We start from the raw sequence: 57,671 nt of genomic DNA, 5'->3' as shown, positions 1-57,671 counted from the left end.
GTTCCAGCAACCGCCGCAGGGCGAGCAGTCGCCGACCGCCGGGAGTGGCGAGCAGCCGTTCGCGCTCGCCGAGGCGCCGGGCCTCGCGTCGGCGCGGGAGCAGCCGCAGGACGAGGGCGATGGCCACCGGGAGCCCGACCGTGACCAGGGCCAGGACCAGCGCGAGGTGGTCCACCCGCTCGACCGTCTCGCGGGCCGCGTCGGCGAGGCCCGCCCCCGCCCGTGACGCCCCGTCCAGCGGGGCGGCCGCCTCGTCCCCGACGAGCGGGAGCCGGCCGAGCCCCTCGGCGGTCGAGGCCAACCGGTCCGCCAGGGTGTCGGCCGTGACGGCCGCTCGACGCGCCGGCTCGGCCAGGGCGGACACCGCCGCGTGGACGGTGACCGCGGCCCAGACTGCGAGGGCCACGACGGCGCCGGCCAGCACGTCCCCGACGAGGAACCTCCGTCCCGGTGGGGACGCGGTCGCCCCGGGGGTCGCGGGTGGGGTCGCGAGATCGTCGGTCGCCACGTCGTCACCGTCGCACCTCCGCCGGGGGGTGACCACCGCAACCAGGCGCCGCCCCCCGGGGATGCGACGGAGGCCGGCCCCGCGGGTGCGGGACCGGCCTCCAAGACCCACCGGGCGATCAGTACCGGAACGTCGACACCAGATCCTGCAACTGCGTCGCCACCACCGACACCTGCGCCGCCGTCGACGTCCCCCCCGACGAACCCGACGAGCCCCGCGACCCGAACGACGACCCCGCATCCCCCGCCGAGATCTCCGTCACGTTACGCACCATCTCCGCCGTCGTCACCGACTGCTCCTCCACCGCCGCCGCGATCGTCGTCTGCAACGCATCGATCCGCGCGATCACCTCAGCGATCTCACTGATCGCCGCCGTCGCCGCCGCCGAATCCGCCTGCGTCGCCGCCACCCGCGACGTGATGTCCTCCGTCGCCCGCGCCGTCTGCTGCGCCAACTCCTTCACCTCACCCGCCACCACCGCGAAACCCTTACCCGCATCCCCGGCCCGCGCCGCCTCGATCGTCGCGTTCAACGCCAACAGATTCGTCTGCTCCGCGATCGAGGTGATCAACCGCACCACGTCCCCGATCTCCTGCGACGACGACGACAGATGCCGCAACGTCTCATCCGTCGACTGCGTCACCGACACCGCCTGCGCCGCCACCGACGACGCATCCGCCGTCGACGTCGAGATCTCCCGGATCGCCGCCGTCATCTCCTCACCCGCCGCCGCCACCGTCGCGATGTTCACGTTCAACGCATCCGAAGACCGCGCCAACGTCCGCGAATGACCCACGATCTGACCCATCACCGAACCCAGACGCTCCAACGACGCATCCAGACCCCGCGCCATGTCCCCGATCTCATCCCCACGATCCAGACCAGCCCGCGCATCCAACCGACCCTCGGCCAGACCCGCCACCACCTCACCCACCCGACGCAACGACCCGAGGATCCCCCCGGTGATCAGGCGGAGGAGGAGGATCGCCAGGGCGTTGGCGACGACGAACACGGCGACGAGGACGACCTCGTCGCGACGGGCCTGGGCGGCGGCGTGCTCGCGCAGGGCGACCGCCCGCGCGTCCACGGACGAGGTCAACGTCCCGGTCTGCACCAGCAGGTCGTCGTAGACGGCCAGCGCCTCGTTGTTGATGACGTCGGCCGCCGCCCGCTGGTCACCCGCGCGCAGGGCGGCGACCGCGCGGTCGTCGGCCGCGAAGAACGTCTGCCAGTCGGCGGCGACGGCCTCGTGGGCGCGTCGCTCCGTCGGGGTCATGAGGTCGACCGGGGCCTCCGCGACGGACTTCTGGATGGCCGCCTTCGAGGCGAGGTACCCGGCCCGGTTCACCGCGTCCGGGGCCAGCGCCGCCTCGACGCCCTGCAGGGAGGCGTCCCAGGCGTAGCCGGCCTGCCAACCGGTGATGTCGGCGTCGAGGAAGCGCTGGTCCTGCGCGTACTGGATCAACCGGGACATCTCATCCTGCTCGTGCGCGACGGAGAGCTGCGTACGGACCGCCAGCATCCCGATCGCACCCAGCACCGTCGACACGACGAGGACCACGGCGCCCACCAGCGTGAACTGGTGGCGCAGCCGCATCCCGCGCAGACCCTTGACCATCCGACGAACCCCGCTCCACCCTCACCGACGACAGACCCCTGGTTCATCGGTGGCGCGGGCCGTGATCTGGAGCCGACTCAGCGCAGCCGGTCCCCGCTGTCGGCGTCGAAGAGGTAGACCCGCTCCGGCGGGGCGCTCAGGTGCAGGCGGTCACCGCGGCGCCGTACGACCCCTGCGGGGGTCTGCACGACCAGGTGGGAGTCGAGACCCTCGACCCGGACGGTGGCGAGCCCGAACTCCAGGAGGTCCTCGAACACGACGACCTCGGCCGGGACCGAGACCGACCCCGCCTCGGCCAGCTGCACGTCCTGCGGCCGGATCCCGACCGTCACGGAACCACCGGCCGGCACGGACCGGGCGGCCGACACCAGTCGACCGTCGCGCCCGACGCGGACCGTGCCGTCGCTCTCGGCGACCCCCTCGGTCAGGTTGATCTTGGGTTCGCCGACGAAGTCGGCGACGAACAGGTTCGCCGGGTCGTCGAAGATCTCGTCGGCCGTGCCGAACTGCTGGATCACCCCGTTGTTCATCACCGCGAGCCGGTCGGCCAGGCTGAGCGCCTCCAGCTGGTCGTGGGTGACGACGATGGTCGTGTAGCCGAACTCGCGCTGCAGGACCTTGAGCTCACGACGGACCCGCTGCCGCTGGGCGGCGTCGAGGTGGGACAGGGGTTCGTCGAGCAGCAGCACGGGAGGGTTGCGGATCAGGGCCCGGGCCAGCGCGACGCGCTGCTTCTGACCGCTGGACAACCCCGCCGGCCGCAGGTCCAGCAGGTCGGTCATCTCCAACCGTTCTGCGATGGCCTGCACCCGGGCGTCGGCGTCGCGCACCTTGCGGGCCTTCAACCCGTAGGCGAGGTTCTGCCGGACGGTGAGCGGCGGGTAGAGGGCGTAGGACTCGAACCCGACCCCGACGTCCCGCTTGCCCGGCGGCAGGTCCGGGATCGAGCGGTCGCCGATCCGGATGTCGCCCGACGTCACCGTCTCCAGACCGGCGATCATCCGCAGCGTGGTCGTCTTGCCGCACCCGGACGGCCCGAGCAGGGCGACGAGTTCCCCCGGGCGGATGTCCAGGTCGATGCCCTTCACGGCGTGGAAGGACTCGCGGCCGCGCGAGGTGTAGTTCTTGTGCAGCGCCTCGATGGTCAGGCTCTTGGCCGTCCCGGACGCGGTCGGGGCGGTGGTCGTGGTCATCGGGGTCCTCCCGCCGTGGTCGTGACGGCCCGGCGGACCGCGCCGCCGAGCCGTGGGGTGTCGACGTGGTCGTCGACCCGCTGTTCCCCGTGGTCGGGGGACTCCTGCACCCCCTGGGGCAGGGGCGCGAAGACGTGGACGTCGGCCAGCGGCAGGACGAGCGACACCTCGTCGCCCTCCCGCGCCCGCACGTCGCTGTCGGCGACCACGATGAGTTCCTGCGCGCCGGACTCGACCGAGAACTCCATGAGCCGGCCGAGGCGTTCGGCGAGCTTCACCCGACCGCGGACGACCAGGGAGTCGGCCGGGGCCTCCTGCCCGGGGGCGACGAGACCGAGGTCGCGCGGTCGGATGCCGAGGCGGGCCCGCCCGTCGGGGAGGTCGAGGTGCGTCGGGGCCGGGATGTCGACCGAGCCGTCGGCGCTGCGCAACCGGCCGTCCGACACCGCCGCGTCGACCAGGTTGATCTCCGGCTGACCGAGGGCGCGGGCCACGAACGTGTCCACCGGGTCGTGCCAGATCTCGTAGGGGGTGCCGACCTGGACGAGGCGCCCGTTGCGCAGGACCGCGATCCGGTCACCGAGGGCCAGCGCCTCCTGGTAGTCGTGGGTGACGTAGAGCGTGGTGGTGCTCGACATCTCCCCCAGCTGCTTGAGCTCGGCCCGCATCGCGGCGCGCAGCTTGGCGTCCAGGTGCGAGAGGGGTTCGTCCAGCAGGTAGACGTCGGCCGTGCGGACCAGCACCCGGCCGAGGGCGACCCGCTGCCGCTGCCCGTTGGAGAGTTCCCGCGGCAGCCGCTTGAGCAGGTGGTCGATGCCCAGGGTGGTGGTGACCGCCTCGATGCGCTGCTGCTGGTCCTGGGCCGAGTACTTCCCCGTCCGACCCGAGCGCAACGGTGAGGCCAGGTTGTCGAACACCGTCTTCTGCGGGTAGAGCGCGTAGCTCTCGAACGCCATGGCGACGTTGCGGTGGTAGGGCTCGACCCCCTCCATCGACGTCCCGGCGATCGAGACCTCCCCCGCGTCGACGTCGACGAGACCGGCGACGCTCTTCAGCGTCGTGGTCTTGCCCGCCCCGGAGGGCCCGAGGATGACGAAGAACTCCCCGTCGGCGATGTCCAGGGACAACCCGTCGACCGCGGTGACCTTCTCGTAGGTCTTGGTCAGGTTCTCGATCCGTACCGTGGCCATCAGGCCTTCACCGCCCCGAACGACAGGCCCCGCACCAGGTAGCGCTGGATGGTGAGGGCGAGGATCAGCGGGGGCAGCGCGCCGAGGAGCGCCGCGGCCGCCGTGAGGTTGTAGAACGCCTGTCCGCCCCCGCCGAGGTACTTGGTGACCGCGACGGTGACCGTCGTGGCCCGCGAGTCGGTGAGGATGAGCGGGAACACGTAGTTGTTCCAGGCGAAGATGAACGCCAGCAGGGCCGCCGCGGCGATCCCGGGCCGGACCAGCGGCAGCGCCACCGTGAGGAACGCCCGGATCCGGCTGTAACCGTCGAGGAGGGCGGCCTGCTCCAGCTCCGGGGCGAGGTCCTGGAAGTAGGACCTCAGGATCCACACCACGAGCGGCATCGTGACCAGCTGCAGCACCCACACCATCCCGAGCTTCGTGTCGAAGATGCCGAGGGTGGTGTAGATCACGAAGAGCGGGACGATGACCATCAGCTCCGGGGCGAACCGGAAGGACAGCATCTGGAACATCAGGTCCTCGGACCCCTTGAACTTCCAACGGCCCGCCGCGTAGGCCGCCGGGATGCCGACCACGAGGGACACCAGGACGGCCCCCACGCAGTTGAGCACGCTGGTCAGCATGGCCTGGCCGAAGTCGACGCTGGTGAGGTCCTGACCGCGCTGGGACAGCACGATCGAGAAGTTCTCCAAGGTGGGCGTGAACGCGAAGTAGGTGGTCGTCTGCTCGGCGTTGTTCTTCAAGGACAGCAGGAGCATCCACACGAGCGGGAACAGCGAGAAGACGAACCAGGCGAGGATCATCACGTCGGCGACCACCGACGCGGGGGTGAAACGCTTCTGTCCGGGCATCAGTTCTCGTGCCATGTCACGCCCCCGCCCCGGCAGCCCGACGCTGCGCCTTGCCCAGCACGCCCACGAGGTAGCGCGCGGTGATGAACACGATGATCCACAGCAGGAACATGTAGGTCGAGCCGCGGGAGTAGTTCAGGTTGGTGATCGAGTCCTCGAACGCGCCGATCTGCAGGGTCGTGGTCGTGACGCCCGGACCGCCCGCGGTGAGGACGTAGACGGAGTCGAAGACCTTGAGGCAGTCCATGAACCGGAAGATGACGGCCACCAGGATGTAGGGCCACATCATCGGGAGCATGAGCCGGCGGAACATGTAGAACCAGCTCGCGCCGTCGACGTCGGAGGCCTCGAAGGGCTCCTTGGGCAGCGAGCGGATCCCGGCCAGGACGAGGATCGCCACGAACGGCGTGTAGATCCAGATGTCCACCAGGACCACCGAGAAGAGCGCCCGGTCCTGGCTCAGCCAGTCGAAGGTCGAGCCGAGGCCGAACACGTGGTTCAGCACCCCGAACTGCGGGTTGAACATCAGCTTCCAGACCACGCCCGCGATCACCGGGGCGATCATCAGCGGCAGGATGAGCAGGCGTTCGAACGTCTTGCCGATGAGGCTCGATCGGTTCAGCAGCAGGGCGATCGCGACCCCGAGGACGGTCTCGGCCCCGGTGGCCATGATCGCGTAGAGCACCGTCGTCCCGGCGCTGCGCCAGAACAGCGGGTCGCCCAGCACGTCCGCGTAGTTGTCGAACCCGATGAAGGTTGGGTTCTGGTTGGTCACCGAGTAGTTGAGGACCGTGTAGTACACGCCGTAGAAGAAGGCGTAGAGGATCCCGATGATGAGCAGGACCGCGGGGACCGAGAGCAGGTAGGGGCGCAGCGACCGTCGCCAGCCGGGGACCCTGGGGATCCCCGACCGGCCCCCGCCGGGCGCCTGCTGGGTGGGCGTGCGGCCCGTCGTGGTGGTCACGAGCGATGTCTCCGTCCGCGTCAGGCGTTGATCTTGGTGGTGTTCGCCTCGGCCAGCTGGTCCAGGCGGCTCTTCGCGTCGGCGCCCGAGTAGATGTCCTGGAGCGCGACGGCCCAGTCCTCGGTCGTCTCGAAGAACTTGGTCTGGGGGGTGAACTGGATCTTGGTGGAGTCGATGACCTTCTCGAACGTCTCCAGGTACCCGGGGAAGTCGCCCAGCGTCTGCTTGAACGCCCCGTCGAAGACCGACGCGCGGGTCGGGTCGGCGAAGGTGGACGAGGTGGCCTTGGTCATGGCCTCCTTGCCGGTGGCCCACTGGATGAACAACCAGGCGGCCTGCTTCTTCTTCGACGCCGCGTTCATGGCCAGCGACCACGTCCACAGGTTGGTCGCGTAGCTGCCGTCGGGGCCGGCCGGACCGGGGTACCAGGCCAGGTTGCCGGCCTCGGCCGACCCGCCCGCCTTGTTCTTCGGGTAGGTGGCCGAGTCGGCGTCGTAGACCATCATCGCGTTGCCGTTGCCCAGGTCACCGGTGCACTGGGGGTAGTCGTAGGTCGTCCAGGACGTCGGGCCGGCGTCGCGGGCCAGCTGGACCCACTTGCGGGTGAAGTTGACGGCGACGTCGGAGTTCATGGTCGCCTCGTACTGCCCGCCCGAGGCCTCGTAGTCCTTGGCCCCCTCGCGGCTGTACTGGGTCATGAAGCCGGGGTGGATGGTGGCCCAGGACTTCGACCCGCGGAACGCGACGCCGTACTGGTTGTTGGACCGGTCGGTCAGGTCCACGGCGAGCTGGATGAAGTTGTCGAACGTGTCCGGCAGCGTGATGCCCCGCTGGTCGAAGATCCGCTTGTTGTAGGCGACGACGTTGGTCTCGAAGCCCCACGGGATCGCCCACTGCCCACCGGTGCCGAGCGCGGACCCCTTCTCGAAGTCCCAGCGGGTCGACGTCCGCAGACCCTCGTAGATGTCCTCGAAGTCGTACTCCGCGTTGGTGGCGGCGGAGTTCTCGATCCAGGGGGTGAGGTCCTCCATCCACCCGGGCGGGCCGTACTGCCAGATGAAGTAGGCACCGGTCATGAACACGTCGTGGGCGCCGGTCCGACCGGCCAGCTCGGTGTTCAGCTTGGTGAAGTAGTCGGCCTCGGCGACCAGGTCGGCCTGCACCTCGATGCCGGTCAGCTCGGTGAACTCCTTGAGCAGCGGCTGGAACGCCTGCTGGTAGGGGTGCGGCGTCTGCAAGATGGCGATCTTCTCGCCCGAGAGCGCCTTCCAGTCGAAGCTGCCGGTGACCTCGGCGGCCCCGTTGGCGGTGTTCTCGTCGCCGCCACCGCCGGTCCCGACCCCGCAGGAGGACAGGATCGGCACGGAGGCGGCGGCCCCGGCGAGGCCGAGGGCGGAACGGCGGGAGAGGAAGGGGTTGTGCGCGGACCGGGTGGGGTCGCTCATGGCTGCGCTCCGTTGCGTCGGGGCCGGGGTTTCCGGCGGGAGGTGCGGAGGACGTGCGGGGTGGGGGACGGACCCGGGGTCCGTCAGGGCAGGAGGGAGACCTTGACCGAGTTCGCGGAGTCCGCGACCAGGTCCAGGCCCTTCTGGAAGTCCTCCAGCGGGAGCTGGTGGGAGCAGATCTCGTCGAGCGGCAGGACCCCGGACTCGATGAGTTTCAGGGCCGCGGGCCACGTGTTGTGGCCGAGGTGCGCGCCGAGGACGTTCAGCTCCTTGTCGTCGCTGATGATGCTCCAGTCGACGCTCACCGGGTCCTTGAACACCGAGTACTCGACGAACGTGCCGAGCTTGCGCAGTAGGTTCAGGCCCTGTGCGACGGCGGACGGGTGGCCGGTCCCTTCGATGTACACGTCGGCGCCGTACCCGTCGGTGAGGTCCTTGACGACCTGGACGGCGTCCTCCTCGCGGATGTTGACGACGACGTCGGCACCGCACTTCGTCGCCAGGGCGAGTTTCTGGGGCAGGGCGTCGAGGGCGACGATCGTCTTCGCCCCCTTGGCCCGGGCCCCGGCGATCATCCCGAGCCCGATCGGGCCGCACCCGGCGATGACCACCACGTCGTCGAACGCGATGTTCGCCCGCTCGACCGCGTGCAGGGAGCAGGACAGGGGTTCGGCGAACGCGACGTGGTGCGGGGGCAGGTTCTTCGGGGCCTTGTGCACGAGGGCCTCGACCGGCAGGACGAGGTACTCGGCCATCGCACCGGGGGTGCGGCGCTTGAACCCGAACATGTCGTGCGGCTGGCACATGTGGTAATTGCCGGTGTTGCAGTAGCGGCAGTTCCAGCACGGGACGATCTGCTCGGCGACCACGCGGTCACCGACCTCGACACCCCAGCGACGGGTGCCCTCCTCGTCGATCTCGACGATCGAACCGGTGAACTCGTGGCCGGGGATGACCTGGGGCTCGGTCCAGGCGGGACGGTTCTCGTCCCCCCAGAACTTCGCGGCCCCGTGGTAGCACTTCAGGTCGCTGGCGCAGATGCCCACGGCCTCGACCTTGAGCAGCGCCTCACCGGGTCCCGCGGTGGGGATGGGACGTTCCTCGAGCCGGTAGTCCTCGGGGCCGTGGACGACGACGGCCTTCATCGTCCCGGTGGTGGGCGGTGTTCCTGGGGTGGACGTCATGACGAACTGCTCCCTCGCAGCCTGGGTGAGACTCGGTCCCGTCGAACGTTTCCGTCGGAAAGATCCAGAGGTCGGGGCCACGCCCCGAACCGATGACCGCACGCTAACCACCCTCGGGCACAGATGTCCAGCACAGATGTTCAGATGTTGCCGGGTCGTGATCGATCACCGCCGCGACCCGGCGTAGGGTGCGACGATCGGGGGGTGGAGCCGCCGGCTCCGTCGCCCCACCCTCGTTGCTGCCCGCAGCACGTCGACCGCGGATCGGAGACGACATGGCCGTCGGCACCGGCGCCTCGGACCGTCCCGGTCCCAGTGCGGGCGCCCGTTTCCCGGCGTCCCTCCTGCACACCGCGGCGACGCTCTACTACCTGCAGGACGCGACCCAGGCCGAGGTCGCGGCCGCCCTCGGGACGAGCCGCGCCACCGTCAGCCGCCTGCTGCAGGAGGCCCGCACGCGGGGGATCGTCCGGATCGAGGTCATCGACCCCGCCCGCGCCGACACCACCGAGCTGGCCGAGGAGCTGCGCGTCCGGCTCGGGCTGACCTCCGTCCGGATCTGCGCCTCGGCGCCGGCCGGGCACGTCGCCGACGCCGTCTCCCCCGTGCTGGCCGAGCTGCTGGGCGAGGTCGGCCTGGGCCGTGACGACGTGATGATCGTGTCGTCCGGGCGGACGATGCACGACGTCGCCCGCCGTCCCCTGCCGTCGTTGCCCGGGGTGGTCGTCGCCCCGATGGTGGGCGGGCAGGACGAGCCCGAACCCTGGTACCAGACCAACGAGATCACCCGGCGGGTCGCGGCCGGCCTCGGCGGGGTCCCCCGCTTCCTCTTCGCCCCGGCCATGCCCGGCCCGGAACTGCGGCGGGGACTGATGACCGATCCCTCCATCCGGCGGGTGTTCGAGCTCTGGGCCGACGCCAAGGTCGCGCTGATGGGCGTCGGGGCGCCGCCGCTGCTGCGCGCGTCGATCCCCGGATTCGTCCCCACCGGTGAGGCCCCTTTGCGCCGCTCGGTGGGTGACGTCAGCAGCCGGTTCTACGACGCCGACGGGGTCGAGGTCACCTACGAGGGCGGGGAGCGGCTCATCGCCTGCCCGCTGGAGATCCTGCGGGACAAGGAGATCGGGATAGCCGTCGCCTACGGGGCCGAGAAGGTCCCGAGCATCCTGGGCGGGGTGCGCGGGCGGTACTTCACCCACCTCGTCACCGACCCCGAGACCGCGGGCCTGCTGCTGGCCGAGGCCCCGCCCGCCGACTGACCCGGGCTCGGCGGGGGCGTCGCAGGAGCCTGCAGGGGGGACGCGACACGCCGCGCGTCGGAGGGCCGGCGGCGGCGCGCCGCCCGGGGCCTGCAGGCTGGTGCTACGCCGGCCCCGGCTCCGGCAGCACCGCGACGCGGACGTCGACCCCGTGGTCGTGCAGGTCGAGACGGACGGAGTCGCCCTCGGTGACGACCGACGTCACCAACCCCGATCCCGGGTCGACCTGGACCACACCCTCGACCGACCCGGACGACAGGCCCGCCCGTACCTCGTCCAGCGTGCTGCGCACCGCGTCCCGTCGTTCCGGGGTGGCGGCGTCCACGAGCCGGGCGAGCTCGAGGCGGACCCGGAACCGGCCCGGGGTCGCCGCGGGCTCGGCGGCCGCCACCGCGGCCAGCCAGCAGAAGGTGGCGGCCAGACTCCCCAGGACCGGGTCGCGCTCGAGCGGGAGGCGGGTGGCCCCCGGCGGCGCGGTCCAGCACCCCGCCTCGTCCGGGACCGGAGGACCCGGGAGCAGGACCATCGTCAACGACTCCCCCTGGGGGACGAGGAGCGCGTGGGCGGTCTGCTCGTCGGGGGTGGTGCGCCCGGGCAGCGAGATCAACCCGTCGAGCACGAGGAGGCCGTCGCCGACGGGCGGCGCGGGAGGTGTCGGGAAGACGCTGGTCATCGTCGCCGCACCGGTGGTCAGGTCGGTGCACCCGTGCGCGGTGGTCTCGGCCGGCCCCTCGGCCGGCATCCGGCAGGTGTACCGGGCGGTCCGGGCGGCCAGGGTGCGCTCGTACGCGTCGCGGACCGCCGCGAGGGCGTCGTCGGGACTGGAGGCGGGCTCGGAAGGCATCGCCTCACGCTAGGCGCCGTGTCGTTCGGCGTCGTACGGCAGGAACCGCCGCTGCGGGAACAAGCGGCCCAGTAGCGGCAACTGGACGGCCCCGCCAATGACGGTTCCGCAGGCCGTCTCGATCTCGACGGCACGGGCGGACGGGAACCCGCGCTCTACCACTCGACCGGCGAAGACCGCGTCGGCCAGGGCTCGAAGCCAGACGAAGGGCTGGGACAACCCGGCCACCTCCAACCACGAGTTCGAGATGGTGATGTTCAGGGCGACGTCGGGTCCCTGTGCATCCTGGGGACACTCCCCGGCTACGGACAACCGGGCCGCACCGTCACGCCGAGGGGCGACGCGGGTGACCCACAACCCAGTTCTCGGGACCGGACCGCTCTCGACGACCGCCGCCTCCGGTCCGAACCGTTGCAGCGCATCGGTCAGAACAACCAGAACCGCGCGGTCCAGCTGTCCTGAAGCGTTACCCGGCGCGATCACCGCAACCCCAGCACGACGGCAACCGCACCCACGACGAAGCAGAAGAGCGTCAGCAACGTCATCCGACTTCCGGGAGTCAGCGCCATCGGAGCAAGCCGATGCGCGAGTCCGGTCGGCGCCCTTCCGTCGTTCCTCGACCGTTGACGGCCGCGCGACCTGGTGAGCGAGCCGACGTCCATGAAGCCGGCCAGCGGCGTCAACCGAGAGGGGCCGAGACCCCCGCACCGGGCCGCAGTGCGGTGGCCTCGTCGTCCAACCCGACCCGTTCCAGCGCGGAGAGCTGGTGCTGGAGGTCGCGGGTCGCCTCGTGCAGGCGGCGGTAGGCCGGGTAGAGGTCGGCGTAGACGGCCGCGGCGTCGGCCTGGGGATGGGTCACGTCCTCGACCACGTTCCAGCGGGCCCCGACCTCGACGGCCCCCAGCGCGACGGCGGCGAACTTCGCGTCGCCCAGGGAGGCGCCGATCCGGTCGCGGGGCAGTTCCTGCTCCAACCCGGTCACGTCGGTGACGATCTGGGGCCAGAGCCGCGAACCCGTACCGCCGCCGACCGCGACCACGCGACGGACCTCGACCCCGGCGTCCTGCAACGTCTCCACGTTGTGCCGCACCCCGAACGCGGTCGCCTCGAGCAGGGCCCGGTGGACCTCGCCGCGGGTGCTGCGCAGGGTCAACCCGAGCAGGGCCCCGCGGGCGTCGGCGTCGGCGAACGGCGTGCGCTCCCCGGCGAAGTACGGCAGGGCGAGCAGGCCGTTCGCACCGGGGGGTGCGGCGGCCGCCTCGGCCACGAGGTCGGCGACCGGCGGGGCGCCGACCGTCTCGCGCCACCACTCCGTGGCCGAACCCGAGCTGGCCATTCCCGCGGCGAGCGTCGTCTGGCCGGGGCGTGCCCCCGCCGCCCCCCACAGCGCCGGGTGCTCGCGGGGGCCGTCGGTGACGGCGACGAAGAACATCGTCGAGCCGTACATGACCATGAGGTCACCGGGCCGGCCGACGTCCACGCTCTCCGCCTCGGCCCACGCGTCGATCGTGCCCGCGGCGACCGGGACCCCGACCGGGATGCCGGTCTCGGCCGCGGCCGCCTCGGTGACCCGTCCGACCTCGTCGGAGGGCCAGACCAGGCGCGGCATGGGCAGTCCGGGGGCGACGTCCGCGCACCGGTCGGCGATCCAGTCCTGGGCGTGCCGGTCGTAGAGGGGCGTCGCCTGCGACGCGGAGTGGTGGTCGAGCACGTACTCGCCGGTCAGCCGGAACGCCAGGTAGGAGTTGCACATGAAGAAGTGCCGGGCCCGGGCGAACACCTCGGGTTCGTGCCGGCGCAACCACAGCAGTTTCCCCCCGGCCGCCTGCGACGACATCCGGGATCCGCAGCGGCGCAACAGGTCCTGCTCCCCGTACCGCTCCTCCAGCTCGGCCGCCTCGGGCAACGAACGGGTGTCGACCCCGTAGAGGATCGCCGGGCGCAGCGGGGTCCCGGAACCGTCGGCGAGCAGCGCCGTCGGCCCGATCCCGCTCGCGCAGACGGCGACCACCCGGTCCCCGGCCTCGGCCGCGCGGTCGGTGAGGGTGCGCGCGATCCGGCGGAAGTCGGCCCACCACACGCCGTCGGCGTCGTGCTCGACGTAACCGGGACGCGGGTAGGCGGTCCTGTGGGCCACCGATTCACGGTCCACGACCGTGCCGTCGAGGGTCGAGAGGACCCCCTTGCTGCTCCCGGTACCGACGTCGACCCCCAGCACCAGGTCTCGACCGGCGCGGGGACGGGCGGACGGGTCGCGCTGACCGGTGGGGATCACGGAACCTCCTCGACGGGCCGCCACCTCCGCGCACCGACCCGCGGGTCATCCTGCCACCGGGCCCGGCGGACCCCGCGGGCCCCAGGGACCCCGGTCAGGGTGACGACTGGATCAGCCGACGGTGGGCACCCCGGTCAACCGCCCCGCCAACGCCGGCAGCACCTCCGCCAGCGGCCGGTCCACCCGCAGGTCGGCCTTCTCGTCCCCGCGGGTCGGACCCGAGTTCACGATGGCGACCGGGATGCCGCGCTTGGCCGCGTGCAGGACGAACCGGTAGCCCGACATGACGGTCAACGACGACCCGACCACCAGGAGCGCGCGGGCGGCATCGACCAGCCCGAACGACGACTCGACCGCGGGCCGGGGGACGGACTCGCCGAAGAACACCACGTCGGCCTTCAGCGCGTCGGCCCCGCAGACCGTGCAACCCACCGTGCGGAACCCGGCGAGCTGGTCGGCGGAGAGGTCCGCGTCGCCGTCGGGGTTCAGCGCCTTGAGCACCGTGATCCGCGACTCGAAACCCGGGTTCGCGGCGCGCAACCGGTCCGCGAGCGCCCGCCGGCTCGTCCGGTCGCCGCAGTGCAGGCAGACGACCCGGTCGAGGTTGCCGTGGATCTCCACGACGTTGCGGGAACCCGCGGCCACGTCGAGCCCGTCGACGTTCTGGGTGATCGTCCCGACGACCAACCCGGCGGCGTCGAGCGCGGCGAGGGCGCGGTGCCCGGCGTTCGGCCGGGCCCTGCGGAAATGCTCCCAGCCGACGTGGCTGCGCCCCCAGTAGCGGCGGCGGGCCTCGGCGGAGGTGGTGAACTCCTGGTAGGTCATGGGCGTGTGCCGACGCAGGGACCCGTTGGGGCCGCGGTAATCGGGGATGCCGGAGTCGGTGGACAACCCGGCGCCGGCGAGGACGGTGACGCCACCGGCGCCGACCAGCCCGGCCAGCGCGTCCAGCTCGGGGGCGGGCGCGTCGGTCACGCGTTCATGCTGCCCGCCGCCCCCGCGCGGCGCAGGACGAGCGCGGCGACGGCGACGGCGAGCACCCCGACCCCGGCGGTGACGGCGACGACGGCGGTCCATCCGGCCGCCTCGAACGCGGTGCCGCCCAACCATCCGAGGACGCTGGACCCGGCGTAGTAGGCGAACGTGTAGAGCGCCGAGGCCTGGGCCCGGACCGGGCGGGGCGCGATGGACCCGACCCAGCCGCTGGCCACGGCGTGCGCGGTGAAGAACCCGACGGTCAGCAGGACCAGGCCGAGCAGGACGACCGGGAGCGCGGAGGCGGCGGTGAGCAGGCAGCCGAGGACGAACAGCGCGCCGGACCCGGCGAGCACCGTGAACCGGGAGGTCGCGGCCACGAGACGACCCGCGGCGGACGCCGAGACCGTGCCGAACACGTAGACCAGGAACAGCAGACCGACGACGGTCTGGGTCAGCGAGAACGGCCGGTCCAGCAGTCGGAAACCCAGGTAGTTGTAGATCGTCACGAACGCCCCCATGAGCAGCAGCGCCTGCGCGTAGAGGGCCAGCAGCGCCCGGTCGGACAGGGCGGTGCGGAGTCTGCGGGCCAGGCTCGTCCGCGGTGCGGCGGCCCCGGTCCGCAGGCGGGCGGGGACGAACCCGCGGGCGGGGGGCACCGCGACGCAGAACACGACCGCGGCCAGCACCGACGCGGCCGACACGGTGAGGACCCCCAGCTGCCAGGAACCGCTGAGGTCGACCGAGATCCCGGAGAGGATGCGCCCGCCGAGACCACCCAGCGAGGTCCCGGCGACGTAGACGGCCGCGGCCTGGGCGACCTGGCGGGCGGCCACCTCCTCGGCGAGGAAGGCCATGGCGACCGCGGGCAGGCCCCCGAGCGCGGCACCCTGCAGGGTGCGCAGCGCGAGCATCGGCCAGATCCCCCCGGCCAGCGGCAGGGCGAGACCCAGCAGCGTCGCCACCACGAGCGAGACGACCATCACCGGGACCCGCCCGTAGCGGTCGGCCAGCGCGCTCCAGCCGAAGACGGACAGCGCCAGGGCGCCCGTCGCGCAGGACACGGTGAGCGCGGTGTGCGCGGCGTCGACGTGCAGGGCCCCGGACAGGGTCGGCAGGACGGCCTGGGTCGCGTACAGCTGGGCGAAGGTGGCGATGCCGGCCGCGAACAGGGCGATCCGGACGCGGCGGTAACCGGGGCTGTGCTGCTCGTACCCGGGGTGGGGTCGCGCGGGGGCCGTCAGCGTGGTCACCCTTCGACGGTAGGCAGGCTCGACCGATGCGTCCAATGCATGAAAGCCTGCTGACCCATGCAGGACGAACGCCTGACGCAGGCCCTCGACGCGCTGGCCGGGCCCCTGCGGGTCCTGGTGGCGGTCGCCGACCACGAGCACGTCACCCGCGCGGCCGGGGAGCTGGGCCTCGGCCAGCCGACCGTGAGCCGGGCGCTCGCCCGCATCTCGGCGGCGGTCGGGGTCGAGCTCGTCGCCCCGCACGGGCGGGGCCTGCGGCTGACCGCGGCCGGGCGGACGCTCGCCGAGCACGGCCGCCGGGCCCTGGCCGAGCTCGACCGGGGCCTCGAGGAGGTGCACGCCGAGGACGACCCCTCCACCGGTCGGGTGGCGCTCGGATTCCTGCACACCCTGGGCCCGGCGGCGGTCCCCGCGCTGGTGCGGGCGTTCCGCGACGCCCACCCGGGGGCCCGGTTCTCCCTCGTCCAGGGCGCCGCCGGGACGCTGCTCGCGCAGCTGCGCGGTGGCGAGGTCGACCTGGTCCTCACCTCCCCGTTGCCCGAGGCGGACGACCTGGTCGCCCGGCCGCTGCTGCAGCAACGTCTCGTGCTCACCGTGTGGCCCGGGCACCCGCTGGCCGGGCGCGGGGCGGTCGAGCTGGACGAGCTGCGGGAGGAGGAGTTCGTCGCGTTCGAACCCGGTTACGGGCTGCGCGACACGACCGAGCGAATGTTCGCCGCGGTCGGCTTCGCCCCCCGGACCGGGTTGCTGGGGCAGGACGCGGACACGCTGCGGGGCCTGGTCGCCGCCGGCCTCGGGATCGCCGTGCTCCCCCCGGCCCGACCCGGGGCCGCGGGCGGGGTGGTCGAGCTCGAGCTCGGCGGCCCCTCCACCACCCGCACCCTGGGGCTGGTGCACCGCAGCGGCCCGCTGCCGAGGGCGGTCCGGGCGTTCCACGACCTCGTGCTCGCCCGGCCGGAGCTGTTGCGGGTCAGAGCCGGTGGCACCGACGGCGCGGTCGGCTGACGCGTCCCCCCGTCCCCCCGTCGCAGGACGCGGCCCCAGGCCACCCCGACGAGCAGGGCGACGAGGTGCCCGAGGGCCGTGAAGTCCGGGTCCACCGCCAGGACGAGGAAGAGCACCGCGAGGCCGGCGATGACGATCCGGTTCCGGTGCCGACCGGAGCGGGGCACGGCGGCGGCGAGGGCTCCCGCGACGCCCGCGACCCCGTAGCTCGCCCCGACGTCCGACGCGCTCCGGACCGCCGGGTCCACCACCCCGAGGCCCAGACCGACGAGGAGGAGACCGGCGACGACGAGGGTGGCCCCCACGTGCCCGACGGCGAAGGTCACCACGGTCGCCCGTCGACCGAAGCGCCGTCGGAACAGGGTCAGCACCACGACCAGCGGGGCCAGGATCCACAGGTCGTCGGCGTCGGGGAGGACGAACGCGCTGAGCACGAGCACGCGCAGCGGAACGGTGGCCAGGTTGTCGAGGTCGGTGCTGGTCCAGGCCACGACGGCGTCCTGCTGCGCGGGCGTCAGCAGCTGCAGCGCGGTGAACACGGTCAGGACCACCGCGGCGAACCCCAGGCCCACGTCGGCGGACCCCGGAACGGATCGGTCGCGGACGGGCGGTGGCATGTCCCGACCGTGCGCCCGGAGGCTGTGCGTCAGCCCGGTGCGGGCTGTCCCGGCCGTCTGGACCCGGTCGTGGCGGTTCGCCAGCCCACGCACAGCTCGGACCTAAGTCGGTGGCCGTTGCTGGACCCGGGGGACGCTCCCCCGGTCCGACGGAAGGGATCCCGTGATGAGGATGAGCAGGAAGACGATCGGCGTCGGGGTGGCGGGGATCGTCGCCGCCTCGGCGCTGGGGGCGGCCGTCATCGCCCCCGCCAGCGCCGACGCCGAGGCGGGGACGGCCTCGACGAGCCGGGTGGAGCGACTGAAGGACGCCCTGGCCGGGCTCGTGGGCGACGGCACGCTCACCCAGGCGCAGGCCGACACCGTGGCGGACACCCTCGCCTCGAGCGACGCGCTGCGCGGGGGGCCGGGGGGTGGGCACGGCGGTCGACTCCTCGACCTGGAGGTCGCCGCGACCACCCTGAACCTCACCGAGGACGAGTTGCGCACGGCCCTGCAAGCCGACGGGGCGACGCTGGCCACCGTGGCCGCGGCCCAGGACGTCCCCCAGCAGACGCTGGTCGACGCGCTGGTCGACGCGGCCACCACGCGCCTGGACCAGGCGGTCACCGACGGGCGGCTCACCCGGGCCGAGGCCGACGAGCGGATCGCCGACCTGCCCACGCGCGTCGGGGAGGCGGTGACGTCACCGTTGCGGGGCGGTCGCGGGGACCACGGACCCGGTCGTGGGGGGCGGGGCCCCGGTGACGACCCGTCCGACGGCAGCACCGCGGGCCCGACCGCCGCGCCGACCACCGGGGCGGCCTGACCGTCCCGCCCCCGGGAATTCCTCGATCACGGAGGGCGGGGGCGGGGGCGGGGTCGGGGCGGGGCCGGCCGCCGGGGGGTCAGCGACCGCCGCTGACGTCCAGGGTCGTGCCGGTCACGTAGGAGGCCGCCGGGGAGAGCAGCCAGACGATGGCCTCGGCGACCTCGGTCGGGTCGCCGCCGCGGCCCATCGGCACGGACTTCTGCAACCGCTCGACCCGCCCCGGCTCCCCGGAGTCGGCGTGGATGTCGGTCCGGATCAGGCCGGGCCGGACCCCGACGACACGGATGCCGTCGGCGGCGACCTCCTTGGCGAGCCCGACGGTCAACGCGTCCACCGCCGCCTTGGACGCGGCGTAGTCGATGTACTCCCCCGGGCTGCCGAGCTGGGCGGCCCGGGAGGAGACGTTGACGACGACCCCGCCCGGGCCCATGCGCCGGACCGCCTCCTGCGCGCAGAGGAAGGCCCCGACCACGTTGGTCTCCAGGACCCGGCGGATGCGCTCGGCGTCGTAGTCGAGGAACGGGCGGATCGGACCGGCGAACCCGGCGTTGTTGACCAGGCCGACGACCGGCCCGAGGTCCTGCGCGGCGGCGAACAACCGACGGACCTCGACCTCCTGGGTCACGTCGGCCTGCACGGCGACCGCGGGTGTCCCGAGCTCGGCGGCGGCCTCCACGACCGCGGCGGCGGCCTCACGGTGGGTGCGGTAGCTGAAGCAGACCGGGATCCCCCGCACGGCCAGCGCCTGCACGACGGCCGCCCCGATGCCCCGGCTCCCCCCGGTGACGACGACGGTTCCGGGAGGGGTGGGTTCGACCATGGGGACGACCCTATGCAGTCGGGCGCTCACCCGCTGGTCGCCCCACGCTCAGGCGAAGACGGCCGCCGTCCAGAGGTGCAGCAACCCGTACCCGCGCCACGGGCTCCACCCGGCCACCCGCGCGGTGGCCGCCTTCACGTCCAGACCGCCGAGGGCGCGGCGCGCCACCAGGTCGGAGGGCAGGAACACGTCGGTCCGGCCCAGCACCCGCAGGCTGACGTAGTCGGCCGTCCACGGGCCCACCCCGGGCAGGGCGAGCAACGCCCGGTACGCCTCCTCGGTGCTCCCGCTCTCCCGGGCCGCGTCGAGGTCGAGACCGTCGGCGAGCAGCGTGGCCAGTGCGTGCAGCGTGCGGCCGCGAGCGCCGGTGACCCCGGTCGTCGCGCGCAGCGCGTCCGGGCCGGCCGCGGCCAGGGCGGCAGCGGTCGGGAAGGCCGTGAGCCCGGCCCCGGCGGGCACCCCGTAGGCGGCGACCAGCCGGCCCCCGAACGTGCGGGCCGCACCGAGCGACACCTGCTGACCGAGGACGGTCATCACCGTGGTCTCGACCGGGTCGGGGGTGCGGGGGATGCGCAACCCCGGCCGGGCCCGCACCGCGTCGGCGAGCAGGGGGTCGGCGCCCAGGGCGGCCACGGCCGCCCGGGGGTCGGCGTCGAGGTCCAGCCAGCGCCGGACGCGCGCCTCGACGTCGCCGCGGCTCCCGGACCCGGCGATCCGGCGCACGGTCACCGCCTCGGGCCGCAGGGTGACGCCGACGACGGTCGGGCCGGCCGCGGTGGGCAGCACCCGGACGAGCTCCGGGCGGTCCGGGCCCCCGGGGGCCTCGGGGGTGGCGGGCTCCACCCGCTCGGCCCCGGGCAGGGCGTGCGCGGCCAGGAACCGGTGCAGCGGGTCCACCGCCAGGGGCGGGACGCCCTCGGCCAGGCCGGTGGTGAGGGTCCAGGGTCGGGTCACGCGGACGGCTCCGGGGCGGGGTCGGGGACGGCGGGCTCGAGGACGGGGGGCTCGAAGACGGGGGGCGGGGCGGCCGCGAGGTCGGGGTCGTCGGCGCGGAAGGTGAGGATGCGCCCCGGCGGGGTGTGCGGACCTTCGAAGCGGACCGTCACGCGCCCCACCCCCGACCCCTGGACCCAGCCCGACCCGTGCTCGGGATGGGTCACGTCCTGCCCGGGGGACCAGTCGCGCTCGGCCGGGGCCGCGGGACCGTAGGGGGCGGGCGAGGTCAGCGGGTGGATCCCCCCCGCCGCGACCCCGTCGACGGGATCCGCCCCCGCCTCGCCCCCCTCCGTGTGGTCCTCGGTGTCGGAGTCGGCCAGCAGGTCGGCCAGCAGGTCGATCTGGGCGAACTCGGTCAGACCGGACACCCCGACCCCGAGCAGCCGGACCCCGTCGGCGACGTCGACGGCCGCGAGCAGTTCCCGGGCGTGCTCGGCGATCTCGCCGGCCGAACCGGTGGAGTGGGCCAGGGTGCGGGACCGGTTCAGGGTCGAGAAGTCGTAGCGCCGCACCTTGATCGTCACGGTCCGCCCCGACAGGCCCGAGGTCGTCAACCGGGCGGCGACCCGCTCGGCCATCCTCCGGACCCGTTCGTCGAGGTCGCGCCGGTCGGTCAGGTCGACCGCGAAGGTCTCCTCCGCCGAGACCGACTTGGCCTCGCGCTCGGCGACCACCGGTCGCGGGTCGAACCCGCGGGCGAAGGCGGCCAACCCGGTGCCGTGGGCCTTGCCGAACATCCGCACCAGTTCGTCCTCTTCGACCGCGGCCAGGTCGCCGATGGTCCTGATCCCGCTGCGCCGCAACCGCTCCCCCGTGACGTGACCGACCCCGGGGAGCCGCGAGACCTCCAGCGGGCGCAGGAGGTCGGCCTCGTCCTCGGGGGCGACGACGACCAGGGCGTCGGGTTTGCGCAGGTCGGAGGCGATCTTGGCGGTGAGCTTGCTGCGCCCCACCCCCACCGACACCGTCAACCCCGTGCGGGCCCGGACCCGGGTACGGAACTCCTTCGCGATCTCGACGGCGTCCTCGGTGGTCAGCCCCTCGTGGGCGAGGGCGAGATCCACGTAGGCCTCGTCGAGCGACATCGGTTCCACCGCCGGGGACAGCTCCCGGGCGATCGCCATCACCTGCTCGGACACGATCCGGTAGGCGCCGAACCGCCCGGCCAGGTAGGCCGCGTTGGGGCACAACCGCCGCGCCTGACCGGTCGGCATGGCCGAGCCGATGCCGAACCGTCGCGCCTCGTAGGAGGCGGTGGCGACCACCCCCCGCAACCCCGTGCCGCCGACCACCACGGGTCGGCCGCGCAACGACGGTTTGTCCCGTTGCTCGACGGCGGCGAAGAACGCGTCCAGGTCGAGGTGCAGCACCCCCGCGACCCGGGGATCGGGTCGACGCGGGAGCGGAGGGGGCACGGGTCCAGTCTGGCGCGCCCGCACGTCGTAGCCTCCGGAGGTGGATGTGACCCTCGTCGGTTTCCTGGTGCTCGTCGTCGCCGCCGTCGTCATCGGCTTCGCCAAGACCGCGATCGGGGGCGCGGCGGCGGTCGCGGTGGCGCTGTTCGCCGCGGTGCTGCCGGCCAAGGAATCCACCGGCACGATCCTGCCCCTGCTGATCTTCGGCGACCTGTTCGCGGTGTGGGCCTACCGTCGCCACGCCGAGTGGAAACTGCTGCTGCGGTTGTTCCCCTCGGTCGCGGTGGGGGTGCTGGTCGGCGCCCTGTTCGTGGACCTCGTCGACGACGTGGTCATGCGCCGCACGATCGGCGCGGTCCTCATCGCCCTGGTCGGGCTGCACGTCTGGCGCCAGTACCGGCAGCGCCGGCTCGGGACCGCCCCGCCCCCCGCGAGCGCCACCCGTCGGGTCCTCGTGGCCGCGACGTTCGGGTTCCTCGCCGGTTTCACGACCATGGTCGCCAACGCCGGGGGCGCGGCCATGTCGATCTACCTGTTCACGATGGGGTTGTCGGTGCTGGGGTTCCTGGGCACCGGCGCCTGGTTCTTCTTCCTGGTCAACCTGTTCAAGCTGCCGTTCAGCATCGGGCTGGGGTTGGTCAGCCTGGACTCCCTGCGGCTGGACCTGATGCTCGTGCCCGCCGTGGTCGTGGGGGCGCTGATCGGGCGCAAGGTGATCAAGCGGATCGACGCCCGCCGTTTCGAGCAGCTCGTCCTCGGCGCGACGGTGGTCTCCAGCGTCTACCTGCTGCGCTGATCCGGTCGTCCTTTCGCCGTCGACGGGTCGCCGGCCCCGGACGTAGGGCAGGCTGGTCGGAGGACCGACGAGGGGTGGGGACGTGAAGGTTCTGCTGGTGGAGGACGAGGTCGGCCTGGCCGACACGATCCGGCGCGGACTGGCGGCCGAAGGGTTCACGGTGGACGTGGCCCACGACGGCCGGCGGGGTTTCCTGCTGGCCCGCGAGAACTCCTACGACGTCCTCGTGCTCGACCTCATGCTCCCCTCCCGCAACGGGTACGAGATCACCCGGGACCTCCGCTCGGTCGACGTCTGGACGCCGGTGCTGATCCTCACGGCCAAGGACGGGGAGTACGACGAGACCGACGCCTTCGAGCTCGGGGCCGACGACTACCTGACCAAACCGTTCTCGTTCCGGGTCCTGGTGGCCCGGCTGCACGCCCTCGTGCGGCGCGGCGCCCCGGCCCGTCCGGTCGTTCTGACCGCCGGTGACCTGACCCTCGACCCGGCCGCGCACCGGGTCCGGCGCGGGGACACCGAGATCGTGCTCACGGCCCGGGAGTTCGCGCTGCTGCACTTCCTGCTCCGGCACCGCGGCGAGGTGGTCTCGAAGACGCAGATCCTCGAGGCGGTCTGGGACGCGCACGTCCAGGGGGACCCCAACGTCGTCGAGGTCTACGTCGGGTACCTGCGCAAGAAGATCGACAACCCGTTCGACCGCAAGGCGATCGAGACCGTCCGCGGCGTGGGCTACCGGCTGGCCGAGACCGGCTGAGGCGCCTCGGCCATCGGCAGCCGCACCCGGAACAGGGCCCCGCCGGCGGGGGACTCGTCGGCCTCCACCGTGCCGCCGTGCGCGGTGACCAGCTCGGCGACGATCGCGAGGCCGAGGCCCGTCCCCCCGGAGTCGCGGGTCCGGCTCTCCTGCAACCGGGTGAAGCGTTCGAAGACCCGCTCCCGTTCGTCGACGGGCACGCCCGGCCCGTCGTCGCCGACCTCCACCACCGCGACCGGGCCCTCGGCGCGGCAGGCCAGGGTGACCCGTCGCGCGGCGTGCCGGCAGGCGTTGTCGACCAGGTTGCGCAGCACCCGCGACAGCTGCCCCTCGTCGCCCCGCACCCGCAGCGGGACGGCGTCGACGGCGACGGTGAGCCCCCCCGCCCCCCGCGGCTGGAGGGAGGCGACCCGGGCGGCCTCCATCCCCAGCAGGTCGTCGAGGTCGACGTCGGTGGCGGTGACGACCAGGCGGTCCTCGTCGACGCGGGCCAGCAGGAGCAGGTCCTGCACGAGGGACTCCAGGCGGGACGACTCGCCCAGCACGAGCCGGGAGAACTCCTCCGGGGTGTGCGAGCCGGGGTGGGCCAGCGAGATCTCCGCGCCGGCCTTGAGGGTCGCCACCGGCGAGCGCATCTCGTGGCTGGCGTCGGCGACGAACCGCTGCTGCGCGCGTTGGGCGGTCTCCAGCCGGGCGAGCATCGCGTTCATCGTGGCGGCCAGGCGCGCGACCGCGTCGCGTCCGGGTGGCTGCGGCACCCGCCCGTGCAGGCCGGCCGCGGTGATGCCCTCGACCGTGCTGCGGATCGCCTCGACGGGGCGCAGCGAGCGCCCCACGAACACCCGGGTGGCCAGCGCCACCGCCAGCAGCAGCAGCGGGGTCCCGACGGCCAGCAGCACCACGACGGTGCGGAACGTGGCCTCGGCGTCGGTGGCCGACTGCGCGATCTGCACCGTGAAGTACTGGTCCTCGACGCTCGCGCCGAGGACCGTGACGGTCCAGGGGCTGTCCCCGCGGCCCGGCAGCACGGTCCGGACGCTCTCGTCGACCGCGATCGGCGGGCTGATCTGGACCATCGGGAAGTCGGCGGGGGCCCGCAGGCTGTGGGCGACGATCGTGCCGTCGGCGCGGATGACCTGGATGAGGACGCCCCGGTCGTCATCGGCCCCGATCGTGCGGTCGAGCACCTGCCGGGCGGGGGTGTCCTCGCCCTCGGCCCCCGCGCGCAGGGTGTCGGCGTCCACGACGAGGCGGACGAGGCGGGTCTGGACGCCCCCGGAGTCCTCGACGCCGCCGAAGAGGGAGTGGTGCAGGACGACGAGGGCCAGGACGCCGCCCGTGACGACGAGGAGCCCGAGGACCACGGTCGCGGCGACCGCGGACCGGGCCTCGACCCCGATCCGCCCCCACCACCCGCGGTACGGCACCCGATCAGTCTGCCCCGAGGCGGCCGCGAACCGCTGAGCCCGACCTGAGAAGGGGCACCCCGTCCCCCGACCGGCTCACCCGCTGGGCACGTCCCGGACCAGTTGCCGGTGCGGTCCCTGCGGGGAGCGGCCCGTGGGCCGGAAGCCGAGCCGTCGGTAGGCGGCCTCGGCCCGGGGGTTCTGCTCGTGGACCTCGAGGTAGACCTCCGAGAGCCCTTGCCGACCGACCCAGTCGATCGCGTGGTCGACGAGCCGACCCAGCAGCCCGCTGCCGCGGTGCGCCGGGGCCACGTAGATCCCCACGAGCAGGGCCCGTCGCACCGGAGGGCCGCCCGTGGCCGCCGGACCGAGGGACTCGACGATCGCGGTCACCGACCCGACCCAGGTCCCATCGTCGTCGGCCACGACCTGCGCGACCTCGGGACCGGCCGCGGCCCGCTCGGTCCGGTCGCGCCAGTGCGCGTCCGGTTGCCGGGACGCCCGCTCGTGGGTGTCGAGGAAGGCCACCGGCGCGGCCGGGTCGAGCAGAGCGTCCAGCCGCAAACGCTTCACCAGCTCCCACTCCCCGGGCGCGACGCGGCGGATCTGCATGGGCCGAGGGTGGCACGCGGACGGGCCCTCCGGCAGGGGCCGGATCGCCCGGCCGTCCCCTGCCCGATCGGGACCTCCGGTCAGAAGGCCTGACCGGCGACGTCGACCTCACCGTGCGCGACCAGCCAGGTGAGCGCCTCGTGCAGGGCGTCCAACGACGAGTAGCGCGGCTGGTAGCCGAGGACGGTCCGGGCCCGGTCGATGGCGGCCGCGATGTTGCGCTCGACGTGGTCGAAGGTGATGCCCGCGGCCTCGGCCCCGACCCGGTCGACGAAGGCGTCACGGTCGAGGAGGTCGAGCTCGGCCCGGCGCCCGAACCAGGCGGCCACCCCCTCGGCGAGCCCGCGCTGGGTCATCGCCTGCTCGGCGACGACGTGGAAGCTGGACCCGACCGCCTCCGGCCGGGTGAGGGCGCGTTCGAAGGCCTGGGCGACGTCGTCGGCGTGGACGTGGTTGAGCAGGCCGAGACCCGCGTAGGGCAGCGGGACGGGCTCGCCCGTCGCGAGCTGCCGCCAGGTCTCGGGCGACAGGTTGCCCGCCGGGGTGATGACGGGCCAGCCCGGGCCGGTGATGTGGCCGGGGTGCAGGACGACGCTCGGTACCCCGCCCCGACGCGACTCGGCGTGCAGCAGCGCCTCGATCGCGGCCTTCTTGGGGCCGTACTCGCCGTAGGGGTTGCGCGGTTCGTCCTCGGTGACGGGTACCCGCGCGGTCCGGCCGTGGACCCACACCGTGCCGCAGTGCAGCAGCAGCGGACGGGTGGGGCGCAGGGCCTCCAGCAGGTGCTCGGCCGAGTCCCGGTCGAAGCAGATGAGGTCGACGACGGCGTCCGGTCGCAGGTCGGCGACCCGCGACCCGAAGGTTCCCGCCCGTTCCTCGGCCTCGCGGTCGAGCACCACCCGCTCGACCCGCGGCCACTCCGGCGCCGGCTGGTAGGGCTCCCGGCTTCCCCGGCTGACCGCCACGACGTCGTGCCCGGCGCGCACCAACCGCGGGACGAGGTAGGTCCCGATGTGTCCGGTCGACCCGATGACGACCACCCGACTCATCGCACCCGCCTCACCCGTCGGACCCGGACGTCGTGACGGTCACGACGGCGTTCCGACCGGCCCACCCTGCGCGGTCCGCCCCGGGCCCGCCACCCGGGTCGACGTGCGCGACGGATCAGGTGGCCATGTCCACGAAGCGCGAGTAGTGCCCCTGGAACGCGACGGTGATGGTGTCGGTGGGTCCGTTGCGGTGCTTCGCCACGATGAAGTCGGCCTCTCCCGCGCGCGGGGACTCCTTCTCGTACATGTCCTCCCGGTGCAGCAGGATCACCATGTCGGCGTCCTGCTCGATGGAGTTGTGGACGGCGACCCCGTCGGCGACGAAGTTGTGCCCGCCGAGCACGGTGGCGTCGAAGACCTCCTCGACCCCGTCGGGCTCGATCTCCACGATCTCGTCCCACAGGAGGTCGTTGACGGCCAGGACGTCGAGGGCCGCGTCGTCGAGGAGTTCGGCCACACGCCCCAACCGCTGCCGGGAGGGGGCGCGCTTCCACAGGGTGGACCCGCAGAACGCCGTGCCCATGGCCGCCGCGAACTCCCGGTGCGTCATCCCCTTCTCGACGAGGACCTCACGCACGCGGTCCCACACCTGCACGGGGACCGTGTCCACGTTCGGGTTCGACGTCTTGTCCCGTACGACCGCAAGCAGGGCCTCGGCCCGGCGGCCACGGGCCCCGTGGACGCCGATCTCCTGCAGGAAACGCCGCTGGTCGTCGACGCCCGACACGTCGAGCGTCCACCCGGCGCGGTACTGCGCCTTGGGGGTGGCCTTCCGCACCCGGGCGGAGATCCCGAACCGCAGCAGGAGCCGGGCCAGGTCGTCGACGAGGCGGCGGCTGGTGGAGGCGTAGTAGATGCGCCCCGACGTCCCCGAGGCGTTGACGGTCACCGACCCGTCGGTCGCCCAGATGTGCCGGAGGAACAGCGCGATCTGCCGTTTGGGCAGGCCGGCCACCTCGGCCGGGACGAACTTCTCGTGGCTGCGCAGCCCGAACAGCTCCATCCCGTCCAACCACTCGGCCACCGGGTTCCGGCGCCCCCGGGCCAGTCGGTAGGGGGCGGGCAGGCGCAGCGTCGTGCACCGCGCCGCCGCGAACTCGTCCCGGACGGCCGCGATCCCGAACGCCGTGCGCGCCGCATCGGTCACCGCGTCGAGGTTCTCCTCGTCGACGCTCGCGTAGCGGAGCGGCTGACGGCGGACGAACGACCCGTCCCCGAGCAGGTGGGCGAGCAGCACGACGCGGTCGTCGGCCCAGGTGACGACGTGCTCCGGCCCCGGCACGTGACGGGGGACGCCGATCCGCTGCCCGATCGCGAGGTCGCCGAGCGCGGTCCACCCCTCGTAGGTGAGGAACGGGTGGTTCGCGGTCGCCCGGACGACCTTGCCCGACGTCGTGCGCAGCCGGAGAACAGGCTTGGTCCCGGTGGAGAAGACGTGGGTGAGGTGCCGCCGGACGTAGCGCAGCGAGTCGTCCAGGGACCAGACCGGCACGTCCCTGGCCCCGGCGGCGAAGAGGTCGCCCATGGTCGTCTCGGCGCCCGTGTCGGCCCGCAGCACCCGGGTCGACGCGGTGAGGCAGCCCGACTCGCGGAGGTCGCTCATCTGCGGCTTCTTGTCGGTCCGCTGCTCGGGCCCACGGTTCAGCTGCGACAGCGCGATGACCGGGACCTCGATCTCCTTGGCCAGGAGTTTCAGGGCCCGGGAGAACTCCGAGACCTCCTGCTGCCGGGACTCCACACGCTTGCCCGACGTCATCAGCTGCAGGTAGTCGACGATGACGAGTTTCAGGTCGGCCTTCTGCTTCAGCCGCCGGCACTTCGACCGGATCTCCATCAGCGACATGTTCGGGGAGTCGTCGATGTAGAGGGGGGCCTCGGACACCGACCCCATGGTGCGGGCCAGTTTGGTCCAGTCCTCCTCGCGCATGGTCCCCTTGCGCATGTTCTGCAGGGGGATGCGCGCCTCGGCCGAGAGCAGGCGCATCGAGATCTCGTTGCGCCCCATCTCCAGGGAGAAGATGACGCTGGCGAGACCGTGCTTGATCGATGCCGCCCGGGCGATGTCCAGTCCCAGGGTCGACTTACCCACAGCTGGCCGAGCCGCGATGACGATCATCTGGCCGGGGTGCAGACCGTTGGTCAGCTGGTCGAGGTCGGCGAACCCGGTGGGGACGCCGACCATGCCCTCGCCGCGGTGCGAGGACGCCTCGATCTCGTCGATCGCGGCCTCGATGATGTCGCCGAGGGGCGCGTAGTCCTCCTTCACCCGCTTCTCGGTGACGGCGTAGACCTCGGCCTGGGCGGAGTTGACGATCGCGTCGACGTCGCCGCCGTCGGCGCCGTAGCCCATCTGCACGATGCGGGTGCCGGCCTCGACCAGGCGTCGCAGCACCGCCCGCTCGCGGACGATCCGGGCGTAGAAGCCGGCGTTGGCCGCGGTGGGGACGGTCGAGATCAGGTCGTGCAGGTAGGGGGTGCCGCCGACCCGGGCCAGCTCGTTGCGGTTGGTCAGCTCGGCCGACACGGTGACCGGGTCGGCCGGTTCGCCGCGGCCGTAGAGGTCGAGGATCGCCTCGTAGATCAGCTCGTGCGCGGGCCGGTAGAAGTCGACCCCCTTGAGGACCTCGACCACGTCGGCGATGGCGTCCTTGGACAGCATCATCCCGCCGAGGACACCCTGTTCCGCGGCGATGTCCTGGGGGGGCATCCGCTCGTAGGGCTCGGCCCCGACCTCGGGGCCACGGTCGTTGCGGCGGCCCCGCCCCTGACCCCCGTCACCGGACCGCGGGCGCTGCCCGTCGTCGCCGAAGTCCCCGGCCCACTGGCTCGGCAGGTCCTGGTCCGTGGTCACGAGGCCTCCTCCGCTGCGGCCGCCCCGGCGGCAGCGAAGACTGTCTAGCGGGGAGGTCCGACAGACCCTCGCCCCTGCGACCCCCGGGGGTCAAACCAGCCTGTGCACAGGCTGGGGGACAACCTGTGGACGCAGCGGGGGTAGTTGTGCACAGGGGGTGGACAACACTGGGGACAAGAACGTCCGACCCCGACCGGGGTGCCCTGGCCGTCGCTCTGACCTGCGACGATGCGCGTCCGCGGCATCCACCGCGTGTGGAGACGAAGTTTTTCGGGATGTCGTGGTGATGGAGGCGAGATTGCGGTCCGGTAACGGTTGGTCCCGGCGGCTCAAGCCGACCCCGCGCGACGCCGACATCCTCAGGCTGGCCGGGCCCGCGCTCGGGGCGCTCGTCGCCGAACCCCTCTTCCTGCTGGCCGACTCCGTCATCGTGGGGCGGCTCGGGGTCCTGCCGCTGGCCGGTCTGGGGCTCGCCGGTGCGGTGCTCACCACGGCGGTGGGTCTGATGGTCTTCCTGGCCTACGGCACCACCGCGACCGTGGCCCGGCGGATCGGTGCGGGCGACCTGCGCGGAGCGTTGGAGCAGGGTGTGGACGGCATCTGGCTGGCCCTGGGCGCCGGGGTCGTCCTGGCCCTCCTCGCGTGGCCGACCGCCCCCGCCCTGGTCGGCGCGCTGGGGGCGTCGGCCGAGGTGCTCCCCTACGCGGTGACCTACCTGCACTGGAGCCTGCCGGGACTGCCCGGGATGCTCGTGGTGCTGGCCGCCACCGGGGTCCTGCGCGGGCTGCAGGACACCCGCACGCCGTTGGTGGTCGCGGCCACCGGGGCCGGGGTCAACGTGCTGCTGAACCTCGCTCTGGTCTACGGGGCCGGGTGGGGCATCGCCGGGTCCGCCGCCGGGACCGCCCTGACCCAGCTCCTCATGGCCGCGGCCCTGGTCACGGTGGTGGCGCGCGGGGTACGGCGGACCGGCGCCCGCGTGACCCCGCACCCGCTCGGTGTCCTGCGCGGGGCACGGGACGGGGCGCCGCTGTTCGTCCGCACGCTGACCCTGCGGGTCGCCCTGCTGGTGACCACGGTCGTCGCGACCCGGCAGGGGGACGCGGGGATCGCCGCCCACCAGGTCGCGATGACGGTGTGGACCACCACCGCCCTGGCCCTGGACGCGCTGGCCATCGCGGCGCAGGCCCTGGTCGGGCGGGCCCTCGGGGCCGCCGACGTCGGCGACGTCCGGGCCACCGTCCGACGGATGGTCCAGTGGGGGGTGGCGACCGGCGCCGTCCTCGGGGTGCTGATCGCGCTGACGGCGGTACCCCTGACCGGGCTGTTCAGCACCGATCCCGCGGTGCGCTCGTTCCTGGCCGCGGCCCTCTGGGTGCTGGCCGCCTCGCTGCCGCTGGCCGGCTGGGTCTTCGTCCTCGACGGGGTGCTGATCGGGGCCGGCGACGGTCGCTACCTGGCCCGGGCCGGACTGCTCACCCTGCTCGCCTACCTCCCCGCGGCCGGGGCGGTCGGACTCCTCGTCGAGCCGGGGCGGGCCGGGCTGGTCTGGTTGTGGATCGCGTTCGCCGGCCTGTTCATGGCCGCCCGCCTGGCCACCCTGGTCCGACGGGAACGGTCGGGTCGCTGGATGGTCCTGGGGGTGTGACCTCAGACGCGGCGGTTGGCCAGGACCGGCAGCCCCTCACGGGCCGCGGCGACGACCGCCCGGTCGAGGTCGAGCACCAACCGCCCCGGGGAGGCCCCCAGCTCGCCGAGCACCTCCCCGAGCGGCCCCACCCCCCGGGAGAACCCCACGCCGGTCGGCGCACCCCCCGTGTCCCTGCCGAGGGTCGCGGGATCGGCCTGCCCGCAGGCCAGCACGTAGCAGGTGCTGTCCAGGGCCCGGGCGGACGTCAGCAGCTGCCACTGCTCGACCTTGCGGGGACCGCTCCCCCAGCTCGCGGCGACCAGGACGACCTCGGCCCCCCGCTCGGCCAGCGCCGAGAAGAGACCGGGGAAGCGGACGTCGTAGCAGGTGGCGAGCCCGACGCCGACCCCGTCGACGTCGACGACGACCGGGTCACGCCCCTCCTGGACCGTCCGCGACTCCTGGAACCCGAACGCGTCGAAGAGGTGGATCTTGTCGTAGTGCGCCTCCACCCCCGCGCCCACCGCGAGCAGGGTGTTGCGCACCCGCCCCCCGTCGCCCGGGGTGAACATGCCCAGCACCACGGTCAGCCCGGCCTCGTCCGCGAGCGCCCGGACGGCGCTCGCCCAGGGGCCGTCGAGCGGTTGGGCGACGGGGCCGAGCGGCACGCCGAAGCGGCACATCGTGGCCTCGGGGAGCAGCAGCAGCCGGGCCCCGGCCGCGCGGGCCGCCTCGATCTCGGCGGCGACGAGCTCCAGGTTGGCGGCGAGGTCGTCGGTGCTGGAGATCTGGGCCAGGGCGATGCGCACGGGCACTCCTCGGACGGGGGTCGGGGACGGGTCGGTTCAGCGATTCTCGCGGGCCGCGAGGGTCAGCAGCACGGTGGAAGCGGTCCAGCCCAGCGGGGCCGGACCCGCCGGGAGACCGTCGGGCCGCACCTTCTCGGGCAGGCTGCCCCAGTCGACCCGGGTGGCGTCGAGCCAGTCCAGCCAGTGCTCGGCGACGTCGGGACGGCCGCAGGGGCCGGCGGTCAGCGCGACCTGGGCGACCTCGGGGGTCCAGGAGATGCCGTCCTGCTTCCAGCCGACGCCGGGGGCCAACCCACCGGCGGGGCGGGCCGCGTCGCGCTGGTAGGCGTGCCAGGCGTCGAGGACCGCGGGACGGACGTGGTCCGCGAAGGGCGGGAGCAGCCAGCAGACGGCCGCGTCGGGCCCCCCGCGGTCGCTGTAGCGCTGGTAGCCCGCGGGCCCGAAGGCGTCGTGCAGCCGGTCCTCGAGGTGGTCGGCGAGCCCGGCGACGTTGTCGGCGCGACGGTCCCAGCCGGTGGCGAGGAGCAGGCGGCGGGCCGAGCGCAGGCCGAGGAGCAGCGCCGCGGCGGTCCCCAGGGTGAGCCGGGCCTCGCGCCGCTCCCAGTAGTCGGAGGAGGGGGTGGGCAACCCGCCGCCGGTCCGGAGGTCGCGGGCGATGAAGGCGACGGCCCGGTTGACCATCGGCATCCAGGGCCGCAGCTCTTCCTCCGAGGTCGCGGCGATGCGGGGGGCACCGGGGGCGTCGAGCTGGTCGCGGGCCGGCTCCGGCGGGGTGTCGAGCAGGTGCGCTGTGGCCCACAGTGCCCATCCGGCGCCGTCGGACTGGGCGTGACGACGGTCCGGGGCGCCCCCGGTGAGCAGGTCGCGGGGCAGGAACCCGCCGTTCGGCAGCTGCACGAAGCGCATGAAGTCGAGGATCTGCAGCGCCTCGGAGCGATGACGGGCGGCGAGCATGGCCCCCACCGCGAAGGCGTTGTCCCGCGACCAGGAGAACCCCCAGCCGACGGCCGGGCCCGCGGAGACGGAGCCGTTGCCGTGCATGAGCTGCTTGACGTCGAGCAGGGCGCGGACGGCCATCGCCTCCCAGCGGGTGCCGGCCCCGGGGACGCGACCACGGGCGAGCCACTGCTGCGGGGTCAGGCTCTGCCCTCCGACGACGGCACCGTCGCGCCCGAAGCTGTCGTCGACGACCCCGGTCACCCACCCGGGGCCGGTGAGCAGCTCGGGCAGCCGACCGACGCGCTGCGGGGAGATCCCGGCCGAGCAGCCGGGCAGGGCCAGCGCCGCCACCCCCAACCCGGCGCCGAGGAGCGCCCGTCGGGTGGGGCGGGCGGGGGCGGGGTGCACCCGGTCATCCTCGCCGATCGTCGGGGAGGGAGAGCGCGGGAACGACGGAACCGGCCGCCCCCCGCGGGGGACGACCGGTTCCGGGGCAGGACGTCAGGCGGAGACGACCTCGACGGTCACCTTCGCGGAGACGTCGGCGTGCAGCCGGACCAGCACGGTGTGCTGACCGGTGGTGCGGATCGCCTGCGGCAGCTCGACCTTGCGCTTGTCGACCGAGGGCCCGCCACCGGCGGTGACGGCCTCGGCGATGTCGGACGGGGTGACGGCGCCGAAGAGGCGGCCACCCTGCCCGGCGCGCGCGTTGAGCACGACCGGCTTGGACTCCAGCGACTGCTTGACCTGCTGGGCCTGCTCGACCGTGGCGATCTCACGGGCACGACGGGCCTTGCGGATCGTCTCGATCTGCTTCTCGCCGCCCTTGGACCACGGGGTGGCCAGGTTGCGAGGCAGCAGGAAGTTCCGGCCGTAGCCGTCCTTGACCTCGACGACGTCGCCCGGCGTACCGAGCCCGGACACCTCGTGGGTGAGGATGAGCTTCATCTCGTTCCCCCTCCTCAGCGGGCGGAGCTGCTGTAGGGCAGCAGCGCCATCTCGCGGGCGTTCTTGATCGCCTTGGCGATCTGCCGCTGCTCCTGCACGGACACACCGGTCACCCGACGAGCGCGGATCTTGCCGCGGTCGGAGATGAACTTGCGCAGCAGCGCGGTGTCCTTGTAGTCGACCGCCTCGATCTTGGCGGCCTTCAGCGGGTTCTGCTTCTTCTTGGGCTTGCGCACGGGCGCCTTGGCCATCGTGGTGCTCCCCTCTCGTGAGAGCCCGGGCTTTCGACCCGGGATGACTGGAAGTGATGGGGCCCTCAGGCCCCGGGGACGACCGTCAGAACGGCGGGTCGTCGTTGGAGGCGCCGCCCCAGCCGCCGGATCCGCCCTGGCCGGAGCCGGACGGGCCGGTGGCCCACGGGTCCTCCTGCGGAGCGTTGCCGGAACCGCCGGAACCACCCTGACCGCCGGAGCCGCCGCCCCAGCCGCCACCGGAGTTGCCGCCGCCGCCGAAGCCGCCGCCGCCACCCCCGCCGCGCTGGTTGCGGTTGACCTTGGCGTTGGCGTACCGCAGCGAGGGGCCGATCTCGTCGACCTGCATCTCGGTGACGGTGCGCTTCTCGCCTTCCTTCGTGTCGAAGGTCCGCGACTGCAGACGACCGGTGACGATCACGCGGGTGCCCCGGGTCAGCGACTCGGCGACGTTCTCGGCCGCCTCGCGCCAGATGGAGCACCGCATGAACAGCGTCTCGCCGTCCTTCCACTCGTTCGACTGACGGTCGAACGTGCGGGGGGTGGAGGCCACCGTGAAGTTGGCGACCGCCGCCCCGGAGGGGGTGAAACGCAGCTCCGGGTCGTTGGTGAGGTTCCCGACCATCGTGATGACGGTCTCGCCCGCCATCAGGCGGCCTCGGCGCGGAGCAGCTTCGTCCGCAGCACCGCCTCGTTCAGGTTCAGCTGACGGTCCAGCTCCTGGGCGAGGGCGGGTTCGGCGTTGAGGTTCACCACCGCGTAGATGCCCTCGGCCTTCTTCTTGATGTCGTACGCGAGCCGACGACGGCCCCAGATGTCGACCTTGGCGACCTCGCCACCACCCTGACGGATGACGTTGAGGAAACGCTCCAGCGACGGGCCGACCGTACGCTCCTCGAGCTCTGCATCGAGGATCACCATGAGCTCGTAATCACGCGCGCTCATTCCCCACCTCCTTCGGTCTCAGCGGCCACGGTCTTTCCGTGGCAGGAGGGGTCTTCGGCGTCGTCCCTTCCCCGTCCGGGCGCGTGGATGCGCCGGGGAGGAAGAGGGACCCACCAAGTCTACCCGTCCTGGCGGACCACCCTGCCCGTCCCGACGGGTCGTCGGGCCGTCATCCACAGCCCGGGCTGCGTCCGGCCCCTCCCCGGGCCTGGGGAGGACGCTCAGGCGATGCGGACGACGAGCCGGTCCGGCGCACGGTCCAGCACCCCGCCGGCCGGGTCGTCGACCCCGCCGAGCCGGACCACGTCCCCGGCGGGGGCCCGGACGTCCTGCACCACGCGCACCACCAGCCACGCGATCGCGGCCAGGCGCAGCACCACCGCCACCGCGTAGAACTCCGCGGGCAGACCGCGGTCCGGCGTCGAGGTCCCGGCGATGAAGAGCCAGACCGCACCGAAGTGGACCGCCTCGGCCAGCCACCAGACCGCGTGGTCGCGCCACGACGGCAGGGCGGCGACCGCGAGGGGCAGCAGCCACAGCGAGGTCTGGACGGGGAAGGCGGGCGCGACCACGCACACGCCCGCGACCAGCAGGAACGCGACCGCCGCGACCCGCGGACGACGGGGCGCGGACAGCGCCAGCAGCAGGACGAAGCCCACCCAGCCGAGGCCGAGCAGGACGGCCAGGACGCTCACCGCGCGGGTCGGCAGGCCGCTGGCGGTCGCCGGGTCGGAGGTCGTGGCCTGCTGCACGAGCTGCGGGATCAGCCAGGGGGAGCCGTACCCGGCCCGCTGCCCCCAGCCCGCGGTCAGGTAGTCGGCCCAGGCCCCGCCGACCGCGACCGTCAGCCCGATCGCGACCACCGCCACCACGGCGACGGTCGAGGCCAGCAGCCGGAGCAGGGCCGGCACCCGCCCGGCGCGGAGGGCGAGGATCGCGAGCGCCGGCAGGAGGAGGGCCGCGGTGGTGCTCGCCGCGACGGCCAGGCCCAGGAGCACCCCCGCGAGCAGGGGGACGCGGCGGGCCCAGGCGGCGAGCGCGGCGACCGCGAGCAGGACCCCGAGCAGCTGGAAGGACACCAGGCCGGCCAGGACGAGGACCGGGGAGAGCGCGACCAGCGTCGCGTCCCACCCGCGACGACCGAGCAGGGCGGAGAGGACCACGACCAGGCCCAGCGCGCACAGCAGCACGACCACGGCGGTCGCGTCGAAGTAGGCCCGCTGGGTCTCGACCCCCGTCCCGGCCGGGACGAAGCGTCCGACGAACCAGGTCAGGACGGCGGTGAGCGGAGGTTGGCCGAGGGCGATCCCCGGGCTCCACGGCCCGGCCCCGGTCGCCAGGCCGGAGGACGCCCAGACCACCGGACCGTCGGCGTAGCAGGCGTGGAAGAACTGGCCCGGGGTGCTCCACCCGTCCGTCCGGCAGCGGTGCTTGCTCACCGCCCCCACCACGACGGCCAGCGTGGTCAGGGCCAGGGCGACGGGCAGGGGCCGGGCCCAGGCGGGGGCCGGCGTCCCGATCCGGCGACCGGCCGGGCCGCCGAGGAACTCGCTGCCGGCGCGGGCCAGGGGGTCCTCGGCCGTGGGTCGATGGGGGGGCAGGACCGCGCCGCGGGGCGAGGGGGACGGGCGCGGGTCGCTCACCCGATCAGGCTAGGGCGTCGCCACGGGCCGGGTCGGGCGCGAGGGTCAGGCCGGGCCCGCGGCGGGTCCGCCGGCCGGGCCGGCGCCGGCACCGCCCGGTCCGGCCGCCTGACCGCCGTCGGGACCGGCACCCTGGCCACCGCCCCCACCCTGGCCGCCGTCCTCGCCCTGGTCGCCCCCCTGGCCGCCGGGGGTCTGCCGGGCGGGCCCGTCCTGGCCGGGGGTCGGGGTCTGGTCCCCGGAGGACTGACCCGGGGTCTCGCTCGGTCCGTCCGAGGACGTCTCGCTCGGCGAGTCGCTGGGCGAGGCCGACTCGCTGGGCGACGCGCTCGGCGAGGAGGTGCTGGGCGAGGGGGTCGAGGACGAGGTCGCCGGGGCCCCCTGGGCGCGACCGACGTAGCTGGGCGAGGGGAAGCGTTCGACGTCCTGGCCCTGCAGGGCCGCGCGCATGAACGTGGTCCAGATCCGGACCGGGTAGGACCCGCCGGTGACCTCACGGCTGCCGAGCCGGATCGTCTGCTGGCTGCCGTCGGCGCCGATCTGGTACATCGCGACGCTGGCCGCGAGCTGGGGCGTGAACCCGGCGAACCAGGCCGACACGTTGTCCGAGGAGGTCCCCGTCTTGCCGGCGGCCGGGCGGCCGAGGTTGCGGGCGTAGGCCCCGCTGCCGGACTGCACGACCTGCTGCATGGCGTAGGTGGCGTCGGCCATCACGTCGGCGTCGAAGCGCTGCTCGCTGGGCGGGGAGGCGGTGTAGGTGCGGGCGCCCTGGGCGTCGTCGATCGAGGCGATGGTGTGCCACTGGGTGAAGCGGCCCTGGGCGGCGAAGGTCGCGTAGGCCTGGGTCACGTCGATCGGGTGCGGGGACGCGGTCCCGAGCACGTTGGAGAAGTTGTCCTCCAGCCCGGCGGTGTCGCTGGGGTAGCCCGCGCGGATCGCGGTGTCGCGCGAGGCCTGCGGGGTGACCTCCTCGTTCAGCCGGGCGTAGACCGTGTTGACGGAGTTGGCCGTCGCGGTCAGCAGGTTGATGCGCCCGTAGGAGGAGTTGCCGAAGTTGCGGACGGGGAAGCCCTCGATGGTCTGCGGGGAGGCCCCGGAGAAGGTGGAGCGCAGCGAGATGCCCTGCTCCAGCGCCGCGACCAGCGTGAACGGCTTGAAGGTGGAGCCCGCCTGGGCCCGGTCCTGGGTGGCGGCGTTGCGGTTGCGGGCCAGGTAGTCGGCTCCGCCGTACATCGCGGTGACCCCGCCCGTGCGGGGGTCGATGGCCGACAGCGCGACCTGAAGGCCCTCGGGCCGCGACTCCGGCAGCTGGTCCTGGACCGCCTCGACCGCGGCCGCCTGGGCCTTCTGGTCGAAGGTGGTCACGATCTTGTAGCCACCCGCGGCGATCTGCTCCTCGGTGAGACCCACCGTGGCGCTCTCCAGCTCGTTGCGGACGGTGGCGAGCAGGTAGCCGTTGGGACCGGCGTACTCGTTGTCGTTGCTGGGCTCGATGGTCTCGGGCAGGCCCGCCGAGGCCCGGTCGGCCGCGCTGAGCCAACCCTCGGAGACCATGCCGTCGAGCACGTAGTCGACGCGCTCGGCGGCCCCCTCCGGGTCCTTGCGCGGGTCCAGGGAGCTCGGGGCCTTGAGCACGGCGGCGAGCAGCGCACCCTCGGAGACGGTGAGGTCCTGCACGTTCTTGCCGAAGTAGGCCTGCGACGCGGCCTGGATCCCCCAGGCGTCGCGGCCGAAGTAGACGGTGTTCAGGTAGTCCTGCAGCGTCTCGTCCTTGGACTGCTGCTGGTCGATCTTGAGGGCGATGAAGAACTCGTCGAGCTTGCGCTTGTAGCTGCGGTCGGCGGAGAGGTAGTAGTTCTTCACGTACTGCTGGGTGATCGTCGACCCACCCTGCTGCGACCCGCCCTGCAGGTTGTTCCAGAGCGCCCGGGCGATCCCGGTCGGGGAGACCCCGCGGTTCTCGTAGAAGGACCGGTCCTCGGCCGCCAGGACGGCCCGCTGCACCGGGACGGGCACGTCACCGATGCTCACGTTGACCCGGTTGCGGGCCGCGAAGGTGCCCATCGGGGTGGTCCCGTCGGCGTAGTAGACGGTGCTGACCTGGGCGTCGGCGAGCTCGTTGGGGTCGGGGACGTCGGTGAGCGCGTAGGCCGTCGCGAACCCGGCCACCCCGAGGACCGCACCGAGCACGACGAGACCGCCGAGCCAGGCGAGGATCCGGCGTCCCCGTCGCCGCGGACGACGACGACGGCTGGGGGCAGGAGCGGTGGGGCGGGCCACGACGGTCGGTTCCTCCGAGGGATCGGCGGCGGCGCCGGACGTCCGGCGCGGGGTCGGCTGCCGTCCATCGGCAGCGGGCGGGCGGACCTTCGCGGTCGCCGGCCCCGCCCAGTATGCGGGCCGGGCAGGGCTCCCCCGGGACCCCGCGGGGCCCGTGCACGCAACCTCCACCCGGGTGCCACGCCCGGGTCACGAGCCGAGCGTCAGCCGTCGCCGCGGGGTGAGGCGGGGCCCTCCACGATCGTGGGCAGCCCACCGGGCAGCTCGGCCGGGGTGGTCGTCCCCGGCGTGGTGGGCCTCGTGGGCGTGGCCGTCGGGGCCGTCGTCGGCCGGTCGGTGGGACCCGTGGTCGGGGGGTCGGTCGGGTCGGGCGTGCGGGTCGGACCCGGCGGGGTGACGGTCGGCGGGTCCACCGGCAGGGGCGGCAGCGTCACGACGGGGGGCCCGGTGGGCGCGGTCGTGGGCGGACGCGTCGGGGTGGTCGGGGGGGGCGTCGGCGCGGTCGTCGGGGCCGTCCCCTCGGAGGGGGTCGCGACGGTTCCCGGCACCGACGGCACCGGGGCGGGGGTGGGGGCACCGGGGACGGGCACGGCCGGTTCGGGCACCGGGGCCGACGACGACGGGCCGCGCCCGGTCGTCGAGGACGAGGCGCCACCGCCCGAACCGCCGCCGTCGGCGTCGGTGCCGGTGGGGGCGGGGGGCGCGACCTCGGAGCCGTCGGGACCGACCGGGGTGGTCGTGACCGGCGGGGGCTGCACGATGGCGATGGGGTTGGGGACCTCGGCGAGGCGCCCCTGCTGGACCGCCGTGATGGCGATGGCCCCGCCGGCCGTGGCCAGCAGCAGCGCCCCGACCGTGACCGCGAACGGTCGGCGGGGCAGCGTCCGCACGCGGGCGCTCGGCGCGACCGCGAGCGGCAGCGGGGCGCTCGGCCCGGCGAGGGGCGGGAGGACGTCGACCACGGTCCGCAGGGCGTTCACCCATCCCTGCAGGCGGTCCGGGCGCTCGTGGGGGTCGGCGGACAGCGACTGCAGGAGGAGGTCGGCGAGCGCCGGGTGGGCCGCGGTCTGCGGCGCGGCGCCGAGCTGGCGGCGGACCAGGACCGGGTCGAGGGAGCCGTCGGGGCCGGTCGCCGGCGGCTGACCGGTGAGCACGTGCAGCGCGGTGGCCCCGAACCCGTAGACGTCGGAGGCGGCCGAGGGCAGCTCGCCGGCCCGGACCTCCGGCGCCGTGTACGGCAGGGCCCCCGGCCGGGGGCGGCCACCGAGGCTGCCCGCGGCGAGGCGGACCCCGTCGGCGGGCCAGAACCCACCGAGGCGGAGGGTGCGGGGGGTGATGTCACCGTGCACGAGGGGCGGGGCCGTGTCCGAGCCGCGGTGCAGGTCCTCGAGGACCGCGGCGGCGGCGGCGAGGATGGCGAAGCGCTCGTCCATGGCGGCACCCGGGTCGTCGCGCAACCAGTCGGCCACGGAACGCCCCGCCGCCTGCTCCAGCACGGCGTAGTCCCATTCGGGGCCGTCGAGGTCCGCGCCCTCCGGGACGTGCGGGGCGGGCCCGGCGAAGGTGTGGCGCAGCCCGGCCAGGCGGGGGTGGTGGACCTTGGCCAGACCGGCGGCCCGCTGCTGCCACCAGCGTCGGCGGTCCGCGACGGAGACGGGCGCGACGGCCCCGTCCTCGTCCTCCCGCGGCGTCCGCACGACCTCGAGGTCGCCGACGGAGTCGGTGGGGGTGGGGATCTCGTCACCGGGGGGGACCTCGGAGCCGGACGCGTCCTCGTCGTGGGTGGCGAAGGGGCGCAGCGCGGCGAGGGTGAGCAGGACCGCGGCCCCGGCGTCGGCGCGGTGGTCCAGCACGTGCCAGGACTCCCCGCCGTTGTCGACGTCGCCCAGGACCTCGTAGCGGTCGGGGTCCTCGGGCGGTCCGACCCGGTGCCGGACGACCTCGGGCACGTCGGCGGCGGCCGTCAGGCCATCGTCGGGCCAGCCCTCGTACGTCACCTCTGGCACCTCCGCGCCTCGTCGGCATGATCACACACCGGTCGGACCTCCATAGTGCCGTACTCGGGCACCCTTCCGACACGTTCGCAGCAAGCCGATGCGTGTTGCCCTTGTCGCATCGAGGGATCAGGAGTAGTGCGACTCACCCTCCGTCGACCGGATCGTGCGAAGGGGCACCCACGCGGGGCTCGACACCCCTTCCGCACCCACGGCCCCCGGCGCCGCGAAGACGGTGACCGGCGGCACGGGTCCCGTGTGGGCCCGGACCCGCACCGCCACGTGCTGCCCGGTGCACCCCTGGGCCAGCGCCGAGGTGCCCACGTCGGCGGTCAGCACGTTCACGTTGCCGTGACCGCAGTCGACCCCGGCCGCCGCGCCCGCGACCGGGTCGAACCAGGCCCCCGTCGACATCTGCAGCACCCCCTCGCGGAGGGCGTCGGAGAGCACGAGCCCGGCCAGGCAGCTGCCCTGCCGGCTCTCCAGCACCACCACCTGGCCCGCCCGCAGGCCGCGCCGCTCGGCGTCGCGCGGGTGCATCCGGACCGGCTCCCGTCCCTGGACCTTGCTGCGCTGCGACGTGGCACCGTGGTCGAGCTGGCTGTGCAGCCGGGTGGCCGGGTTGTTGGCCAGCAGCACCAGGTCGTGCTCGGCGTCGGGCGCCTCGGCGGGGGCGAACCAGGTCGGCAGACCCGGGCAGTCGGCGTAGCCGAAGCCCGCGACCCGGGCCGAGACCAGTTCGATGCGCCCGCTGGGCGTGCGCAGGGGGGCGGCGCTCGGGTCACGCCGGAAGGCGGCGAGGAGGACGTGCTCGGTCGTCCCGTCCGGCAGGGCGACCTCCCCGCCGTCCCGGAACCGGGCGTAGGGCGGGGCCTCCACCCCGGCGCGGCGGGCCGGTCCCGCCCGCCACTCCTCGTAGAGGTGCTCGACCCACTCCGCGGCGTCGCGGCCCTCGGTGAAGCGCTCCCCCACGCCCAGCCGTCCGGCCAGGTCCGCCAGGGCGGCGTAGTCGTCGCGGGCCTTCCCCAGCGGGGGGCTGACCCGACCCATCGCCAGCAACCGGTCGTCGTAGCGGGCGGCACCGAGGTCCTCGCGCTCCAGCGACGTGGTGGTGGCCAGGACGACGTCGGCGTGCCGGGCGGTCGAGGTCCAGTAGGGCTCGTGGACGACGACCGTCTCGGCCGCGGCGAAGGCCCGGCGCAGCCGCCGCAGGTCCTGGTGGTGGTGGAACGGGTTGCCCCCGGCCCAGTGCACGAGCCGCAGGTGGGGGTAGCGCCGTCGCTCGCCGTCGAAGGCGTACTCCTCCCCCGGGTGCAGCAGCGCGTCGGCGATGCGGGCGACGGGGATCCGCCGGCGCAGCGGGTCGGCGAACTGCGGGAAGGTCGGCAGGGGCATCGAGGAGGACCGCCGCCCGACGCCGCCGGTCGAGGCGTAGCCGTGCCCGAACCCGCCCCCCGGCAGCCCGATCTGGCCCAGCAGCGCGGCCAGCGCGATCGCCGCCCACAGCGGCTGCTCGCCGTGCCGGGTCCGTCCGATCGACCAGCTGACGGTGATCATCGTCCGCCCGGCCGCGGCCCGGCGGGCCAGCGTCCGGATGGTCTGCGCGGGGATGCCGGTGATGGGTTCGGCCCACTCCGGGGTCCGCTCGCGCAGCGAGGCGCAGAACTCCTCCGCACCGGTCGTGCAGTCCCGCAGGAACGTCTCGTCGTGCCGGTCCTCGGCGACCAGGACGTGGCCGAGGGCCAGCAGCAGCGCCGTGTCCGTGCCCGGCCGGAGGGCCAGCCACTCGGCGTCGAGCTCGGCCGCGAGGTCGTCGCGCTGGGGCGAGACGAGGACGAACTCGGCCCCGCGGGCGCGGGCGGCGCGCAACCGGCCCGGGACCTCGTGGCGGGTGATCCCGCCGGAGGCGACCTCGGAGTTCTTGGCCGGCAGGCCCCCGACCGCGATGACGAGATCGGTGTGCCGCTCCACGCTGGCCCAGGCCGTCGGCCACAGCAGCGGCTCGATCGACCCGACGACGTGCGGCAGCAGCGCCTCGCCGGTGGCGTGGCTGTAGGTGCCGGTCGAGCGGGTGGCGCCGCCGAGGCAGTTGAGGAAGCGGTGCAGCTGGCTCTGCGCGTGGTGGAAGCGCCCGGCGCTGGCCCAGCCGTAGGAGCCGCCGTAGACGGCCTCGTTGCCCCCGACGGCCAGCACGCGCCGGTACTCGGCCGCGAGCCGGTCCAGGACCTCGTCCCAGCCGACCGGGAGGTACTCGTCGTCCCCGCGGCGCGGGTCGGGGCCGGGTCCGTCCTCCCACCAGCCCCGTCGGACGTGCGGCCGCAGGACCCGGGTCGGCGCGTGCAGCGCGGCCGCGACGTTGCCGAGCAGCGGCGAGGGCGCGGGGTCGTCCGGGTGCGGGTCGACCCGCAGGCCCTCGGCCGACCCGGTCGCGGTGAAGGCCCCCCAGTGCGAGGAGTGCAGGATCGGACGGGAGCTCACGCGACGATTCTCGCCCAGCCGCGCCGACGCCCCCTCCGCGTCAGTGCGAGTGCGAGTGCGAGTGCGTGTGCGGGCAGGCCCGGCGGCGGGTGGTGGGCTGCTCGGGCAGCACGACCGTCCGCGTCCGACCACCCCACGTCGTGACGGTGCCCCCCGAGGCCTTGGCCGCGTACATGGCCTCGTCGGCCCGCCGCAGCACCCGCGTCACGCTGCCGGCCTGGGCCGGGTAGGCGGCGACGCCGAAGCTGGCCCCCACGCTCACCGTCCGCGCCCCGACGCGGTAGGGACGGGTGAGGGCGTCGTGCGTCTGCAGGAGGTCCAGCCCGGCCGCGGTGACGTCGGGTTCCGGCAGGACCACCGCGAGCTCGTCGCCGCCGAGGCGGGCCACCAGGGCGCGCTCGGGGACACCGGCCCGCAACCGGGCGACGGCCTGGCGCAGGAGCTCGTCCCCGGTCTCGTGACCGAAGTGGTCGTTGACCTGCTTGAAGCGGTCGAGGTCGACCAGGGCGAAGCTGAACGGCTCGCGACGGGCCACCCGGCGCTCGAGCTCCTCGGTCAGGGCTCGTCGGTTGGCCGCGCCCGTGAGCTCGTCCGTGCGGGCCTCGCGCCGGGCCTCGACGAGGTCGGCCGTCCTCCGCCGGGTCAGCAGGGCCCCCGCCGAGACGGCGAGGACCGCGACCGCGCAGAGGCTGCCGACCACCGGCGTCGTGGCCGTCGTCCCGCCCAGCAGGAGCACGACCACCGTGGGCGCCACGACGACGGACGCCAGGGACGTCCACGACGTGCGTCGCCGCGCGGACCGCCGGCCGGCGCGGGGTCGACGAGCCGCCTCGCGCACCCGGTGACGTCGCAGCAGCCCGGAGGCGAGGAGCGTCAGAGCGGCGGCTCCCCACCCCTCGGTCACGTCGGAGAGCTGCACGACGGGCGGCAGCAGGACGACGACGAGGGCGGCCGCGAGGCAGGCCAGCGCGACGCGGTCGAGCAGGGGGCCGACGGCGTCGCGGGACCGGCCGGACAGGGCGGCGCGCACTCGCCGAGGAGTGACTGAGCGTGTCGACTGGTGATCCATTGCCCACACAGCGTACAGATGATGTCACTGAATGTCAGACAACCGCCTCGGGACGTCGCCTCATCGGGCGTCCTCGTGACGGGACGTGATGGCCCCGCTATCGTCGCGATCGGGACACAGCGCCACCAGCGCGACCGCTCAGGAGCAGGAACGTCGATGGAGGCGCCCCATGGACCACCGCACGCCCGGACGGCCGGGACCCCCCGGGTCCCCGCCGCAGCCGACACGGAGCGTCACCGTCACCCTCGGTTCCCACCGGGGGCGACCGTGAACGGCCCCGAGGGCAACGATTCCCCGGCGACCCCGGTGGCGGCACCGGTCGTCACCTCGTCCGGGACCGACGGGCTCAGCGTCGTGCACCACCCCACCCCGGAACCCACGGCCGCTCCCCGGCGCCCGGGCCCGGTCACGCTGGACGAGCTCGACCTCGACCTCGTCGCCGCCCTCCAGGTCGCCCCGCGGGCCCCGTTCAACGTCCTCGCCGACGCCCTGGGCTCCTCGGCCAGCACGATCGGGCGTCGACTGACCCGCCTGCAGGACGAACGGATCCTGCTGGTGGTCGGCCAGATCGAGTGGTCGCTGGTGTCGGACACCCACCCCCAGCACATCTGGATCCGGACCCGCCCGGGCACCGCCGACCAGGTCGCGGCCGCGCTCGCCGAGCTGCCCGAGACCCAGTTCGTGGCCTCGACCGCCGGACGGGCCGACGTCCACCTGACCGTCCACGCCCGGGCCCGGTCCGACGTGCAGCGCCTGATCCAGGCCGCCGGCGCCGTCCCCGGGGTGCGGTCCACGCACTCCGAGCTGGTGCTGCGCGCGGTGACGCGACCCGACGCCTGGCGGCTGCACCGGCTGGGCGAGGAGCAGCTGGCCATCCTCGCGCCCGAGGTGCCGCCCGCCCCCGGCACCACCACCTCCCACGAGCTCACCACCCAGGAGCGTGCCGTCGCCCGTCTGCTGCACGCCGACGGGCGCATCGCGGCCAGCGAGGTCGGCCGCCTGCTCGGCCTGAGCCGCTCCAGCGCCCACCGGATCGTGCAGTCCCTGCTGCACCGCGGGGTGGTCCGGCCCCGGGTGGAGGTCGAACCGCAGCACCTGGGCTTCGCCATCGAGGTGGCCGTCCAGCTCGAGGTCCGGCCCGGGGCCACCACGGCGCTGGCCGAGTGGTGCGCCGCGCACCCCTCCGCCCGCTACGTCTCCGTCGTGGCCGGGGCCGCCTCGATCGTGCACCAGGGCGTGTTCCGCGACGAGGAGTCGCTCGCCGCGTTCCTCGAGCACGACCTGGCCGATCTCGACGGGCTGGTCGGCTGGGACGTCTCGGTCGTCCTCGACGTCCTGCAGCGCTACTTCATCCGCCGCGAACGCGGGCTCATCTCCGGCGAGGTCACGACCCTGCTCTGAGCAGCGGTCCGTCCGGGACCGGCCCCCCGAGGACCGGACCGGGTGGCCGACGCTGGACGAAGGACGTCAGCAGGTACCACCCGGAGTCCCCGCGACGCAGCACCGCGACCATGCTCCCCGAGCGTTCCGAGCGCAGCTCGGCCCCCTCCAGGAACCAGCTCCGGCCCGCGTCCGGCCCGACCGGCTCGCCGAGCGTGATGCGGGCGATCCGCTCGTCGGCCATCAGCCGTCGGAGGTCCGCCGCGTTGGCCCCGATCGCCCGGGTGAGGTGCGCCTCGGCCGTCGGACGGTCGGTCCAGGACGAGGACTCCCGCAGCGCGCGACCGCGCACGTCGTCGCGGGCCAGGATCCGGGCGCGCAGGAACTCGTCGGAGACGACGTGGCGGGCGAGCGTGTGGCCGAGACCCGGCCCCTCGTGCCGGTCCAACCGCACCCCGAGCCGCATCTCCGCGAGCGTCTGCCCGGGGACCTCGTGGCTGAGCGCCGGGAGCCGGCGCAGCCACGCCGTCCCGAGGATCGCCCCCAGACCCGTGCCGTAGCGACCCTCGCCGAAGGCCTCGACCTGCAGCCCCTCCTGCACGCTGCGCACCGGGTGCCGGGCTTGCTCCCTCAGCAGGTCCGGGGTCGCGGCGACGGTCGTCCGCCAACCCGACCCGTCCCAGCTCCAGCCCGCCAACAGGTACAGGCTCCCGGCGGCCTCGTCGGTCATCGCGGTCCCGAGGTCGAGCACCTGCTCGGCGACGCGACGGGGACGGACGGGACGCGGGTCGAGCAGGGCGAAGAGGGTCGTGGCCAGGCGGTCCCCCGCCGCGGCGACGTCGTCCACGGCGGCCTGCACCGACGCCCGCCACCGGTCGGCCTCGGCCCACCGCAGGGGGGCCGCCCCGAGCGGACCGGTCGCCGCCTCCCGGTCCGCGGCCTCGGCCGCCGCCGCGGCCTGCCGGACCCGGACCCGGGCGACCGCCAGGCACGCGGCGTACTCCCGGACGGCGCCGGCCGCGCTCGCGAGCGCCGGCACCAGCCACCCCACGTCGTCGTCGAGGTCGGCGCGGCGGTCCGCGAAGGCGGCCGCGGCGGGCCCCCGCCAGGCCGCGGCGGTGGTGGGCCCGACGACCGCCCCCGGGAGGCCCGGGTCCCCGGCGGCACCGCCGACCGCGCGGTCCACGGCGAGCGCCGCCGCCAGGAGCGCGTCCGCCAGCGCCTCCGCGGCGGCCGGGTCCACCCCCGCGAGGGCGGCGGTCCCGGTCCACGTGATCATGGACCGACGGTAGGACCGTCGCGGGTGGTCGGATCCTCGTCGTCCACAGGTGAAGTTACTCTCTGTGGTGGACGAATTGACCGAAAGTGAACGACGCGTGACGATCACTGTCCTACGGTGATCGGGTGCAGCCACCTGGCCTCGTCAGCCTCCTGACGATCGACACCCTGTCGGGTGCCGCCGGGCGCGACCTGCACCGGGTCCTGCGCGACGGCGCCAGCACCGTCGCGCGGACCGCCGACCTCGACGTCGTCGCCTTCCTGGGGCCCGAGCGGGTCCCGGCGACCGGCGCCCCGGGCGCCCCCCGGGTCGGGGTGCTGGCCCTGGTCGACCGGGACGGCGTCCATCCGCCGCGCCGGGCCCGCGTCCCCCTGCCCGGTCCCGTGGCGGACCGGGCACCCGCTCCGTGGTCCCCGGCGGCCGCCGACCTGGACGACCTCGGCCCGCGCCCGCTCCCCCGGCACCTGCTGGGTCTGCCCGTCCTCGGCCACGGTCAACACCTCGGGTGGTTGCTCGTCGGGCGCGACGCGACCCCGGTCGACGCCCGGGAGCCCGACCTGCGCCAGGCGGTGGCCGGGTTGGCCGGGGCCCTGCTGCAGGGGCTCGCGGACCTCGTCGAACGGCTCGCCCCCGCGAACCCGCTGCCCGCGGGATCGGCGTCCCGTCGCTCGGAGCAGCTGCGGCGGATGACCGCCCTGTTGTCGCGCACCGCCACCCCGGCCGAGATCGGGCGGCGGGCGCCACGGGAACTGGCCCGCATCATGGAGTGCTCCTCGGCGGCGGTGTACCTCCTGGACACGGGCGGGCGCACCCTGCGCGGTCACGGCCACCCCGCCCTTCCACCCGAGCTCGCCCACCTGGCCGACGTCGGCGTCGACGACGACCACCCTGTGGCCGAGTGCGTCCGCACCCGCACACCGGGCCACGTCACGCGGGAGCGGGCCCGGCGCTACCGAGCCTTCCAGGGACTGGATCCCGCCGGGCTCGGCGGGATCCTCGTCGTGCCGCTCCTCGACCGGACCGGGCAGGTCCTCGGCGCGGTCAACGTGAACTGGACGCAGGACGGGTACCGCCCGCCCGAGGAGGTCGAGCTCGTCACCAGCCTGGCCCGTCAGATCGCCCCGGCGCTGGAACGGGCCGCCCTGCTGACCGCCGAACGACGCGCCGTCGCCGCGCTGGCGGACGTGGCCGCGACCCTGCAGCGCTCGTTGCTGCCCCGGCGGCTGCCGACGGTCGCGGGCGTGGACGTCGCCGTGCGCTACCGCCCCGCGAGCGGCCCCGGCCAGGTGGGCGGGGACTGGTACGACCTGCTGCACCTGGGCCCCCACGTGGTGGCCATGATCGGCGACGTCCAGGGCCACAGCACGGCCGCGAGTGCGCTGATGGGACAGCTGCGCACGGTCCTGCGCGCCTACCTGAGCGAGGGTCACGACCCCGCCGAGGCGCTGCTCCGGACCAACGCGCTGCTGCTGACCATGGACGAGGACCTGTTCGCCACCTGCTGCCTGGTCCGTCTGGACCCGCGCACCGGGTCCTACGAGGTCACGAGCGCCGGGCACCACGCCCCGCTGCTGGCCCGCGACGGGGTGATCGAGGAGCTGCCGCTGCGTCCCGGCCCCCCGCTCGGGGTGTGCCCCGCGGCGCGGTACCCCACCGCGCTCGGACGGCTGGAGGGGCGGTCCCGCTGGCTGCTCTTCACCGACGGCCTGGTCGAGACCCGCGACGACCCGACCGCCGGTCTCTCCCGCCTGCGCGAGCTGCTCGGTCACCCGGGCCTGCACCGGGAGGACCTGGCCGAGCAGCTGCTGCGGCACCCCGGGACCGCGGCCGAGGACGACACCGCCCTGCTCGTCCTCGACGTGGAGACCGCCACGGCGCCACCCCCGCCCGCCGTCGCGGGGCGGTCCCTCCTCGAGGCGGCGCTCCCCCTGGGGCAGGACCTGGGGGCCGCAGGGCGGGCCCGCGCGTTCCTCCGGCGCGTGCTGACCTCGTGGCGGGCGCTGCCCGTCCTGGACGAGGCGGAGCTGGTGCTCAGCGAGCTGGTGACCAACGCGGTCGTGCACGGGGGCGGGGCGAGCTGCCTGCGGCTGCGGTTCGAGCGCGGGCGGGACCGGTTGACCCTCGTGGTGCAGGACGCCTCGCCCACCCTTCCTGCGCCCCGCACGGCCGACGAGGACGCGCTCGGGGGACGCGGTCTGGGCATCGTCGAGCTGGTCGCGGAGGAGTGGGGCGTCACGACGGTCACGCCCGCGGGCTCGGGCAAGGCGGTCTGGGCCACCCTGCGCCCCGCGGCGGGCTGAGACCGCCCGACGTCAGTCCTCCGGGGCGGTCCCCGGTTCGACGAAGGCCTCGAACACCAGGAGCAGCGCACCCGCCATCGCGGGTGCGGTCGTCCAGGGATCCGACCCCTCGACCACGCCGTCCTCCCGCAGGGTCTCGAGCAACCCGAGGACCGTCTCCGCGTCCTCGGGGTGGTCGGCGACGGGCGCGACGGCCTCGGCGCGCGTCGAGGGGGTGCTGAGCAACGGCGTCAGCAGGGCCGTGAGGACGGCCGCCTGCACCGACCTCGGGGCATCGGCCTCGTCGAGGCGCAGCGCGATCTGACCGGCCACGGCGTCACGCGCCTCGGACAGGCCGTCGATGCCCGCGGCGGCCGGGACGGTCCGCAGGTGCGCGAACTCCTCCACCGGGTCCAGGTCGGCGGCCAGCCGCGCCAGCAGGGCGGAGACGACGTTCGGGGGCCCGGACGGGGTCCCGGCCACCGCGTCGAGGCAGTCGGCCAGCTCGTCCTCCGACCCCGACCACGTCCCGGACTCGTCGAGGTAGCGCAGGTAGGACGTCCAGGCCGTCTCGACCTCCTCGAGCAGCTCGTCCTCGGGCAGGTCGTTGGCCTCGGCCACGGCGGGCGTGATCCGGGCCACCAGGTCGTCCAGGTCCCCGGCGGCGAAGGAGGTCGCGGTCCCGGGGGCCGGTTCGACGTCGTGCTCCAGCAGCAGCCACCCGAGCGACTCCATGAGCCGGGCCTCGACGTCACCGGACGACATCCAGGTCTCGTCCTCGTCCTGGGCGTCGAGCCAGGCGCGGAAGGCGACCTGACCCGACCCGAGGGCACGGCCCCCCACCCGGGCGGGCGACTGTGGCCCGGTGCTGCGCTGACGTCGGCGCGGGTCGCCGCCCCGCGCCCGGTTCTTGCCACCGGACCGCCGGGTCGCCGGACGCCCCACCTCAGTGCCCGCCCATCATCTTCCGGATCTGGGCCATCTGCTGCTCGTCGGCCCCGAGCTGACCGAGCACGCTCTCGAACCAGACCGGCTCGCCGTCCTCGAACATCCCCTCCAACGCGCCCTCGAAGGGGTCACCCTGGTTCCCGACCGCGTGCGCCACAGCGGGCCAGAGCCCCCGGGGCAGCATCCACGGGGCCTCCTCGCTCATCAGCCCCAGCGCGCCGAGATCGGCCAACCGGGTGCGCAGCTCCTGCGCCCCCAGGTCGGCGGCCGCCCCCAGGGGACCGGAGGGGTCCCCCAGCTCGGCCAGGTCGGCCTCGTCGAAGGGCTGCCCGCTCACCGAGGCCGCGAAGACGCCGGGCAGCAGCGCCTCCGAGACCGAGACGCCCCCGTCGAGGGTGGCCGGGTCCTCCAGCACGAAGCGCCCGACGAGCGCGCGTCGGAGCTCGCGCGCCTCCTCGGTGGCCCCCAGCCACCCGTCGGCCTCCGCGCCCGGGGCCAGCAGCGTCTCGTCCTCGCCGTCGAGCAGGTCGAGGTCGAGCATGAGCACGACGACCTGTCGCAGCCAGGGGACCTCGTCCAACGGGGTCGGTTCCCCGTCGGCGTCGACGGTGCTCGGGACCGGGTGGTCGAAAGCGGCGAGGATCGCGGTCACCGAGTCGGCGGACAGCTCGGCGTCGTCGGGGACCTCGACGCCGGCCCCCACCTGCTCGAGGACGGCGCGCGCGGCGAGGACGGGGAAGGACCCGAGGACCGCGGTGTCCTCCTCCTCCACCGAGACCTCCTCGGCGGCCTCGGCCAGCACCCGGGCGGGGTCGACGGGTTCGGCCTCCAGCAGGGCCAGACCGGTCTCCAGGTCTCCCGGGGACCCGGCCCAGCGACCGGTCTCGCCGAGGAACGTGAGGAAGTGGAACCAGATCGCCTCGAGGTCGTGCCGCATCTCGTCGCGGTCGTAGTCCTCGTCGTCGAAGGTCGCGTCGTCGGTGTCGACGTCGTCGACCATCGCGGGCACGACCCGGTTCACCAGCGCCTCGACGTCCTCGGGGGCCAACCGGGTCAGCTGCGCCTGCGGACGGACCGTCAGCAGGCCCCCCACCCCGGCCGTGAGGGCTTCGAGGATGCCCTCGGCCCCCACCTCCTCGTCCAGCTGCGCGTTCTCGCGCAACCACTGGAGGAAGGGTTCACGAAGGGGGGCCAGCGCCGCCGCACCCTGCTCGAAGAAGTCGCCCACCTGGGGCCGGTCATCTACGGATGCCACCCGCCCAGCCTGTCACTGCGCCCGCGCGCGCGTCACGCGGGCCTCCCCCCGGCCCCGTGTCCACGGCGGGCACCGGGCCGGGCACGATCCAGGCATGCGCACCCCACCCCTCCTGCCGGCCGCCAACCTCGAATGGCTCTGCACCGAGGCCGGCCCGGAGCTGCCCGAGCGCGTCGCGGCCGCCGCGGGGCACGGGTTCGGCGAGGTCGAGGTCTGGCAGTGGCGCCACCGCGACCTGGACGCCCTCGCCCGCGCCCTCGCCGAGCACCGCGTCGCGCTCCGGACCATGGTCGTCGACCCGGCCGCCGACCTGACCGCCGCGAGCTCGCCCGAGGCGTTCGTGCGGGCCGTGACCGGATCGGCGGAGGTGGCCCGGCGCCTGGGTGCCCCCTTCCTGGTCGTGACGGCCGGTGACACGGTCCCGGGCCTCGGCCGCGACGTCCAACGGTCCCGGGTGCTGGAGGCGCTCCGGGCGGCGGCCGCGGTGCTGCCCGACGACGTGACCCTGCTGCTGGAACCGCTCAACGACCGGGTCGACCACGTCGGGACGTTCCTGACCTCCACGAGCGAGGGCCTGGACCTGGTGCAGGAGGTCGGCAGCCCCCGGGTCCGACTGCTCCTCGACGTTTACCACGCGCTGATGATGGGTGAGGACCTCGGCCGCGAGCTGGCCGGCCGGGCCGGGCTCGTCGCCCACGCACAGGTCGCCGACGTCCCCGGCCGGACCGAACCGGGCAGCGGCGACGTCGACTGGTCCAGCACGCTGGAGGTCCTGCACCGGGCCGGCTACCGCGGCGGGTTCGGGTTGGAGTGCCGGGCGAGCGAGGGCACGGCCGCGGTCGTGCGCCGCGCCCGGGAGATCCCCTGGCCGGAGCGCGGGACGGACGGGCCCCGCCCCGTTCCGGCGAGCGCACCGGGCCCGCCCCGTGATGGGATCGAGACCTCTGGCGGACTCCCCTGATCGGATCGTGAACCTCGTGCGACGACGGTCGTGAACGGCACCTTCGTCGCCGGTCTGCGCGTGCTGGCCCGGGGGGCCCGCGCCGAACCGCGGTTGTTCGGGGTCGCCGTCGTCGGCTCGGTCGTCTACGGGGTCGGCACGGCGGCGTCGGGATGGCTGGTCGGGCGGGTCACCGACACCGTCGTCGTCCCCGCGGTCACCGGCTCACGCGCGGTACCCACCGAGGACGTCGTCCGCGCCGGGCTGGTCCTGCTCGCGGTGACGGTGGTCACGGTGGTCGGGGTGCTGCTGCGCCGCATCTGGGCCGGCGCCGCCGCCTTCGCGCTGCAGGCCCGCGACCGTCGGTCGCTGGTCCGCCGCTACCTGGACCTGCCGCTGGCCTGGCACCACGCCCACCCGGCCGGGCGGCTGCTCGCGACGGCCGGTTCCGACGTGGAGGCCACCTGGATCTCCATGATGATCCTGCCCTTCGCGCTCGGCGTCGTCGTCCTGCTGGGGGCGGCGGCGGTGGCCATGGCGGCGGCCGACCCGGTCCTCGCCGCGGTGGGACTGCTCGTGCTGCCGGCCCTGCTGGCCGCCAACATCGTCTACCAGCGGCGCATGTCCCCGCTGGTCACGGCCGTGCAGCAGGTGCGTGGCGAGGTGTCCACGACCGCTCACGAGAGCTTCGACGGCGCCCTCGTGGTCAAGACGCTGGGACTGGCCGAGGAGGAGGCCCGCCGCTTCGCCGCCGACGCCGACCGCCTGCGCGCCGCCAACGTCACCGCGGGCCGCACCCGGGGCGCCTTCGAACCGGTCATCGAGGCGCTGCCCGCCCTGGGCACGCTCGCCGTCCTCGCGGTGGGGGCGACCCGGGTGGCCGGCGGCGGCGCCGCCGTCGGCGACCTCGTGCAGGTCGCCTACCTCCTCGGCCTGCTGGCCTTCCCCGTTCGGGCCTTCGGCTGGCTGCTGGCCGAGCTCCCCCGCACGGTGGCCGGGGACACCCGGGTGCAGGCCGTCCTGCGCGATCCGACGACCCCGACGTGGGGGCCCCGACGGCTGGACCCCGTCCCGGGCCCCGGCACCGGCATCGCCCTGCGCGCCGAAGGGGTGACCTACCGGCACCCCCGCCGATCGCCCGACGCGACCGGGTCCGAGCCTGCGGACGGCGAGGTCGGACCCCCCGTCCTGCACGACGTCCACCTCGACGTCGTCGCCGGGACGACGGTGGCGGTGGTCGGGTCCACCGGGGCGGGGAAGTCGACGCTGGCCGGTCTGCTGATCCGGCTGGTCGACCCGGTCGACGGCGCGGTGCTGCTCGACGGGGTCGACGCGCGCGAGCTCGCCGAGGGCGAGATCCCCGGGGTGGCCGCCCTGGTCCCCCAGTCCGCCTTCGTCTTCGACGACACGATCCGGGGCAACGTGACGCTGGGCCTGGACCGCCCGGAGGTCCCCGCCGCGCAACGACTCGACGACGACGCCGTCCGGGCCGCCCTGCGGACGGCGCGGGCCGACGACTTCGTCGCCCGGCTGCCCGGCGGCCTCGACGCGATGGTCGGCGAGCGCGGGGCGAGCCTGTCCGGGGGGCAGCGGCAACGGCTCGCCCTCGCCCGGGCCCTGGTCCGACGCCCCCGGCTGCTGGTCCTCGACGACGCCACCAGCGCCCTCGACCCGGCCGTCGAACGGGCCGTGCTCGACGGCCTGGCCGCGGGCGGGGTCGCGACGACCGTCGTCGTCGTGGCCTACCGACCGGCGACCATCGCGCTGGCCGACGAGGTCGTGCACCTGGAGCGGGGCCGCGTCATCGACCGCGGGCCGGGCGCCGAGCTCGCCGCCCGCGACGCGGGCTACCGCGACCTCGTCACCGCCTACGCCCGCGCGGCCCGCAGCCGGGGGGCCCAGGCGTGAGCGGAGTCCTGGGACGGGCCCGCGAGCTCACCCCCGAGATCGCCCAGGGGCTGGGCGTCACCCTGGCCATCGCCGCGGCGACGACGCTCGGCAAGCTCGTCGTCCCGGTCGCGGTCCAGCAGACGATCGACTCGGGGGTCCGGGCCGCGGGCGGGCCCGACGTCACCCGGGTGGTCACCATCTGCGCCGTCGCCGCACTGGTCGTGCTGGTCACCACGGGGACGGCCTGGATCGTCAACGTCCGGCTGTTCCGGGCGACCGAGGCCGGTCTGGCGACGTTGCGCAACCGCGCCTTCCGGCACGTGCACGACCTGGCCGCGCTCACCCAGAGCAGCGAGCGACGCGGGTCCCTCGTGTCGCGGGTGACCAGCGACGTGGACACCATCTCGACCTTCCTGCAGACGGGGATGCTCGTCCTCGTCCTGTCGCTGGGGCAGGTCCTGCTGACCACGGTCGTCATGGTCGCCTACTCCTGGCAGCTGGCCCTCGTCGTGATCGGGTGCTTCGTCCCGCTGGTCCTGGCCCGGCACCGCCTGCAACGGCCGGTGGCCCGCGCCTACGCCGCGGTCCGGGTCCGGATGGGCGAGATGCTGGGGGCGATCTCCGAGACCGTCGTCGGCGCCGACGTCATCCGCGCGCACGCGGCCGAGGCCCGGTCCTGGCGGACCGTGGACGCGGCGGTCGAGGCGCACCGGCGCCAGGCCGTCACCGCACAGGTCGCGACCGCGACCACGTTCTCGGCGGGTGTCGCGGTCTCGGGGCTCGTGGTGGCCCTGGTCGTCGTCGTGGGGACGCTGCTGGGGGTGGACGACCGGCTGAGCCTCGGGGAGCTGCTGGCGTTCCTGTTCCTCACCCAGCTCTGGGTGGGGCCGGTGCAGGCGACGACCGAGGTGCTCAACGAGCTGCAGAACGCGCTGGCGGGGTGGCGACGCGTGGTCGAGCTGATCGACACGCCCGTCGTCGTCCCCGACCCGCCGGCGGAGCGGGTGGCTCAGCTGCCACCGGGACCGGTCGCGGTGTCGGTCGAGGGGGTGTCGTACCGCTACCCGGGCACCGACCGGGCGGTGCTCACCGACGTCCGGCTGCAGCTGGCCCCGGGGTCGCGCACGGCCGTGGTGGGCGAGACCGGTTCGGGCAAGACGACCCTGTCGCGGCTGCTGACCCGGCTGGTCGACCCGGTCGAGGGCCGGGTGCTGCTCTCCGGCGTCGACGCCCGTGACCTCCCCGGCGCGCAGCTGCACCGGCGGGTCGTCGCGGTTCCCCAGGAGGGTTTCCTGTTCGACGTGACGGTCGGGGAGAACGTGCGCCGCGGACGTCCGGGCGCCACCGACCGGGACGCGCTGGCCGCGTTCGACGACCTCGGTCTCGGCGACTGGGTGGCCGGTCTGCCGGCCGGGCTGGACACCCCGGTGGGGCAGCGCGGGGAGCGCCTCTCCGCCGGTGAGCGTCAGCTCGTGGCGCTGGCCCGCGCGCACCTGGCCGACCCCGACCTGCTGGTGCTCGACGAGGCGACCTCCTCGGTCGACCCCGCCACCGAGGTCCGGCTGCAGCAGGCCCTCGAGGGCGTGCTGAGCGGGCGCACGTCGGTGGCCATCGCCCACCGGCTGTCGACGGCGGAGGCGGCCGACCAGGTCGTGGTGGTCGCCGACGGCCGGATCGTCGAGGTGGGGCCGGCCACGGAGCTCGCCGTCGCGGGCGGCCCCTACTCCCGGTTGCACGAGGCGTGGACGGCTCAGCGCGACTGACCCGTGCCCGCCGGCCGCGTCGCACCCTGGTCCCGGACGAGGAGCCGACGCCGGAGCCGACGCAACCGACCGAGCAGCGTCCGGGTGCGGCTCTGCGTCCGCCGCAACGGCAGGGGTGTGCCCCCCCGCTCGGCGAGGTGGCGCAACCGGGCCAGGACGGCCACGAGCACCCGGGTGTCGTCCACGGCGTCGTGGGCCCGCACCTGGGGGATCCCCCAGTGCGAGGCCAGCGTCGCCAGCTTGTGGTCGGCCACGCCGAGCGGGAGCCGCTGCGCCAGCTCGCACGTGCAGAGACGATGGGCGACGTCGAAGCGGACCCCCACCCGGGCCGCCTCGGCCTGCAGGAAGCGCCAGTCGAAGCGGGCGTTGTGCGCCACGAAGATGCGCCCCTCCAGCAACCCGGCGATCTCGGGGGCCACGTCCGCGAACACCGGCGCGCCCGCCAACCGCTCCCGGGTCAGACCGTGGACGTGGACGGGCCCGGGGTCGCAGCCCGGGTCCAGCAGGGTGGACCAGACCCGTTGCACGGCACCGGTCGCGTCGAGCTGGGTCACCGCGACCTGGAGCACCCGGTGCTCGGCCGGGTCGAACCCGCTCGTCTCGACGTCGACGACGGCGAGGGGGCGCCGCTGGGGGCGCCCGACCCGGTGCAGAACGGTCGGCAGGGACATCAGGACTCTCCTCGGTCAGCTACGCGGGCACCTTGCCACCCGCCTCCGACACGAGGCCTCAGCCCGGTTCCGGTCCCGTCGCCACCGGGCGGGCCGGATCGGTGATCCAGGCCGACCAGGAGCCCGGGTAGAGCACCCCGTCCAACCCGGCCAACCGGAGGGCCAGCACCTGGTGGGCGCCGGTCACCCCGCTGCCGCAGTACACCCCCACCTCACCCGACGCGGCTCCGAGCCCCGCGAACCGCTCCCGCAGGGCGTCGGGCGGCAGGAACCGCCCGGACGCGTCGACGTTCTCGGTCGTCGGGGCGCTGACCGCCCCCGGGACGTGACCCGCCACCGGGTCCACGGGTTCCTGCTCACCGCGGTAGCGCACGGCGGAACGGGAGTCCAGCAGGGTCCCGGAACGGGCCACCGCGGCCGCCGATCCCGCGTCGAGGGTCGGCAGCGTCCCCGGCTCGAGGATGACGTCCCCTGGTTCCGGATGCTCCGGCCCTGCCGCCACGGCCGCTCCGGTCGCGACCCAGGCGGCGAGACCGCCGTCGAGGACCCGCACGTCGCGCAGGCCGGCCCAGGTCAGGACCCACCAGGCCCGGGCGGCGCTGGTCGAGTCACGGGCGTCGTAGACCACGACCCGCGAGTCCCGCCGCACCCCGGCCCGACGGAGCACCTCGGTCAGACGGTCGCGGTCTGGCAGGGGATGACGCCCCGAACCAGGAGCGTGCGCCCCGGCCAGCTCGGTGTCCAGGTCGACGAAGACCGCTCCCGGCACGTGACCCGCCTCGTGGTCGATTCGCCCCGGCGGTCCGCCCAGGGTCCAGCGCACGTCGAGCACCACCGGTGGGCGCCCGGCGTCCGGATCCGCGGACAGCTCGGAGGCCAGGTCCGAGGCGGAGACGAGAAGAGCGGTCACGGGGGCAGTGTGCCGGGTGGTCCGACGCTCGGGAGGAGGACCCCGCTCACGTCGCGCTCCACACCCTCGCAACGGTCGGCCGCGGCGGCGACGGCCGCCGCGAGGTGGCCGTAGCCGCCCTCCACCTGAGCGCCGGCGTCGAGCACCGCGTCGAGGAACGCCCGCGCGGCGGTGACGGCTCGTCCCGACGCCCATCCGGGCACCCCATCGGCGTTCCCGACCAGACCGTGCAGAGCCGCCCCGACGTCGTGGCCGCACCGCTGCAGCGCGGCCGCCACCGACCGCAGCTCCCCGGTGTCGACAGACGTCTGCACGCGATCAAGGGTAGGAGCGCACGCCGGCACGACGCCGATGTCCACAGGAGGGACCCGGTGGGTGCGGGTGGATGCAGAAAAGGGTGTGGGGCCCCCGCAGAAGACGGACCGTCTCCCACGAGGACCCCACACCCCACCCACAAAAGTGAGCGGTCCGGCAGTGACCTACTCTCCCACCCAGTCTCCCGAGCAGTACCATCGGCGCTGGCAGGCTTAGCTTCCGGGTTCGGAATGTAACCGGGCGTTTCCCCACCGCTATGACCACCGGACCACGAGATCCGAGCACCCAACCCAACAGGTTGGTACCCGAGAACCACACAATGGACGCGAACACACACGCAATAGCTACTACAAATCTTTTC

Annotated in this window: 48 protein-coding genes, 1 rRNA gene and 1 pseudogene (1 of these 50 running past the window's edge); 11 read left to right on the top strand and 39 right to left on the bottom strand. The window is 74.3% G+C overall.

Going from position 1 to position 57,671, the window contains the following annotated elements; all coding sequences use genetic code 11:
• The 8 genes from ACFFKU_RS00825 to ACFFKU_RS00790 all read right to left on the bottom strand — a co-directional run.
• A protein-coding gene (locus ACFFKU_RS00825) for a hypothetical protein (RefSeq protein WP_380134538.1) crosses the window boundary here: on the bottom strand, window positions 1–508 show its 5' portion. The gene continues 143 nt to the left of window position 1, outside the view; only the first 508 of its 651 coding nucleotides appear in the window; it begins with the start codon at window positions 506–508; the stop codon falls past the left edge of the window.
• 118 nt (window positions 509–626) lie between these two features.
• Window positions 627–2,126 (bottom strand): methyl-accepting chemotaxis protein, encoded by a 1,500-nt coding sequence (locus ACFFKU_RS00820; protein ID WP_380134536.1) that lies wholly within the window; start codon window positions 2,124–2,126, stop codon window positions 627–629.
• A gap of 77 nt (window positions 2,127–2,203) precedes the next feature.
• A complete protein-coding gene (locus ACFFKU_RS00815; protein WP_380134533.1) occupies window positions 2,204–3,319 on the bottom strand; it encodes an ABC transporter ATP-binding protein in 1,116 nt (371 codons plus the stop codon).
• On the bottom strand, window positions 3,316–4,509 hold the full coding sequence (locus ACFFKU_RS00810) for an ABC transporter ATP-binding protein (RefSeq protein WP_380134531.1): 1,194 nt from the start codon (window positions 4,507–4,509) through the stop codon (window positions 3,316–3,318). The genes ACFFKU_RS00815 and ACFFKU_RS00810 overlap by 4 nt, the downstream gene beginning before the upstream one ends.
• On the bottom strand, window positions 4,509–5,375 hold the full coding sequence (locus tag ACFFKU_RS00805; RefSeq protein ID WP_380134529.1) for a carbohydrate ABC transporter permease: 867 nt from the start codon (window positions 5,373–5,375) through the stop codon (window positions 4,509–4,511). Before ACFFKU_RS00805 ends, ACFFKU_RS00810 begins: the two co-directional genes overlap by 1 nt.
• A gap of 1 nt (window position 5,376) precedes the next feature.
• Window positions 5,377–6,324, bottom strand: a complete 948-nt coding sequence (locus tag ACFFKU_RS00800; RefSeq protein ID WP_380134526.1) for a carbohydrate ABC transporter permease — start codon at window positions 6,322–6,324, stop codon at window positions 5,377–5,379.
• 20 nt (window positions 6,325–6,344) lie between these two features.
• Entirely contained in the window at window positions 6,345–7,769 is a 1,425-nt protein-coding gene (locus ACFFKU_RS00795) for an extracellular solute-binding protein (protein WP_380134524.1), read from the bottom strand.
• Window positions 7,770–7,852: 83 nt separating this feature from the next.
• The gene (locus tag ACFFKU_RS00790) at window positions 7,853–8,914 is read right to left on the bottom strand and encodes a zinc-binding dehydrogenase (protein ID WP_380134780.1); all 1,062 of its coding nucleotides are present in this window, start codon (window positions 8,912–8,914) and stop codon (window positions 7,853–7,855) included.
• A gap of 314 nt (window positions 8,915–9,228) precedes the next feature.
• Here ACFFKU_RS00790 and ACFFKU_RS00785 point away from each other — a divergent pair, with 314 nt between their 5' ends.
• Window positions 9,229–10,212 (top strand): sugar-binding transcriptional regulator, encoded by a 984-nt coding sequence (locus ACFFKU_RS00785; RefSeq protein ID WP_380134522.1) that lies wholly within the window; start codon window positions 9,229–9,231, stop codon window positions 10,210–10,212.
• 103 nt (window positions 10,213–10,315) lie between these two features.
• Here the strand turns inward: ACFFKU_RS00785 and ACFFKU_RS00780 are convergent, their stop codons facing one another.
• The 5 genes from ACFFKU_RS00780 to ACFFKU_RS00760 form a co-directional block, all read right to left on the bottom strand.
• The gene (locus ACFFKU_RS00780) at window positions 10,316–11,056 is read right to left on the bottom strand and encodes a hypothetical protein (protein WP_380134520.1); all 741 of its coding nucleotides are present in this window, start codon (window positions 11,054–11,056) and stop codon (window positions 10,316–10,318) included.
• 9 nt (window positions 11,057–11,065) lie between these two features.
• On the bottom strand, window positions 11,066–11,539 hold the full coding sequence (locus ACFFKU_RS00775; protein ID WP_380134518.1) for a hypothetical protein: 474 nt from the start codon (window positions 11,537–11,539) through the stop codon (window positions 11,066–11,068).
• Between the two features lie 196 nt (window positions 11,540–11,735).
• Window positions 11,736–13,331, bottom strand: a complete 1,596-nt coding sequence (locus tag ACFFKU_RS00770) for an FGGY-family carbohydrate kinase (RefSeq protein ID WP_380134515.1) — start codon at window positions 13,329–13,331, stop codon at window positions 11,736–11,738.
• A 111-nt stretch (window positions 13,332–13,442) separates the two neighbouring features.
• On the bottom strand, window positions 13,443–14,306 hold the full coding sequence (locus ACFFKU_RS00765; protein WP_380134514.1) for an NAD-dependent protein deacetylase: 864 nt from the start codon (window positions 14,304–14,306) through the stop codon (window positions 13,443–13,445).
• Window positions 14,303–15,559 carry an MFS transporter gene (locus ACFFKU_RS00760; protein WP_380134512.1) on the bottom strand — a complete coding sequence of 419 codons (1,257 nt, stop codon included), beginning with the start codon at window positions 15,557–15,559 and terminating at the stop codon, window positions 14,303–14,305. Before ACFFKU_RS00760 ends, ACFFKU_RS00765 begins: the two co-directional genes overlap by 4 nt.
• A 57-nt stretch (window positions 15,560–15,616) precedes the next feature.
• Between ACFFKU_RS00760 and ACFFKU_RS00755 the strand changes: the two genes are divergently transcribed.
• Complete coding sequence (locus tag ACFFKU_RS00755) at window positions 15,617–16,564, top strand: LysR family transcriptional regulator (protein WP_380134510.1); 948 nt, start codon at window positions 15,617–15,619, stop codon at window positions 16,562–16,564.
• Between the two features lie 47 nt (window positions 16,565–16,611).
• Here the strand turns inward: ACFFKU_RS00755 and ACFFKU_RS00750 are convergent.
• Window positions 16,612–17,181, bottom strand: a pseudogene (locus ACFFKU_RS00750) (rhomboid-like protein); the annotation flags it as partial.
• A 172-nt stretch (window positions 17,182–17,353) separates the two neighbouring features.
• On the opposite strand from ACFFKU_RS00750, the gene ACFFKU_RS00745 reads away from it, so the two are divergent.
• Complete coding sequence (locus tag ACFFKU_RS00745) at window positions 17,354–17,989, top strand: hypothetical protein (RefSeq protein ID WP_380134508.1); 636 nt, start codon at window positions 17,354–17,356, stop codon at window positions 17,987–17,989.
• A 79-nt stretch (window positions 17,990–18,068) separates the two neighbouring features.
• Here the strand turns inward: ACFFKU_RS00745 and ACFFKU_RS00740 are convergent, their stop codons facing one another.
• From ACFFKU_RS00740 to ACFFKU_RS00730, 3 genes are read right to left on the bottom strand one after another with little or no spacing between them, the layout of a single operon-like run.
• A complete protein-coding gene (locus ACFFKU_RS00740; protein WP_380134506.1) occupies window positions 18,069–18,812 on the bottom strand; it encodes an SDR family oxidoreductase in 744 nt (247 codons plus the stop codon).
• 48 nt (window positions 18,813–18,860) lie between these two features.
• On the bottom strand, window positions 18,861–19,766 hold the full coding sequence (locus ACFFKU_RS00735; protein WP_380134504.1) for a DNA-3-methyladenine glycosylase family protein: 906 nt from the start codon (window positions 19,764–19,766) through the stop codon (window positions 18,861–18,863).
• The gene (locus ACFFKU_RS00730; RefSeq protein WP_380134502.1) at window positions 19,763–21,223 is read right to left on the bottom strand and encodes a DNA polymerase IV; all 1,461 of its coding nucleotides are present in this window, start codon (window positions 21,221–21,223) and stop codon (window positions 19,763–19,765) included. Before ACFFKU_RS00730 ends, ACFFKU_RS00735 begins: the two co-directional genes overlap by 4 nt.
• Before the next feature lie 40 nt (window positions 21,224–21,263).
• Between ACFFKU_RS00730 and ACFFKU_RS00725 the strand changes: the two genes are divergently transcribed.
• Entirely contained in the window at window positions 21,264–22,019 is a 756-nt protein-coding gene (locus tag ACFFKU_RS00725) for a sulfite exporter TauE/SafE family protein (RefSeq protein WP_380134501.1), read from the top strand.
• Between the two features lie 82 nt (window positions 22,020–22,101).
• Window positions 22,102–22,776, top strand: a complete 675-nt coding sequence (locus ACFFKU_RS00720; protein ID WP_380134500.1) for a response regulator transcription factor — start codon at window positions 22,102–22,104, stop codon at window positions 22,774–22,776.
• Here ACFFKU_RS00720 and ACFFKU_RS00715 read toward each other — a convergent pair.
• The 4 genes from ACFFKU_RS00715 to ACFFKU_RS00700 all read right to left on the bottom strand — a co-directional run bounded on the left by ACFFKU_RS00715 (window position 22,752) and on the right by ACFFKU_RS00700 (window position 28,694).
• Complete coding sequence (locus ACFFKU_RS00715; protein ID WP_380134497.1) at window positions 22,752–24,203, bottom strand: sensor histidine kinase; 1,452 nt, start codon at window positions 24,201–24,203, stop codon at window positions 22,752–22,754. The two genes, ACFFKU_RS00720 and ACFFKU_RS00715, sit on opposite strands and share 25 nt — an antisense overlap.
• 75 nt (window positions 24,204–24,278) lie before the next feature.
• Window positions 24,279–24,794 (bottom strand): GNAT family N-acetyltransferase, encoded by a 516-nt coding sequence (locus tag ACFFKU_RS00710; RefSeq protein WP_380134495.1) that lies wholly within the window; start codon window positions 24,792–24,794, stop codon window positions 24,279–24,281.
• A gap of 80 nt (window positions 24,795–24,874) precedes the next feature.
• The gene (locus tag ACFFKU_RS00705) at window positions 24,875–25,843 is read right to left on the bottom strand and encodes an NAD-dependent epimerase/dehydratase family protein (RefSeq protein WP_380134492.1); all 969 of its coding nucleotides are present in this window, start codon (window positions 25,841–25,843) and stop codon (window positions 24,875–24,877) included.
• A gap of 115 nt (window positions 25,844–25,958) precedes the next feature.
• Window positions 25,959–28,694 (bottom strand): replicative DNA helicase, encoded by a 2,736-nt coding sequence (locus tag ACFFKU_RS00700; protein WP_380134490.1) that lies wholly within the window; start codon window positions 28,692–28,694, stop codon window positions 25,959–25,961.
• 286 nt (window positions 28,695–28,980) lie between these two features.
• On the opposite strand from ACFFKU_RS00700, the gene ACFFKU_RS00695 reads away from it, so the two are divergent.
• Window positions 28,981–30,342, top strand: coding sequence for an MATE family efflux transporter (locus tag ACFFKU_RS00695; protein ID WP_380134777.1), 1,362 nt, complete (start codon window positions 28,981–28,983; stop codon window positions 30,340–30,342).
• A gap of 2 nt (window positions 30,343–30,344) precedes the next feature.
• On the opposite strand, the gene ACFFKU_RS00690 is transcribed toward ACFFKU_RS00695, so the two are convergent.
• The 11 genes from ACFFKU_RS00690 to ACFFKU_RS00640 all read right to left on the bottom strand — a co-directional run bounded on the left by ACFFKU_RS00690 (window position 30,345) and on the right by ACFFKU_RS00640 (window position 43,641).
• Entirely contained in the window at window positions 30,345–31,133 is a 789-nt protein-coding gene (locus ACFFKU_RS00690) for a carbon-nitrogen hydrolase family protein (RefSeq protein WP_380134488.1), read from the bottom strand.
• A gap of 36 nt (window positions 31,134–31,169) precedes the next feature.
• On the bottom strand, window positions 31,170–32,480 hold the full coding sequence (locus ACFFKU_RS00685) for a glycoside hydrolase family protein (RefSeq protein WP_380134485.1): 1,311 nt from the start codon (window positions 32,478–32,480) through the stop codon (window positions 31,170–31,172).
• Between the two features lie 93 nt (window positions 32,481–32,573).
• Window positions 32,574–33,020: a 50S ribosomal protein L9 gene (rplI, locus tag ACFFKU_RS00680; protein ID WP_380134483.1), complete on the bottom strand. Its 447-nt coding sequence runs from the start codon at window positions 33,018–33,020 to the stop codon at window positions 32,574–32,576.
• Window positions 33,021–33,034: 14 nt separating this feature from the next.
• The gene (rpsR, locus tag ACFFKU_RS00675; protein ID WP_380134480.1) at window positions 33,035–33,271 is read right to left on the bottom strand and encodes a 30S ribosomal protein S18; all 237 of its coding nucleotides are present in this window, start codon (window positions 33,269–33,271) and stop codon (window positions 33,035–33,037) included.
• An 85-nt stretch (window positions 33,272–33,356) separates the two neighbouring features.
• Window positions 33,357–33,920, bottom strand: coding sequence for a single-stranded DNA-binding protein (locus ACFFKU_RS00670; RefSeq protein WP_380134478.1), 564 nt, complete (start codon window positions 33,918–33,920; stop codon window positions 33,357–33,359).
• Window positions 33,920–34,216, bottom strand: a complete 297-nt coding sequence (gene rpsF / locus ACFFKU_RS00665) for a 30S ribosomal protein S6 (RefSeq protein WP_380134475.1) — start codon at window positions 34,214–34,216, stop codon at window positions 33,920–33,922. The genes ACFFKU_RS00670 and rpsF overlap by 1 nt, the downstream gene beginning before the upstream one ends.
• A gap of 221 nt (window positions 34,217–34,437) precedes the next feature.
• Window positions 34,438–35,859, bottom strand: a complete 1,422-nt coding sequence (locus ACFFKU_RS00660; protein WP_380134473.1) for a glycosyltransferase family protein — start codon at window positions 35,857–35,859, stop codon at window positions 34,438–34,440.
• Window positions 35,860–35,904: 45 nt separating this feature from the next.
• Window positions 35,905–38,139, bottom strand: coding sequence for a transglycosylase domain-containing protein (locus ACFFKU_RS00655; protein WP_380134471.1), 2,235 nt, complete (start codon window positions 38,137–38,139; stop codon window positions 35,905–35,907).
• A gap of 203 nt (window positions 38,140–38,342) precedes the next feature.
• Window positions 38,343–40,136 carry a serine/threonine-protein kinase gene (locus tag ACFFKU_RS00650; RefSeq protein ID WP_380134468.1) on the bottom strand — a complete coding sequence of 598 codons (1,794 nt, stop codon included), beginning with the start codon at window positions 40,134–40,136 and terminating at the stop codon, window positions 38,343–38,345.
• A 126-nt stretch (window positions 40,137–40,262) separates the two neighbouring features.
• Window positions 40,263–42,611 carry a molybdopterin-dependent oxidoreductase gene (locus ACFFKU_RS00645; protein WP_380134466.1) on the bottom strand — a complete coding sequence of 783 codons (2,349 nt, stop codon included), beginning with the start codon at window positions 42,609–42,611 and terminating at the stop codon, window positions 40,263–40,265.
• A 40-nt stretch (window positions 42,612–42,651) separates the two neighbouring features.
• The gene (locus ACFFKU_RS00640) at window positions 42,652–43,641 is read right to left on the bottom strand and encodes a GGDEF domain-containing protein (RefSeq protein ID WP_380134464.1); all 990 of its coding nucleotides are present in this window, start codon (window positions 43,639–43,641) and stop codon (window positions 42,652–42,654) included.
• A 306-nt stretch (window positions 43,642–43,947) separates the two neighbouring features.
• Between ACFFKU_RS00640 and ACFFKU_RS00635 the strand changes: the two genes are divergently transcribed.
• Window positions 43,948–45,081, top strand: coding sequence for an Lrp/AsnC family transcriptional regulator (locus ACFFKU_RS00635; protein ID WP_380134462.1), 1,134 nt, complete (start codon window positions 43,948–43,950; stop codon window positions 45,079–45,081).
• Here the strand turns inward: ACFFKU_RS00635 and ACFFKU_RS00630 are convergent.
• Window positions 45,065–46,339: an RNase A-like domain-containing protein gene (locus tag ACFFKU_RS00630; RefSeq protein WP_380134461.1), complete on the bottom strand. Its 1,275-nt coding sequence runs from the start codon at window positions 46,337–46,339 to the stop codon at window positions 45,065–45,067. The genes ACFFKU_RS00635 and ACFFKU_RS00630 overlap by 17 nt on opposite strands.
• A gap of 125 nt (window positions 46,340–46,464) precedes the next feature.
• On the opposite strand from ACFFKU_RS00630, the gene ACFFKU_RS00625 reads away from it, so the two are divergent.
• The gene (locus ACFFKU_RS00625) at window positions 46,465–48,639 is read left to right on the top strand and encodes an ATP-binding SpoIIE family protein phosphatase (protein ID WP_380134459.1); all 2,175 of its coding nucleotides are present in this window, start codon (window positions 46,465–46,467) and stop codon (window positions 48,637–48,639) included.
• Window positions 48,640–48,651: 12 nt separating this feature from the next.
• Here ACFFKU_RS00625 and ACFFKU_RS00620 read toward each other — a convergent pair whose 3' ends face one another.
• On the bottom strand, window positions 48,652–49,461 hold the full coding sequence (locus ACFFKU_RS00620; RefSeq protein WP_380134457.1) for a hypothetical protein: 810 nt from the start codon (window positions 49,459–49,461) through the stop codon (window positions 48,652–48,654).
• Between the two features lie 103 nt (window positions 49,462–49,564).
• Window positions 49,565–50,821, bottom strand: a complete 1,257-nt coding sequence (locus tag ACFFKU_RS00615) for a hypothetical protein (RefSeq protein ID WP_380134455.1) — start codon at window positions 50,819–50,821, stop codon at window positions 49,565–49,567.
• 94 nt (window positions 50,822–50,915) lie between these two features.
• Between ACFFKU_RS00615 and ACFFKU_RS00610 the strand changes: the two genes are divergently transcribed.
• The 3 genes from ACFFKU_RS00610 to ACFFKU_RS00600 are packed head-to-tail and all read left to right on the top strand — an operon-like array spanning window position 50,916 to window position 55,414.
• Complete coding sequence (locus tag ACFFKU_RS00610; RefSeq protein WP_380134452.1) at window positions 50,916–51,782, top strand: TIM barrel protein; 867 nt, start codon at window positions 50,916–50,918, stop codon at window positions 51,780–51,782.
• Window positions 51,783–51,812: 30 nt separating this feature from the next.
• Window positions 51,813–53,669 carry an ABC transporter ATP-binding protein gene (locus ACFFKU_RS00605; protein ID WP_380134450.1) on the top strand — a complete coding sequence of 619 codons (1,857 nt, stop codon included), beginning with the start codon at window positions 51,813–51,815 and terminating at the stop codon, window positions 53,667–53,669.
• Entirely contained in the window at window positions 53,666–55,414 is a 1,749-nt protein-coding gene (locus tag ACFFKU_RS00600; RefSeq protein WP_380134449.1) for an ABC transporter ATP-binding protein, read from the top strand. The genes ACFFKU_RS00605 and ACFFKU_RS00600 overlap by 4 nt, the downstream gene beginning before the upstream one ends.
• Here the strand turns inward: ACFFKU_RS00600 and ACFFKU_RS00595 are convergent.
• The 4 genes from ACFFKU_RS00595 to rrf all read right to left on the bottom strand — a co-directional run bounded on the left by ACFFKU_RS00595 (window position 55,402) and on the right by rrf (window position 57,578).
• Window positions 55,402–56,085, bottom strand: coding sequence for an exonuclease domain-containing protein (locus tag ACFFKU_RS00595; protein WP_380134447.1), 684 nt, complete (start codon window positions 56,083–56,085; stop codon window positions 55,402–55,404). The genes ACFFKU_RS00600 and ACFFKU_RS00595 overlap by 13 nt on opposite strands.
• Window positions 56,086–56,143: 58 nt before the next feature.
• Window positions 56,144–56,995: a sulfurtransferase gene (locus ACFFKU_RS00590; protein ID WP_380134445.1), complete on the bottom strand. Its 852-nt coding sequence runs from the start codon at window positions 56,993–56,995 to the stop codon at window positions 56,144–56,146.
• On the bottom strand, window positions 56,992–57,309 hold the full coding sequence (locus ACFFKU_RS00585) for a hypothetical protein (RefSeq protein ID WP_380134443.1): 318 nt from the start codon (window positions 57,307–57,309) through the stop codon (window positions 56,992–56,994). The genes ACFFKU_RS00590 and ACFFKU_RS00585 overlap by 4 nt, the downstream gene beginning before the upstream one ends.
• A 152-nt stretch (window positions 57,310–57,461) precedes the next feature.
• Window positions 57,462–57,578: ribosomal RNA gene (gene rrf, locus ACFFKU_RS00580) — 5S ribosomal RNA — on the bottom strand.
• Window positions 57,579–57,671: the final 93 nt, after the last annotated feature.

Origin of the sequence: Kineococcus gynurae, assembly GCF_042433995.1 — a bacterium.
GTDB classification, from domain to species: domain Bacteria; phylum Actinomycetota; class Actinomycetes; order Actinomycetales; family Kineococcaceae; genus Kineococcus; species Kineococcus gynurae.
This window is presented reverse-complemented; position numbering and strand designations above follow the sequence as displayed.

Excerpts from the sequence above, each read along its gene's own strand:
- ACFFKU_RS00820 (WP_380134536.1), bottom strand. The coding sequence starts at position 2,126 with ATGGTCAAGGGTCTGCGCGGGATGCGGCTGCGCCACCAGTTCACGCTG.
- ACFFKU_RS00815 (WP_380134533.1), bottom strand. The coding sequence starts at position 3,319 with ATGACCACGACCACCGCCCCGACCGCGTCCGGGACGGCCAAGAGCCTG.
- ACFFKU_RS00810 (WP_380134531.1), bottom strand. The coding sequence starts at position 4,509 with ATGGCCACGGTACGGATCGAGAACCTGACCAAGACCTACGAGAAGGTC.
- ACFFKU_RS00805 (WP_380134529.1), bottom strand. The coding sequence starts at position 5,375 with ATGGCACGAGAACTGATGCCCGGACAGAAGCGTTTCACCCCCGCGTCG.
- ACFFKU_RS00795 (WP_380134524.1), bottom strand. The coding sequence starts at position 7,769 with ATGAGCGACCCCACCCGGTCCGCGCACAACCCCTTCCTCTCCCGCCGT.
- ACFFKU_RS00790 (WP_380134780.1), bottom strand. The coding sequence starts at position 8,914 with ATGAAGGCCGTCGTCGTCCACGGCCCCGAGGACTACCGGCTCGAGGAA.
- ACFFKU_RS00785 (WP_380134522.1), top strand. The coding sequence starts at position 9,229 with ATGGCCGTCGGCACCGGCGCCTCGGACCGTCCCGGTCCCAGTGCGGGC.
- ACFFKU_RS00780 (WP_380134520.1), bottom strand. The coding sequence starts at position 11,056 with ATGCCTTCCGAGCCCGCCTCCAGTCCCGACGACGCCCTCGCGGCGGTC.
- ACFFKU_RS00755 (WP_380134510.1), top strand. The coding sequence starts at position 15,617 with ATGCAGGACGAACGCCTGACGCAGGCCCTCGACGCGCTGGCCGGGCCC.
- ACFFKU_RS00745 (WP_380134508.1), top strand. The coding sequence starts at position 17,354 with ATGAGCAGGAAGACGATCGGCGTCGGGGTGGCGGGGATCGTCGCCGCC.
- ACFFKU_RS00740 (WP_380134506.1), bottom strand. The coding sequence starts at position 18,812 with ATGGTCGAACCCACCCCTCCCGGAACCGTCGTCGTCACCGGGGGGAGC.
- ACFFKU_RS00710 (WP_380134495.1), bottom strand. The coding sequence starts at position 24,794 with ATGCAGATCCGCCGCGTCGCGCCCGGGGAGTGGGAGCTGGTGAAGCGT.
- ACFFKU_RS00705 (WP_380134492.1), bottom strand. The coding sequence starts at position 25,843 with ATGAGTCGGGTGGTCGTCATCGGGTCGACCGGACACATCGGGACCTAC.
- ACFFKU_RS00695 (WP_380134777.1), top strand. The coding sequence starts at position 28,981 with ATGGAGGCGAGATTGCGGTCCGGTAACGGTTGGTCCCGGCGGCTCAAG.
- rplI (WP_380134483.1), bottom strand. The coding sequence starts at position 33,020 with ATGAAGCTCATCCTCACCCACGAGGTGTCCGGGCTCGGTACGCCGGGC.
- rpsR (WP_380134480.1), bottom strand. The coding sequence starts at position 33,271 with ATGGCCAAGGCGCCCGTGCGCAAGCCCAAGAAGAAGCAGAACCCGCTG.
- ACFFKU_RS00670 (WP_380134478.1), bottom strand. The coding sequence starts at position 33,920 with ATGGCGGGCGAGACCGTCATCACGATGGTCGGGAACCTCACCAACGAC.
- rpsF (WP_380134475.1), bottom strand. The coding sequence starts at position 34,216 with ATGAGCGCGCGTGATTACGAGCTCATGGTGATCCTCGATGCAGAGCTC.
- ACFFKU_RS00630 (WP_380134461.1), bottom strand. The coding sequence starts at position 46,339 with ATGATCACGTGGACCGGGACCGCCGCCCTCGCGGGGGTGGACCCGGCC.
- ACFFKU_RS00610 (WP_380134452.1), top strand. The coding sequence starts at position 50,916 with ATGCGCACCCCACCCCTCCTGCCGGCCGCCAACCTCGAATGGCTCTGC.
- ACFFKU_RS00595 (WP_380134447.1), bottom strand. The coding sequence starts at position 56,085 with ATGTCCCTGCCGACCGTTCTGCACCGGGTCGGGCGCCCCCAGCGGCGC.